Source organism: Corynebacterium sp. LK10 (assembly GCF_008042455.1).
Classification (GTDB): domain Bacteria; phylum Actinomycetota; class Actinomycetes; order Mycobacteriales; family Mycobacteriaceae; genus Corynebacterium; species Corynebacterium jeikeium_D.
In genome coordinates this window covers 1-57,671 of sequence record NZ_NOVT01000018.1, presented here as the reverse complement: position 1 = coordinate 57,671, position 57,671 = coordinate 1, and the positions used below count along the sequence as shown (strand labels likewise).

The 57,671-nt window shown below is 60.1% G+C and carries 51 protein-coding genes and 4 tRNA genes (1 of these 55 running past the window's edge); 14 read left to right on the top strand and 41 right to left on the bottom strand.

The window, feature by feature from the left end; translation table 11 throughout:
* On the bottom strand, positions 1-458 hold the 5' portion of the coding sequence (locus tag CHU70_RS07565; protein WP_147719132.1) for an ankyrin repeat domain-containing protein. The gene continues 559 nt to the left of window position 1, outside the view; the window shows 458 of its 1,017 coding nt (coding positions 1-458); its start codon is at positions 456-458; the stop codon falls past the left edge of the window.
* A gap of 12 nt (positions 459-470) precedes the next feature.
* Positions 471-2,318: a translation elongation factor 4 gene (gene lepA, locus CHU70_RS07560; protein ID WP_147719133.1), complete on the bottom strand. Its 1,848-nt coding sequence runs from the start codon at positions 2,316-2,318 to the stop codon at positions 471-473.
* Positions 2,319-2,480: 162 nt separating this feature from the next.
* Between lepA and CHU70_RS07555 the strand changes: the two genes are divergently transcribed.
* The 3 genes from CHU70_RS07555 (at position 2,481) to CHU70_RS07545 (ending at position 4,647) form a co-directional block, all read left to right on the top strand.
* Entirely contained in the window at positions 2,481-3,095 is a 615-nt protein-coding gene (locus tag CHU70_RS07555) for a type II toxin-antitoxin system PemK/MazF family toxin (RefSeq protein ID WP_069359618.1), read from the top strand.
* A 272-nt stretch (positions 3,096-3,367) separates the two neighbouring features.
* Positions 3,368-3,634 carry a 30S ribosomal protein S20 gene (gene rpsT, locus CHU70_RS07550; RefSeq protein ID WP_016422323.1) on the top strand — a complete coding sequence of 89 codons (267 nt, stop codon included), beginning with the start codon at positions 3,368-3,370 and terminating at the stop codon, positions 3,632-3,634.
* Between the two features lie 578 nt (positions 3,635-4,212).
* Positions 4,213-4,647: an OsmC family protein gene (locus CHU70_RS07545; RefSeq protein ID WP_049190829.1), complete on the top strand. Its 435-nt coding sequence runs from the start codon at positions 4,213-4,215 to the stop codon at positions 4,645-4,647.
* A gap of 37 nt (positions 4,648-4,684) precedes the next feature.
* On the opposite strand, the gene holA is transcribed toward CHU70_RS07545, so the two are convergent.
* The 20 genes from holA to CHU70_RS07450 form a co-directional block, all read right to left on the bottom strand.
* Positions 4,685-5,743, bottom strand: coding sequence for a DNA polymerase III subunit delta (holA, locus tag CHU70_RS07540; RefSeq protein ID WP_147719134.1), 1,059 nt, complete (start codon positions 5,741-5,743; stop codon positions 4,685-4,687).
* Complete coding sequence (locus CHU70_RS07535; RefSeq protein ID WP_147719135.1) at positions 5,740-7,716, bottom strand: ComEC/Rec2 family competence protein; 1,977 nt, start codon at positions 7,714-7,716, stop codon at positions 5,740-5,742. The genes holA and CHU70_RS07535 overlap by 4 nt, the downstream gene beginning before the upstream one ends.
* Positions 7,700-8,470 (bottom strand): ComEA family DNA-binding protein, encoded by a 771-nt coding sequence (locus CHU70_RS07530; RefSeq protein ID WP_242451371.1) that lies wholly within the window; start codon positions 8,468-8,470, stop codon positions 7,700-7,702. The genes CHU70_RS07535 and CHU70_RS07530 overlap by 17 nt, the downstream gene beginning before the upstream one ends.
* Before the next feature lie 126 nt (positions 8,471-8,596).
* Entirely contained in the window at positions 8,597-9,937 is a 1,341-nt protein-coding gene (locus CHU70_RS07525) for a DegV family protein (protein ID WP_070546419.1), read from the bottom strand.
* Positions 9,927-10,634 carry a histidine phosphatase family protein gene (locus tag CHU70_RS07520; RefSeq protein ID WP_069359622.1) on the bottom strand — a complete coding sequence of 236 codons (708 nt, stop codon included), beginning with the start codon at positions 10,632-10,634 and terminating at the stop codon, positions 9,927-9,929. The genes CHU70_RS07525 and CHU70_RS07520 overlap by 11 nt, the downstream gene beginning before the upstream one ends.
* A gap of 2 nt (positions 10,635-10,636) precedes the next feature.
* Positions 10,637-11,095, bottom strand: coding sequence for a ribosome silencing factor (gene rsfS, locus CHU70_RS07515; RefSeq protein ID WP_005511538.1), 459 nt, complete (start codon positions 11,093-11,095; stop codon positions 10,637-10,639).
* A gap of 87 nt (positions 11,096-11,182) precedes the next feature.
* Positions 11,183-11,938, bottom strand: coding sequence for a nicotinate-nucleotide adenylyltransferase (gene nadD, locus CHU70_RS07510; RefSeq protein WP_049171017.1), 756 nt, complete (start codon positions 11,936-11,938; stop codon positions 11,183-11,185).
* Positions 11,939-11,959: 21 nt separating this feature from the next.
* Positions 11,960-13,303, bottom strand: coding sequence for a glutamate-5-semialdehyde dehydrogenase (locus CHU70_RS07505; RefSeq protein ID WP_224783791.1), 1,344 nt, complete (start codon positions 13,301-13,303; stop codon positions 11,960-11,962).
* A gap of 14 nt (positions 13,304-13,317) precedes the next feature.
* Positions 13,318-13,470 (bottom strand): hypothetical protein, encoded by a 153-nt coding sequence (locus CHU70_RS11235; protein WP_049190848.1) that lies wholly within the window; start codon positions 13,468-13,470, stop codon positions 13,318-13,320.
* The gene (locus CHU70_RS07500; RefSeq protein WP_016422315.1) at positions 13,471-14,184 is read right to left on the bottom strand and encodes a class E sortase; all 714 of its coding nucleotides are present in this window, start codon (positions 14,182-14,184) and stop codon (positions 13,471-13,473) included.
* A 174-nt stretch (positions 14,185-14,358) separates the two neighbouring features.
* Complete coding sequence (gene proB, locus CHU70_RS07495) at positions 14,359-15,708, bottom strand: glutamate 5-kinase (RefSeq protein WP_088611434.1); 1,350 nt, start codon at positions 15,706-15,708, stop codon at positions 14,359-14,361.
* 98 nt (positions 15,709-15,806) lie between these two features.
* Positions 15,807-17,321, bottom strand: coding sequence for a GTPase ObgE (gene obgE, locus CHU70_RS07490; RefSeq protein ID WP_101738942.1), 1,515 nt, complete (start codon positions 17,319-17,321; stop codon positions 15,807-15,809).
* A gap of 257 nt (positions 17,322-17,578) precedes the next feature.
* Positions 17,579-17,836 carry a 50S ribosomal protein L27 gene (gene rpmA / locus CHU70_RS07485; RefSeq protein WP_016422312.1) on the bottom strand — a complete coding sequence of 86 codons (258 nt, stop codon included), beginning with the start codon at positions 17,834-17,836 and terminating at the stop codon, positions 17,579-17,581.
* Between the two features lie 40 nt (positions 17,837-17,876).
* Positions 17,877-18,185 carry a 50S ribosomal protein L21 gene (rplU, locus tag CHU70_RS07480; RefSeq protein WP_005511541.1) on the bottom strand — a complete coding sequence of 103 codons (309 nt, stop codon included), beginning with the start codon at positions 18,183-18,185 and terminating at the stop codon, positions 17,877-17,879.
* A 383-nt stretch (positions 18,186-18,568) separates the two neighbouring features.
* Positions 18,569-22,642 (bottom strand): translation initiation factor IF-2 N-terminal domain-containing protein, encoded by a 4,074-nt coding sequence (locus tag CHU70_RS07475; protein ID WP_147719137.1) that lies wholly within the window; start codon positions 22,640-22,642, stop codon positions 18,569-18,571.
* 571 nt (positions 22,643-23,213) lie between these two features.
* Positions 23,214-23,624: a nucleoside-diphosphate kinase gene (ndk, locus tag CHU70_RS07470; protein ID WP_038629458.1), complete on the bottom strand. Its 411-nt coding sequence runs from the start codon at positions 23,622-23,624 to the stop codon at positions 23,214-23,216.
* Between the two features lie 84 nt (positions 23,625-23,708).
* A complete protein-coding gene (locus CHU70_RS07465; protein WP_049190860.1) occupies positions 23,709-24,224 on the bottom strand; it encodes a DUF4233 domain-containing protein in 516 nt (171 codons plus the stop codon).
* Complete coding sequence (locus CHU70_RS07460) at positions 24,221-25,726, bottom strand: folylpolyglutamate synthase/dihydrofolate synthase family protein (protein WP_224784299.1); 1,506 nt, start codon at positions 25,724-25,726, stop codon at positions 24,221-24,223. Before CHU70_RS07460 ends, CHU70_RS07465 begins: the two co-directional genes overlap by 4 nt.
* A 209-nt stretch (positions 25,727-25,935) precedes the next feature.
* On the bottom strand, positions 25,936-28,671 hold the full coding sequence (locus CHU70_RS07455) for a valine--tRNA ligase (protein WP_038628102.1): 2,736 nt from the start codon (positions 28,669-28,671) through the stop codon (positions 25,936-25,938).
* Positions 28,672-28,887: 216 nt separating this feature from the next.
* On the bottom strand, positions 28,888-29,871 hold the full coding sequence (locus tag CHU70_RS07450; RefSeq protein WP_038628100.1) for a malate dehydrogenase: 984 nt from the start codon (positions 29,869-29,871) through the stop codon (positions 28,888-28,890).
* Positions 29,872-30,101: 230 nt separating this feature from the next.
* Here CHU70_RS07450 and CHU70_RS07445 point away from each other — a divergent pair, with 230 nt between their 5' ends.
* A complete protein-coding gene (locus CHU70_RS07445; protein WP_049190863.1) occupies positions 30,102-30,887 on the top strand; it encodes a TetR/AcrR family transcriptional regulator in 786 nt (261 codons plus the stop codon).
* Between the two features lie 62 nt (positions 30,888-30,949).
* Here CHU70_RS07445 and clpX read toward each other — a convergent pair whose 3' ends face one another.
* The 5 genes from clpX to CHU70_RS07420 all read right to left on the bottom strand — a co-directional run bounded on the left by clpX (position 30,950) and on the right by CHU70_RS07420 (position 35,281).
* Positions 30,950-32,212, bottom strand: coding sequence for an ATP-dependent Clp protease ATP-binding subunit ClpX (clpX, locus tag CHU70_RS07440; protein ID WP_048735141.1), 1,263 nt, complete (start codon positions 32,210-32,212; stop codon positions 30,950-30,952).
* 173 nt (positions 32,213-32,385) lie between these two features.
* The gene (locus tag CHU70_RS07435; protein ID WP_369707172.1) at positions 32,386-33,009 is read right to left on the bottom strand and encodes an ATP-dependent Clp protease proteolytic subunit; all 624 of its coding nucleotides are present in this window, start codon (positions 33,007-33,009) and stop codon (positions 32,386-32,388) included.
* Between the two features lie 46 nt (positions 33,010-33,055).
* The gene (locus CHU70_RS07430) at positions 33,056-33,628 is read right to left on the bottom strand and encodes an ATP-dependent Clp protease proteolytic subunit (protein ID WP_016422302.1); all 573 of its coding nucleotides are present in this window, start codon (positions 33,626-33,628) and stop codon (positions 33,056-33,058) included.
* A 140-nt stretch (positions 33,629-33,768) separates the two neighbouring features.
* Complete coding sequence (gene tig, locus CHU70_RS07425) at positions 33,769-35,232, bottom strand: trigger factor (protein ID WP_083295680.1); 1,464 nt, start codon at positions 35,230-35,232, stop codon at positions 33,769-33,771.
* A tRNA-Pro gene (locus CHU70_RS07420) sits at positions 35,205-35,281 on the bottom strand. Before CHU70_RS07420 ends, tig begins: the two co-directional genes overlap by 28 nt.
* 563 nt (positions 35,282-35,844) lie before the next feature.
* Between CHU70_RS07420 and CHU70_RS07415 the strand changes: the two genes are divergently transcribed.
* Both CHU70_RS07415 and CHU70_RS07410 read left to right on the top strand, forming a co-directional pair.
* A tRNA-Gly gene (locus CHU70_RS07415) sits at positions 35,845-35,919 on the top strand.
* A 186-nt stretch (positions 35,920-36,105) separates the two neighbouring features.
* Complete coding sequence (locus CHU70_RS07410) at positions 36,106-36,318, top strand: hypothetical protein (protein ID WP_048735147.1); 213 nt, start codon at positions 36,106-36,108, stop codon at positions 36,316-36,318.
* 38 nt (positions 36,319-36,356) lie between these two features.
* On the opposite strand, the gene CHU70_RS07405 is transcribed toward CHU70_RS07410, so the two are convergent.
* From CHU70_RS07405 to CHU70_RS11375, 4 genes are all read right to left on the bottom strand, one after another.
* Positions 36,357-37,877 carry an alpha/beta fold hydrolase gene (locus tag CHU70_RS07405; RefSeq protein ID WP_126107929.1) on the bottom strand — a complete coding sequence of 507 codons (1,521 nt, stop codon included), beginning with the start codon at positions 37,875-37,877 and terminating at the stop codon, positions 36,357-36,359.
* Positions 37,878-38,137: 260 nt separating this feature from the next.
* Positions 38,138-39,445 carry an MFS transporter gene (locus CHU70_RS07400; protein ID WP_016422298.1) on the bottom strand — a complete coding sequence of 436 codons (1,308 nt, stop codon included), beginning with the start codon at positions 39,443-39,445 and terminating at the stop codon, positions 38,138-38,140.
* A gap of 26 nt (positions 39,446-39,471) precedes the next feature.
* Complete coding sequence (locus CHU70_RS07395; RefSeq protein ID WP_242451378.1) at positions 39,472-40,776, bottom strand: glycoside hydrolase family 1 protein; 1,305 nt, start codon at positions 40,774-40,776, stop codon at positions 39,472-39,474.
* A 43-nt stretch (positions 40,777-40,819) separates the two neighbouring features.
* Complete coding sequence (locus CHU70_RS11375; RefSeq protein WP_242451370.1) at positions 40,820-40,966, bottom strand: hypothetical protein; 147 nt, start codon at positions 40,964-40,966, stop codon at positions 40,820-40,822.
* 372 nt (positions 40,967-41,338) lie between these two features.
* On the opposite strand from CHU70_RS11375, the gene CHU70_RS07390 reads away from it, so the two are divergent.
* Together CHU70_RS07390 and CHU70_RS07385 are read left to right on the top strand one after the other, a co-directional pair.
* Entirely contained in the window at positions 41,339-41,572 is a 234-nt protein-coding gene (locus CHU70_RS07390; RefSeq protein ID WP_048734899.1) for a hypothetical protein, read from the top strand.
* Positions 41,573-41,718: 146 nt separating this feature from the next.
* Positions 41,719-42,600 (top strand): hypothetical protein, encoded by an 882-nt coding sequence (locus CHU70_RS07385; protein ID WP_016422295.1) that lies wholly within the window; start codon positions 41,719-41,721, stop codon positions 42,598-42,600.
* Positions 42,601-42,616: 16 nt separating this feature from the next.
* Here CHU70_RS07385 and CHU70_RS07380 read toward each other — a convergent pair whose 3' ends face one another.
* Together CHU70_RS07380 and CHU70_RS07375 are read right to left on the bottom strand one after the other, a co-directional pair.
* The gene (locus CHU70_RS07380; RefSeq protein WP_147719139.1) at positions 42,617-43,234 is read right to left on the bottom strand and encodes a DJ-1/PfpI family protein; all 618 of its coding nucleotides are present in this window, start codon (positions 43,232-43,234) and stop codon (positions 42,617-42,619) included.
* Between the two features lie 111 nt (positions 43,235-43,345).
* Positions 43,346-43,819 carry a ribose-5-phosphate isomerase gene (locus CHU70_RS07375; protein WP_070857118.1) on the bottom strand — a complete coding sequence of 158 codons (474 nt, stop codon included), beginning with the start codon at positions 43,817-43,819 and terminating at the stop codon, positions 43,346-43,348.
* Between the two features lie 232 nt (positions 43,820-44,051).
* On the opposite strand from CHU70_RS07375, the gene CHU70_RS07370 reads away from it, so the two are divergent.
* A complete protein-coding gene (locus tag CHU70_RS07370) occupies positions 44,052-45,254 on the top strand; it encodes a TIGR04053 family radical SAM/SPASM domain-containing protein (protein WP_070827903.1) in 1,203 nt (400 codons plus the stop codon).
* A 27-nt stretch (positions 45,255-45,281) separates the two neighbouring features.
* On the opposite strand, the gene CHU70_RS07365 is transcribed toward CHU70_RS07370, so the two are convergent.
* Positions 45,282-45,926 (bottom strand): DsbA family protein, encoded by a 645-nt coding sequence (locus CHU70_RS07365; protein ID WP_016422291.1) that lies wholly within the window; start codon positions 45,924-45,926, stop codon positions 45,282-45,284.
* 129 nt (positions 45,927-46,055) lie between these two features.
* Between CHU70_RS07365 and pepN the strand changes: the two genes are divergently transcribed.
* Both pepN and CHU70_RS07355 read left to right on the top strand, forming a co-directional pair.
* Entirely contained in the window at positions 46,056-48,758 is a 2,703-nt protein-coding gene (gene pepN, locus CHU70_RS07360; RefSeq protein ID WP_049170984.1) for an aminopeptidase N, read from the top strand.
* A gap of 67 nt (positions 48,759-48,825) precedes the next feature.
* Positions 48,826-49,224 carry a globin gene (locus tag CHU70_RS07355; protein WP_038628076.1) on the top strand — a complete coding sequence of 133 codons (399 nt, stop codon included), beginning with the start codon at positions 48,826-48,828 and terminating at the stop codon, positions 49,222-49,224.
* Between the two features lie 36 nt (positions 49,225-49,260).
* On the opposite strand, the gene CHU70_RS07350 is transcribed toward CHU70_RS07355, so the two are convergent.
* From CHU70_RS07350 to CHU70_RS07330, 5 genes are all read right to left on the bottom strand, one after another.
* Positions 49,261-50,064, bottom strand: a complete 804-nt coding sequence (locus CHU70_RS07350) for a hypothetical protein (RefSeq protein WP_048734886.1) — start codon at positions 50,062-50,064, stop codon at positions 49,261-49,263.
* A gap of 6 nt (positions 50,065-50,070) precedes the next feature.
* Positions 50,071-50,514 (bottom strand): thioesterase family protein, encoded by a 444-nt coding sequence (locus tag CHU70_RS07345; protein WP_048734885.1) that lies wholly within the window; start codon positions 50,512-50,514, stop codon positions 50,071-50,073.
* Between the two features lie 136 nt (positions 50,515-50,650).
* Positions 50,651-52,321, bottom strand: coding sequence for an energy-dependent translational throttle protein EttA (gene ettA, locus CHU70_RS07340; RefSeq protein WP_016422285.1), 1,671 nt, complete (start codon positions 52,319-52,321; stop codon positions 50,651-50,653).
* Positions 52,322-52,606: 285 nt separating this feature from the next.
* On the bottom strand, positions 52,607-53,167 hold the full coding sequence (locus CHU70_RS07335) for a single-stranded DNA-binding protein (RefSeq protein ID WP_049170979.1): 561 nt from the start codon (positions 53,165-53,167) through the stop codon (positions 52,607-52,609).
* Positions 53,168-53,399: 232 nt separating this feature from the next.
* Positions 53,400-55,547: a cytochrome c oxidase assembly protein gene (locus CHU70_RS07330; RefSeq protein ID WP_049170976.1), complete on the bottom strand. Its 2,148-nt coding sequence runs from the start codon at positions 55,545-55,547 to the stop codon at positions 53,400-53,402.
* Between the two features lie 86 nt (positions 55,548-55,633).
* On the opposite strand from CHU70_RS07330, the gene CHU70_RS07325 reads away from it, so the two are divergent.
* Positions 55,634-55,706: transfer RNA gene (locus tag CHU70_RS07325), tRNA-Arg, on the top strand.
* A gap of 55 nt (positions 55,707-55,761) precedes the next feature.
* Here CHU70_RS07325 and CHU70_RS07320 read toward each other — a convergent pair.
* On the bottom strand, positions 55,762-56,406 hold the full coding sequence (locus CHU70_RS07320; RefSeq protein WP_016422282.1) for a TetR/AcrR family transcriptional regulator: 645 nt from the start codon (positions 56,404-56,406) through the stop codon (positions 55,762-55,764).
* A gap of 95 nt (positions 56,407-56,501) precedes the next feature.
* A complete protein-coding gene (locus CHU70_RS07315) occupies positions 56,502-56,690 on the bottom strand; it encodes a hypothetical protein (protein ID WP_042388509.1) in 189 nt (62 codons plus the stop codon).
* Here CHU70_RS07315 and orn point away from each other — a divergent pair.
* Both orn and CHU70_RS07305 read left to right on the top strand, forming a co-directional pair.
* Entirely contained in the window at positions 56,689-57,342 is a 654-nt protein-coding gene (gene orn / locus CHU70_RS07310; RefSeq protein WP_016422281.1) for an oligoribonuclease, read from the top strand. The genes CHU70_RS07315 and orn overlap by 2 nt on opposite strands.
* A 142-nt stretch (positions 57,343-57,484) precedes the next feature.
* Positions 57,485-57,560, top strand: a tRNA-His gene (locus CHU70_RS07305).
* Positions 57,561-57,671: the final 111 nt, after the last annotated feature.

Sequence of the window (57,671 nt, the reverse complement as noted above, 5' to 3'; positions counted from 1 at the left end):
ACTGCATCGGTATCGGCTCCGGCAATGGCCTGCTTAAATGCCGTTCGACCATGACCGAGGCGGTTCTCGCGGTGAAGGTCAGCGCCATGATCGACCAGAAATCTAATGGCGTCGGGCTGATGGCTCTTCGCTGCCATGAAAAGCGGCGGATACGTGCCGGCTTCGATGTCTGCACCGCAGTCGAGCAGGAGCTTCATCTTGTCGATATCGCCAAAGTACGCATGCTCAGCCAGAGCAGTCCTGCCGAAGCGGTTCTCGGTGTTGACGTCGAGGCCCTGATCGATTAGCCAGCGCATGAGCTCCGGCGGGGTGCCACGGAGCGCTAGTGCAGTGTCTTTGCTGTATCCGAAAACCGCATTGAGTGCGCAGGTGTCATAGACGGCTTTCAGCGCATCCATGTCACCGGCTTCGAGCAGCTCTTCGAAGTCTTCGACCAATTTCTTCCGCTTCCGTGGCATGTAGTTTCCCCTTTACTTACCGCCCTCGTCCGTGGACAGCGCAGCCACGAATGCCTCCTGCGGCACCGAGACCGAACCGATGTTCTTCATGCGCTTCTTACCGGCCTTCTGCTTCTCCAACAGCTTGCGCTTACGAGAGATGTCGCCGCCGTAACACTTGGCAAGGACGTCCTTGCGCAGTGCACGAATGTTCTCGCGGGCGATAATCTTCGAACCGATTGCAGCCTGGACTGGGACCTCGAACTGCTGGCGAGGGATTAGCTCGCGCAGCTTCTTGGTCATCTTGTTGCCGTACCACTGCGCATTGTCGCGGTGGACGATAGCGGAGAACGCATCGACGGCCTCTCCCTGCAGGAGGATGTCCACCTTGACCAAATCCGCAATCTGCTCACCGGCATCTTCGTAGTTCAGCGAAGCATAACCCCTGGTGCGGGACTTCAGCATGTCGAAGAAGTCGAAGATAATCTCGCCCAGTGGCATCTTGTAGCGCAGCTCCACGCGGTCTTCCGACAGGTAGTCCATACCGCCCATCTCACCGCGCTTCTGCTGACACAGCTCCATGGTGGGGCCAACGAATTCACTCGGCACAACGATGGTGCACTTGACCATCGGCTCGTAAATTTCGCGGAGCTTGCCCTCCGGCCAGTCACTCGGATTGTGAACAGTGACCTCGGTGCCGTCCTCAATGACAACGCGGTAGACAACGTTCGGAGCCGTCGAAATCAAATCCAGGTCGAACTCGCGCTCGAGGCGGGCACGGGTAATCTCCATGTGCAGCAAGCCCAAGAAGCCACCGCGGAAACCAAACCCGAGGGCAACCGAAGTCTCCGGTTCGAATGTCAACGAAGCGTCGTTAAGCTGGAGCTTTTCCAACGCATCACGCAGGTCAGGATAGTCCTGCTGAGAGATTGGGAACAGACCTGAGTAGACCATCGGCTTTGGCTCTGCGTAGCCCTCCAGCGGCTCCTCCGCCGGCGTTGCGTTCAGCGTGACGGTATCACCGACCTTGGACTGACGGACGTCCTTCACACCAGTGATGAGATAACCGACCTCGCCGACGCCAAGTCCCTTACACTTCTTCGGTTGCGGCGAAACAATGCCGATTTCCAACAGCTCGTGCTTGGTGCCGGTGGACATCATTTGAATGACTTCACGCGGCTTGAGCTGCCCATCAACAACACGGATGTACGTGACCACACCACGGTAGGTGTCGTAGACCGAGTCAAAAATCAGCGCACGAGCAGGCGCCTCCGGATCGCCGACCGGTGCCGGGACGAGCTCACAGACTCGGTCGAGCATCTCCGCAACGCCCTCACCGGTCTTGCCCGAAACACGCATGACATCTTCCGGCTCGCAACCGATAATGTGCGCGATTTCCTCCGCGTACTTATCCGGATCCGCGGCCGGCAGGTCAATTTTGTTCAGAACTGGGATGATCTCCAGGTCATTTTCCATGGCCAAGTACAGATTGGCCAGCGTCTGCGCTTCGATGCCCTGAGCGGCGTCGACAAGCAGAATCGCGCCTTCACACGCCTCTAGCGCACGCGAGACCTCGTAGGTGAAGTCAACGTGACCAGGCGTATCAATCAGGTGCAGGACAATCTCTTCCCCCGCGTGCTGACCTGTGCTCGGAACCCACGGCAGGCGCACGTTCTGGGCCTTAATAGTGATGCCGCGTTCGCGCTCAATATCCATATTGTCGAGGTACTGATCGCGCATGTCGCGCGCCTCCACAACACCCGAGAGCTGCAGAATTCGGTCCGCCAGGGTGGACTTACCGTGGTCAATGTGCGCAATAATGCAGAAATTTCGAATCCGTGAGGGGTCCGTAAAAGTCTGCTCCGCAAAATTCTTGGTCACGTTGGGTCTACTCCGAAAAATAAAGACGTTATGGGCATTGGGGCGCGGCGTTGGCCGACCCATATGCGCCGGCCTCGAAAACCGACCAGCCGGGCTTAAATACAATCACGCACAATCTTACCTATCGATTCCCTCCGCACTAAACCTCTAGACTTAGATTCCATGAGCTCCACTTCGTCCACCGATAAAAATGAACGCGAAAGCTGGCCACGCCGCCTGCGCAATCGCATCAGCGCGCGTCTTTTCGCCGGTACCGAGTGGTTCCGCGGCCCCGACACCCTCGATGAGGCACTGTTTAAGCTCAACACGCAACTTGGGCTCGCTCAGGACACCTCGCTTTCCGACGAGTCCAAGGAGGCTCTACTTCGACTGCGAGATTCGGTGACCATCGCGCGCCCAACCGCGGAGTTGGCCCGCACAATCGTCTACAGCCCCGACATGGATGGTCAGGCCGACCCCGGCGAAGTGGTATGGATTCCGCTGCAGCTCGAAGGTGAAAATGCTGCCCTGCGCGAGCGCGCTGTGGTCGTGGTTGGGCGCCATGACCAGTACCTATTGGGCATGCTGATTTCCACCCGCAGCGAGCACAGTGAGCACCCGGAGTGGCTGTTTATCGGCAGCGGGTTCTGGAATGAAGACCCCAAGCCATCGTGGGTTCGCATGGACCGTATCTTGCTCATCCCAGAATCGGGTATTCGCCGCGCAGGTGCGATGATGCCCCGTAGGCGCTTTGAGCTCATCGCCGCCCGACTTCGCGGAGATTACGGCTGGAATTAGGCAGTAGCTGGAGTTAGGCAGCGGCTGGTATTAGGCAGCGCTGTTTGCTAGAATTCTGCAAGTTGTTTACCGTTGCGTTCCTTTGCGGCGAGCGCGGGCAGGACCTTGGGTTCGCGTTTTCATCGTCGTATAAGCGCAGTGGGCGGTTTTAACTCGCTGGTTAATTAGTTTGACCAGCAGAGGTTCGACCCGAAATTTGCACTGTGATCAGGACTTTTCTTGGTGGCGGGCGGTAACAATTCCAACTACTACGGATACAAGAGGTATTCACGATGGCAAACATCAAGTCCCAGATCAAGCGCAACAAGACCAACGAGAAGGCTCGCCTGCGTAACCAGGCTATCCGCTCCGCAGTCCGCACTGAGATCCGCAAGTTCCAGGCTGCTGTTGAGGCTGGCGACAAGGCTGCTGCTGAGGCTCAGCTGCGCGTTGCTTCCCGCAAGCTGGACAAGGCTGTCACCAAGGGCGTCTTCCACCGCAACACTGCGGCTAACAAGAAGTCCGGTATGGCTAAGGCTTTCAACAAGCTGGAGGGCTAATTCCCTTTTGGCGCTGTGCCGTTCTTGTGGCGCTTGTGCCGTGAAATTAACCGCTTCCTGCTATTTTCCGATTTCATTTCGGATGTGGCGGGAGGCGGTTTTTATTATTTAACCCCAACGCGAGTTAGTGACTGCGTTTATGGCTGGCGGCGGTGGGGCGATGCGAGTTACTGACTACGTTTATGACAAAAATGGCCTGAAAAATGGCTTGAAAGTGTCATAAACTCACACAGTTTCACATTTGCAGCCCTTTGAGCAGGGCCTGGGCCCCGCCTCCCACACTGTTGGTTGTTGATTTCCATCGCTTCGGTTCCAGCACACCGACATGCAGCCACCAACACACGGCCAGCGAATGCGGTTGCGACTCCGGTGGATTGACCGGAAAACGGGTTTGAATCAGGCCCAGACACGTATTCGCAGAACCGAGCCCCTATTCAAGCGCGATTTACATAACGTGACCTGCTGGAATGTCTTGAATCTGACAGACTTCTTGTCTATTAACCCTAAAATTGCTGCGCATTATCTGAGTATCCACGAGAATCGACTACGCCAGCACAATTTCTACAGGAAGGAACGTCATGCCGAAGACAACCTTCACAACGGTCGCGCATGCCCCAACCAACCTCGAAACCACGGTGACCTCTCGAGACATGAGCTTCACTTTGGACGAGCCTACTGACCTCGGGGGAACCAACGCGGGCATGAACCCGGTCGAGGCGCTGCTCGGAGCCCTCGGCGCCTGCAAGTGCATCGTTGTCCGCTCATTCGCCGCTGCCCACGGCATCAAGCTCAACGATGTCAAGGTTGAGTGCTCCGGTGTGCTCGATCCAGACGGTTTCATGGGGAAAAACCCGGAAGCAAAGATCGGTTTCTCCGAGATTCACACCCGCTTCCACATTGATGCAGACAACACGAGGGAGGAACTGGTCGCATTCCTCGGCTTTGTTGAATCCCACTGCCCGGTTCAGGACACGCTGTCTAACCCTGCGGCCTCGTCCTTCGAACTCGCATAGCGGAAAATCGCTGGTTTTCGCCACGGCCTCTCAAGGCTTAACGCCTATGGGACGAATGGGCCAGCTCCGCGATACGAAGCACCGACTGTTCCAGCGATAGTTCCGGCGTCGATGAGGCTCCCTTGGTGTCCGCATCCAGCTGTGCCGCAACAACCACAGCGCGAGCGACCGCCGGAGTTGACCAGGCCGAAGCCAACCGCTGAGTTTTCTCCAACTTCCACGGCGGCATGCCATAGCGGTGGGCATCCCTGCGAGCATTAACGCCACGTGCGCCGTGGAGCCGAGCTACATCACCGACCATTCCCGTGATTGCAGCCGACAGCAGTGCCGGTGCCATTCCCAGCTGCAAAGCACGGCGCATCTTCGCCAACGCTTCCCCACCCCGACCGCGCAGTGCGAGCTCGGCAATCTCAAAGCCCGAGACCTCCGCCGAAGCACCGTAGTAGGTGCGCACTGCTTCCGAGGTGACCTTGCCCGCGGTGTCTGCACAGAGCTGGGAAATAGCGGTGGCTAGTTCGCGGAGGTCTGAACCGACCGCATCCAGGACGGTATCGATGACGTCGCGACGCACCTTAACCCCGTGTGAGGCGAATTCTTCGCCAACAAAACCGGGCAAGTCGTTTCGCTTAAGCGGTTGAGCTTCGAAAAAGCGGACCCCCAACTTACGCAGGCCAGCGACCATCTTTTTCTGACGCCCCTCACCGCTGTGAAGGAGAATCAACGTGATGCCCGGCGCGGGATCCTTAACCGAATCCATCAACAGCTTGGCAGGCTCTTTGCCGGCGTCTTGGCAGTCGGTAACAACCACGATCCGGTCATCCCCAAACAATGAGGGGCTGAAGAGCTCCACCGCGTCAACAGTGGTCATGTCCCCTGCACGGATGGTGGTCACAGGCACCGAGCGTCCGCCCGGATCGGACTCCGTTGCTGCCTGCGCGCGGACGGCAGCGACAATGGCGAGGCGGGCGCGGTCTTTCAGCAGTTCCTCTTTGCCCACAATCAAATTCACGGGTGCGACGGCGCTCAATCCCGACCTCTTTTCCGCGTTGATTCCTGCGACTGTTGTTTCTAGCCTACGGGACAGCCCGGATTTCACCTTCCTCGCCAGACTTCGCCATTCGAATAGAGAGCTTGCGGCCCATCTCGCTGTGGGCACACCACAGGAATGTGCTCGGGTGTCATTACGGTTTCTCGCACGCGCGGACCACACTCGCGGGCGATAAACCACTGGGGTGAGCGGTGCGATTGGAGCGGTTGGCCGCTCACGGCTTCAGCGATATACGACGGGGATTCCACCACCACGGTTTCTGTCGTGGTGTTATCTGCGGCAGTATCCAGTACCTGGGTATGCCACGTCATTTGCTCGGTGAGTCCGAGCGCAATTCGGCACTGCCGGCTGAGCGGGGTCGGTGCAGGGTAACCAACCGATGCAACATGGTTGGCGGGTTCTCCGGCAGTACCCGCGTGAATGAGAACAATCTGGTTTTTCTCAGCACAGGCGGCAAGCTTCCACCCCTGTGGGGCACGCGCAATGTCGAGGCCGAACACCCAAATAACGGCGTAGCTACAGGCGGCCAGGACAACTGCAAAGCCACCAGCGCGGAGCGCTGCACGGGGCCACGCCCAGAGCGTCGTCAAGCATGTAAGTGTAAGCGTGCAGGAGATGACCAACGTGACCGTCCCAGTGGCGGGCGCGACGATTCCCGCAGCGAGGCGTGCGACCTGATGAATCCACCATGCGCACGGCGCGGCGCACCAGAGCAGCGCACTGACCAGCCAATTGAGATGCAGTGCGGCGGCAACGGCAGCGAGCGAACCAGCGATAGTAACCGGTGCGACGGCGGGCGCGGCGAGGAGATTGGCGAGCAGTGAGACGTGACTAATTTCGCCGATGAGAAGCGCCAATACGGGCATGGTGACCACGTGTGCGGCAATCGATACGGCGACGGCGCGGACTACTGGGGCGGGCCAGGTACCCATAACGGTGGTGGCGGACAGGCGTCTGGCAAGGGGCTCGGCAAGAAGGACTAACCCGGCGGTGGCTGCGACCGAGAGGGCGAAGCCCACTGATACCGATAGGTCTGGAGCCAGGAGAATCAACCCAATAATGCCAGCCGACAGCGCCGCGATGGCCTGGCCAGCTCGTCCTACAAGAATCGCCAACAGCCCAATGCAGCCGGTGACCACCGCGCGTAGCACTGACGGTTCTGTACCCACAATTGCCACAAAGCCATACAGGGCAAGCGCGGCGACTGCGACGCGCACCCGCGGTCCAGCCCACGAAAACACGGCTACAACAGCCCCGACAACAAGCGCAACGTTCGCTCCAGAGACCGCTGATAGATGTGAAAGCCCAGAAGCAGTCATCACATCGCCATCGGTGAGGCTAAAGCCGCGCTCATCGCCGATGGCCATGGCGGGAATCAGGCGGTCGGGACCAACGGGGAGATTCTGCGCCGAGTCAAAGAGCTGCTGCCTCACGTCAGCTGCCAGCCCCTGTGGTGGCGCGATGACCTCAACATCACCGCGCAGATTCAGCTGGATACCACTAATGCAGGGCTTGCTGGCCACACGTATACCGGCTGTGGATTCAATTACGGTGTCTCTCGTGATAGCCAACAGTGACTCGTCGCCGAAAGCCGTCACCTGCCCCGGAAGACCTTCGATGCGGGCCTTCGCACTGGCCCCAAACTCGGTTGCTTTCGGCTCGGTGACGAGGCGCAATTGCACTTTCGCCATCCCACCAATGTCCTCATAGAGCTCATGGGCTCGGGCTTGCGCTATGCGGATTCGCGTGGCCACCGCAACGCTGGCCACCGCCACAGCTGGCACCACGATAGTGGCGATTGCTCGCCAGCCGGAGGTCACCGCACCTCTGCCCCATCGCCACGACCAACGCTGCCACGCCCACGGCAACGCCACCGCAGTCGCGATTGAGCTCGGTACCACAACTATCGCCCATTCTGGGCGCATGATCACCGCCACCGCAGTCGCCCACGCCAACACCGCTGCTGGCACTAGCCGCACATCGAGCCCAGCACGAGCGCGCAGGTCAGACGGTGGTGGCATCGCGCAGAGCCTCTACCTTCGCCGGGCCGATTCCCGGTACCTCCTCAAGTGCGTCGATACTCGCAAAAGGCCCGTTCTTTTCACGAAAGTCAATGATTTTGGTCGCTGTTGCGGGTCCAATTCCGGGCAATTCCTCCAGCTGCGTAGCAGTGGCGGTGTTGATGTTGATCTTTCCGTCAGAGCCACCCGGGTCAGCCCCGCCTGCAGCACCGGCGCCAGAACCGCCAGAAACATCGGAACCGCCCTCCGCCGTCCCTGCTGGCAGCGCCTCTGTCCCGACCACAATCTGTTGACCATCTACCAACGGTGCCGCCAGGTTCACGCTGGCAGGATTAGCCTCCGGCAAAAGCCCACCCGCACGCTCAATTGCCTCCACCACCCGCGCACCCACTGGCACCTCCACCACGCCAGGATTCACAACCAACCCCACCACCGACACAATCAACGGCCCCACCTGTGCCTGAGCGTTAGTCTCCTGCCCCGGACCGCCAGGCGCCTCCGCTGGGGTTTCGGTCGTCTCCGGTGTCGTCCCCGCGACAGCCGCGTCCTGCACCGCAGGCATCTCCACCTGCGGCGTCGACGGCCACACCACCGCAGCGATTGCTCCAACAGCCAACACCGCAATCACAAGGCACGCAGCCATCGCCACCCGCGGCGTCACCACCGCCCGGCGCGTGGAAAAGTCCACCGCCATGCGCTTGTCTTGATCAATCGGTTCCAGATAGTCCGCCAGCCGATTCCGCAAATTCGTCACGATGCGCACCCTAGCGCCCCGCACCACACCCCACCTTGACGAAAGCACTCATCAAGGCGTCATCTGTGGATAAAAAATGACCTGTGGAGGTTATCCACAGGCCAGATCATCTTCGCAGTTCAGCCGCTACTTCTTCTCGTCGCCGTCATCATCACGCTTGTCGCTTGACGACGACTCCCGCGATTTCTCCCCATCGGTGCCAAATACAGCTCCCTCGGGATCGGACTTATCGCGCAGCGCCAAATCAGAGATAGCCTTCGCCAGACGCTCAGCTTTATCCAGAGCTGCTTGGCGATTCTCACTCCACGTTGGCAATTTAGAAACCGCCGTGGTGAAAAGCGGAATTCCCTGTTCATTAGTCACTACTGTGCGATGGATTCGTTTATTGCGGTTGCGACTGGCAGCCGGATTCTCAACTACCTTCACCGCAGCCTGATCGGTGATCGGCTCACCTGGGTCTGTGGTGCCAGCGTTTTCAGCCGAACCGTCCGTGTCAGCAGAGTCACCGGAATTGTCTATGTTCCCGGAATCGTCGTCTACCGCGTCTGCAGCCACAGCATCAACAGCAGGCGCGTCACTCTCCTCCACACTGTGGAGCAGCGCTGTCACGCCCATCTCTGTTTCAAAATCCATGGCATTCGAATCAATCGAGCCACCGGAGACCATGCCAACTGCATAGGCTCCCTGCCCGACATGAGCGGTAAGAGACTCCGGCAAATCCAGGATTCTAAACCGGGTATCGTCGGGTAGCTCTTCGGCAAGCATGGCCTGGAGCTCGTGAACGTCGTCAAGCGCATCGGAATGATGCAGCAATACCGCAGGCGGACGGTTCGCCGATGACGCGGACCGCACCATCTTCGTGGCAAAATCCACCATGCGCTGCTTGACCTTCGCCTCTGTCCGACACTTGGCGACCAGCGCTAGTGAGCCATCTTTGATGCCGACGATGGGCTTGATAGCGAGAGCCGTAGAAAGCATCGCTTGGCCCGCGGAGATGCGACCGCCACGACGTAGCGAATCAAGCTTTGGTACAAACAACCAGAGTCGATAGCGCTGCAGCACATCACGCGCTACATCGGCAACCTCATCACGACTGGCCCCGGCCCTCGCAGCCTTGGCCGCCGCGATGGCAGCGGCACCGACTCCAGCTCCGACGGTGTCGGTATCGATGACGGTCACACGGTCCAGCGCACCAGCAGCGGTGACAGCGTTAGACCAGGTAGCGGACATTCCCTTGCCAAGATGCAGGGCGACAACGCCAGCGTCAGAACCATCCTTGTTGGAGCGTTCCAGCGCACGCGCATATGCGGCGCACAGCTTCAGTGGACTGACTGCCGACGTGGTGACGGCGTCTTCATTGATGTCATGGCCGATGGGAACCACGGTGATGTCGAGCTTGCGGGCAACCTCGGGCATCAAGCACGCGGTGTCATCAACAACAATGCGAACGCGACCGTCACCGGGCATGGCGGCCTCCTGAAGAATCAGAAACCTGCGACTCCCGCTCGCGGACCTTCGCGTTAAAAGCATTCAGGTACCAGGAGGTCTCACCATTGACGCGCGTGCGCTGCTCCATTTCGACCCACGCAGTGTTGCCCAGGCCGTTGAACGTGCTGAAGTAGTCGCGCGGCATCTGCAGCAGGGCTGCGGTAGCGGCAGCAATGGCACCACCGTGGGACACGAGCACAAAGGTATCCGACTCCCAATCGGGGTTGGCCGCTAGCTCAGCAATGACCGCCAGCATTCGGTTGGAGACCTCAAAGCGGGTCTCGCCGCCCTTGGGTGCCCAGTTGAGATTATGGCGCCAGTGGTCACGCATACCGGGAAACGCGGAGTCAATCTCGTCGTAGGTGCGCTCTTGCCATTCACCGAGGTTGGTCTCACGCAGGCGCTTATCAAAACTCAACTCTGCACCGGTGGCCTCGGCTAGCGCGCGGGCGGTGTCGGCTGCCCGGGTCAGGTCAGAGGACACGATTTTTGTGATTCGCGGTTCAGCCTCCGCCAGGTACTGCGCCGCAGTACGGGCTTGCTCGCGACCAACGTCGGAAAGCTGCGTGTCCAGCTGTCCCTGAATGCGGCCGGTAGCGTTATACGAGGTCTGCCCGTGCCGCAGCATAATCAGGCGACGTCGAGCGGCAACATGTGCCTCGCGTGAGCCCGCCACAATTAAAACTCGTCCGTGTCCGGGTTTTCGGCAGCCAGCGGAATCTCGTCGATAGAACGAGCATTGCGGGCGGAATCTTCGCCGTCCTCGTTGCTCGGCTGCTCGATGCCCTCGACCTCGATGCGCGGGCAATCGCGCCACAGTCGATCCAGGCCGTAGAAGTCGCGTTCTTCACTGCGGAAGACATGCACGACAATGTCGCCGTAATCCAGCAGCGCCCAACGTCCCTCACGGACACCTTCGCGGCGAACCGGCTTTGCGCCGAGGTCACGCAGATCGTCCTCAATTTCGTCGACGATTGCGGCAACCAGACGCTCATTGTCAGCACTGACCAGGACGAATGCGTCCGTAATCACCACCGGGCCAGAGACATCGAGAACAACGACGTCCTCACCCTTTTTGCTATCGGCGGCCTTCGCCGCGGCGGTCGCCAGCTCAATGGCGCGTGGTTGTGCAGTCACGAAAGACTTCAGCTCCTTGTGATTAAAAGTCGTGAAAAACAGCGTTTGTACTTGTAACTTACCGTCTCAGCGGGATTTTGCTAACTTTCAGTCCGCGGTATCGGACTTCGCATCCACCGATGCCGCATCCTCGGAGGTCGAGTTCACCGATGCGGGGCCCACAGAACCAACCGTGCCCTCAGCAGACTGGTACAGACCCCGCTTAGCGATGTACTGCACCACGCCATCCGGCACCAAGTACCAAACAGGGCGTCCTGCCTCCGCACGCTTTCGACAATCGGTAGAAGAAATAGCCATGGCGGGAATCTCGATGAGGTGCAACCGTGAAGCGTCGATTCCTTCCAGGTCCTCTGCCCGCAGGTGAACCCCTGGACGAGTGACACCGACGAACGTTGCTGCGTCGAACATCTCCTCCCAGTCCCGCCACGTCATAATCTTCTGCAGCGCATCGGCACCGGTAATGAAGAACAGATCCGCGTTGGGATAGATGACCTTCAAATCCCGCAGCGTATCGACGGTATAGGTCGCACCCGGCCGATCAATATCAACCCGCGAGACCGAAAACTGCGGGTTCGACGCAGTGGCAATGACCGTCATCAGGTAGCGGTCTTCGCTGTGAGAGACCTTCCGGCCGCGCTTTTGCCACGGTTCACCCGTGGGCACGAAAAGCACAAAGTCGAGGTCAAAACGGTCTGCCACCTCGCTGGCGGCAACCAGGTGACCATTGTGAATGGGGTCAAAAGTGCCACCCATTACGCCAATGCGCTGCCGGGGCGCTTCCGCCGACTTCGCTGTCAACGCGGCGTGTACTCGCGACCGCACACTTTTCTTGCGCTTAATCATGACTGGCACTTTACCTGGGCACTACGGACGAGTCTGTCCACGACCAGCCAGAACCCACTTGCTGCTGGTCAGCTCCGGCAGCCCCATGGGCCCACGGGCGTGCAGTTTCTGAGTGGAAATACCAATCTCTGCGCCGAAACCGTACTGCTCACCATCGGTGAATGCAGTGGAGGCATTGACGCTGACGGCAGCAGCATCAACACGGTCGACGAACTCCTGGCACACGCCCCAGTCACGTGCAGAGATAGCTTCCGTGTGGCCCGAGGAGTACTCAGTGATGTGATCCGTCGCGGCCACCACACCGTCGACGATGCGCGCTGCAATGTCTAGCGAGAGGTACTCATCCGACCAGTCTTCCGCCGTCGCAGGAATGACCTCACCGGTCCACCCAGAGGCCGCCAGATTATCGACATCGCCGTGGACCGCAACGCCAGCGTCGGCAAGCGCGTCCAAAATGCGGACCTGATCCTGCGCGGACAGCGCCGAGTCAATGAGAACCGTTTCAGTGGCGTTACAGACGCTCGGACGGCGGGTCTTGCCGTTAATCATCAGCGCAATCGCTTCGTCGATATCGGCGGAAGCATCGATGTAGATGTGGCAGTTACCGGTACCGGTCTCAATGGTCGGCACCGTTGCCTTCGTCACGACGGCCTCAATCAGACCGGCACCGCCGCGCGGAATCACTACGTCAACCAGGCCGCGGGCAGTTATGAGATCTTGCACGGAATCGTGGGTCTCACACGGCAGCAGCTGAACAAGGTCCTCCGGTGCATCGTGGTTGGCCAGCACCTCACGCAAAACCGCGACCAGCTGCGTGTTGGAGTGGACGGCGGACTTGGAGCCACGCAGCAAGGCCACGTTGCCCGACTTCAGCGCCAGACCAAAGGCATCGACAGTAACGTTCGGGCGAGCCTCGTAGACCATGCCCATCACGCCCAGCGGAACGCTGACCTGGGAAAGCTTAATGCCGTTGGGAAGAGTGCTGCCCCGCAGCACCTCGCCTACCGGATCCGGCAGGGCCGCAACCTGGCGCAGCCCACCGGCAATACCCTCAACACGATCGGCGTCAAGACGCAGGCGATCCAGCAGGGAGTCACTAAAACCACGGGCCTTACCGGCCTCGATGTCCTTGGCGTTGGCTACCAGAATCTCTTCAGTACGGGCGACCAGCGCATCTGCTGCGGCCAGCAGGAGCTCGTTCTTGCGTGCCGACGTAAAGCGAGCCAGCTCTCCCGCGACAGCCTTGGCACGCTGTGCCTTATCTAAAACCTCGGCGCGCTCAGCAGCACGCTCCGGACTAAGAGCCGAATCCTCGGCAATGCCCTGTTGATTGGTGTTAGCAGTTTCGTTCGTTTGAGCAGTCATGCCTACCAGCATAACTAGAGTGAGACATCATTTGAGGGAATTAGCTCAGCAACCCAAGGAAAGATGTAATTCATCAACAGCAGGAACACGATGACGGCAATCACGATGGTGATGGTCGCTTTCACCCACCACGGACCCGGCAGGGATCGCCAAAAAGCTGCGTACATCTAGTTGACCTCCTTGGTCTCAACACCGGCGAGAACCGCGTGAATAATGAGCCGATGAGTGTTGTCCCACTGCGGATGGCAGGTAGTCAGCGTAAGTAGAGTCGCGTTACCGACCGGATTGAGGACATCGGCGCGGTCTGGAGTGACAATGTGCTGGCCGGGAATCTCGGGGACGTTAGTTCCTTCTGGCACGCAGTCGAAGCTTTCCCCTGCGCCAGCCATACCGTCGACCGGTAATACCTTGTAGCGGTAAATAGCATCACGCGTCTCTACAGTGATGTCATCGCACGTCTGCAGGCGGTCAATGTTGTCAAAGGGAGCTCCGTGGCCGTCACGATGGGCGGCATAAGAACTGTTGCCCACCTGCCCCGGAAGGGCTGTGCTCGGATAATGGCCGGGGCCACCGCGCAAAACTTCCTGAGAGACACCTTCGAATACGACCAAATCGCTAAAACCGGCCTTTGGAGCGGAAATCATCGCCACCGCAGAGCCAGGCACCCAAGAGCCCTCAACAGCTGGCTCCGTGCCTTCTGGCGCCTGAGCTGAGGCCGATGCCGGTGCGGACCATGCCTGCTGCAGCTCATCACGAGCCTGCTGCTGAGCTTTCCCGGTTTCAAGACCAGACCAGTACAGCAGATAAAAGGCGAAGAGCGCCACCATCACTCCAGCGGTCAAGAGCAACTCGCCGATGACGCCAATAATTTTCGATAACACACTTAGGATTATGCCCGAAAGTTCCTCATCCAGGCAGTCCGCGCTCAGGCACTCCTCCCCCAGCCAGTCCGCACTCAGCTAGTCCCCACTCAGCCGGTCTTTGCCGAGGCACCTCTGTCCGGGCGCGCCCAGGTGCGCGTCTTTAAGCGCTGCAGCTCTCAGCGCAACGCTCTCCTAAGCGCGGGAGGCGAAATCCGACAGGTAGTCGGCATGGACGACAGGCTTCTGCATGTCATTCGGCAATTCCTCGGTGTGGTAGCCGATCATGCCCAGCAGTTCTTCAGAGTCATAGTTGACCTCGCCGCGTCCGATGACCTCACCGCTCGGGCCAATCAGGTCGACGATGTCACCAGCGGAGAACTCACCGTCAACCGAGGTGATACCGACCGGGAGCAGCGACTTGCGCATGCGGGTCACAGCGTCGACCGCGCCGGCATCCAGGCGAAGCAGGCCCGAGCTATCCGCTGCGTAGAGCATCCAGAACTTCCAGGCGCTCAGGCGGTTGTCCTTCGCGGCGAAAGCGGTTCCCACGTCTGCCTGGTCAAGTGCTCGCTCAATGTTGGACGCAGAAGTCAGCAGCACCGGCACCCCAGCACGCGAAGCCAGGCGTGCGGCAGACACCTTCGAGGCCATTCCACCGGTGCCCAGTGCCCCACCGTCACCGGCGATAACACCACGTAGGTCGTTACCGCTGCGCACCTCTGGCACAAAGGTCGCACCTGGATCGGCCGGGTTGCGGTCGTAGAGGCCGTCGACGTCGGAAAGCAGAATCAGTGCATCGCAGTACGCCAGGTGACTGACCAGGGCGGCCAGGCGGTCGTTGTCGCCGAAGCGGAACTCCGAGGTCGCGACCGTGTCATTTTCGTTGACAATTGGCACTGCACCCAGCTGGCGCAGGCGGTCGATAGTGCGCTGAGCGTTGCGGGCACGCGAACGCACACCTGCATCGTCCGAGGTCAAAAGCACCTGCGCAGAAGTGCGGCCATAGCGCAGGAAGGAGCGTCCCCACTCCTGTGCCAGGCGCACCTGCCCCACCGCTGCAGCCGCCTGCTTGGTCGCCAAATCAGTGGGACGCGAAGTCAGCCCCAGCGGCCCCATTCCGGATGCCACCGCGCCGGAGGACACGACAATGACATCGCTAAAGCCCATACGCTTTTCCAGGGCATCGGCAATGAAGTCGATGCGTTCGGGATCGGTACGACCGTCAGATCCGGTCAACGAGGAAGAACCAATCTTCACCACGACACGCTTCGCGGTCCGAATTGCCTCACGAGTCTCGGAATCGAAACCGCCTTTGGTTCCCGGAGATAAATTCTCAGTCGCCTTTTCAATCTCAGCGACGGTGGATTCGGGATTGTCGTGAAGCAGCTCGTCGACCTCCTCACGGGAAATCGGCGCGTCCGATTCAGACTTCGGCGCGGTAGCTACCGGGGCATCTAATGCATCTGCTCCAGTGACGTCAACATCGTTGGCAACGGTGTCGGAAGGGATAACTGACTCACTCATTTCACTAATGGAAAACATGACGGTCTAATGTAATTCTGACTATATAATTGTTTAAACAATCAGTGACAAAATGCAAGTTTGAAGTCTTCGCTTGCCGACGACGCTGGCGCCCGCGACTATGAGTACCGGTCGCGAATAGCCTCTTCGCCATCCCCGAAATCGTACTCGTCAATCAGACCACGGCGGGCCTGCGATGCACGCTTACGCTGCTCAGCGCTAGTGCGCTCGTTGACGTAGAGACGATCGTCGGTACCACGGCCACTCGGCACGAAGTCATCGGTGCCCGCGACCTGCTGCGGGTACCACTCGAAGGTGAGATAGGAAATCGTCACCGGGCAGCCAACCGTTGCCCCAGCCTTTGCCAGGGCATCTTCTACACCAAGCTTGGCCAGGCGGTCAGCCAAGTAGCCGACTGCCTCGTCGTTTTCGAAGTCCGTCTGGTTAATCCAGCGTTCCGGCTTACGGCCACGCACAATGAACCCATCTGGGGTATTCGGATCGCGCTCGATGGTGAAGTCCGCGCCTTCGCGCTTCTTGCCGCGCACACCTTCCGGACGGATGACCGCACGGGGCTCCTGCTCTGTTGGCAACGGATGCGCCTTGCGGTAGGCGGCAATCTGATCCTTCAGGCCGTAGGTCAGCTCCTTGAGTCCCTCGTGCGTCACCGTAGAGATCTCATAAATCGGCCAGCCGAACTTCTCCAGCTCCTCGCGCTGCATGTCAATCATCTCGCGAGCATCGGGCAGGTCAATCTTGTTCAGCACGATGACGCGCGGACGCTCTGCGAGATCCCCAAGCCCCACGTCGGCCTTCAGCACCGACTGGTAGTTGGCGAGTTCCGTCTCCAACGCCTTGATGTCAGAGACCGGATCGCGGTCGCCCTCCAGCGCAGCAGCGTCAACCACATGAACCAGCACAGCGCAGCGCTCAATGTGACGCAGGAAGTCCAACCCAAGACCTCGGCCTTCAGATGCCCCCGGGATAAGACCCGGCACATCTGCGATGGTGAAGGACTCGTAGCCAACGTTGACTACACCCAGGTTCGGCTGCAGCGTGGTAAATGGGTAGTCACCAATCTTCGGCTTAGCAGCGCTCATGGTGCTGACCAGCGAGGACTTTCCGGCTGACGGGAAGCCCACCAGTCCAACGTCTGCCATGGATTTGAGCTCCAAGACAAGATCCTTGGCCTCACCCGGCTCACCGAGGAGAGCGAAGCCCGGCGCACGGCGGTTCTTGTTCGCCAGCGCTGCGTTGCCCAGGCCACCGTAACCGCCCTCAGCGGCAATGAAGCGGGCACCCTTACCTGTCATGTCCGCGAGCACTTCCCCATCCTCGGTCATGACAACCGTGCCCTCCGGCACTCCGAGAACCAGGTCCTCACCACGAGCACCGTTGCGGTGATCGCCCGCGCCCGGCTTACCGTTGGCAGCCTTGATATGGGGGTGGAAGTGGAAGTCCATCAGAGTGTGAATCTGCGGGTCGACGACCAGCACAATGTCGCCACCGTGGCCGCCGTTACCGCCATCGGGACCGCCGAGTGGCTTGAACTTTTCACGCAGCACCGAGTTACAGCCGTGACCACCGTCGCCGGCCTGCAAATGCAGTACGACACGATCTACAAAACGAGACATAAAATCACACACACTTCCGAGCGGAGAGCCATCATCTAGTGCCTGGAGTAATGCCCTAATTTAAGCGAGCCGACGGGCAGAAGTCTAGGCGGTAACAAAACGCTGCCTCGCAACCTAAAAGCGCGAAACAGTACATAAACAACAAAAGAGCCGATTACCTTTCGCAGTGGGAAAGGAATCGGCTCTTCTGCAAGGCAGTTAAACCTGCCTCAAATTCAACGTTGCAGTAATCCTATGTGGACAACCGAGGGTTGTTCTTAGGAGTTATTCTCAACGATGCTGACAATGCGGCGGTTACGGCGGGTACCGAACTCGACTGCGCCTGCCTTCAGAGCGAAGAGAGTGTCGTCGCCGCCACGGCCAACGTTCTCACCCGGGTGGAACGAGGTACCGCGCTGACGAACGAGAATCTCGCCTGCCTTAACCTGCTGGCCGCCGAAGCGCTTCACGCCGAGGCGCTTAGCTTCGGAGTCGCGGCCGTTGCTGGTGCTGGATGCACCCTTCTTAGTAGCCATGATTTTCTCCTAGGGAAAAGCTAATTGGAATTTCGGCGGTTTACTTGGAGACGCCGGTAATCTTCAGAACAGTGAGCGGCTGACGGTGGCCGTAGCGGCGCTTGTAGCCAGTCTTGTTCTTGTAGTGCATGCCGCGGATCTTCGGGCCCTTAGCGGCCTCGACGATCTCTGCGTTAACGGTAACGTTGGCAAGCTTGTCGGCATCCGCAATGACATCTGCGCCATCGACGAGCAGAACCGGGGTGAGAGCCACGGACGAACCCGGCTCACCCTCGATCTTCTCGACCTTGACGAGGTCACCTTCGGCAACCTTGTACTGCTTGCCGCCGGTCTTGACGATCGCGTACATAGGAGGGCTACCCCTTTATCTGAGAAACTCGACTCAAGGAATCTTTGTAATTCCTTGACTGGACAATGGAATTGCGATTAGTTGCGTGTGCAGAACACTTCAGGGACATACCCGAAAGCCAAATCCGAGTAGATTTCCCCGCTCTGGCCGTTTCCTTACCACCAGCGCCTCAAGCACCAGTGGGCATGACCAGATACGCCTACTAATCAGCGACTGGTCAAGAGTAGCGAAAAATCCCCCTAAATTACAAACTGCCCGAGTAAGACCCTGTCCCCCATCGGTTTTCACGGTCTTCCCGGGCAGTTTCCGAAGCCACTTTCCACCCCCTGCTTTAGGGAACGGAAAACAACCTTCTATCTGGCCTTATTTCAGATTTCCAATCTCTAGTTCTGGCCACTTCGGCGCACCGCACGACGCACGCGGCGACGACGATTGGCCGGTTTCGTCTCCGGCGCCGCAGCACCGCGATTAGCCTGCTTCTGCTCTGGCTTAGTAGCGCGGTTTGAAGCGCCCTGTCGCTGCTTCGGCGCAGTCGCTTCGGCATCGCTTTGCGACGAGACCCTGCGCACCGCCCGACGGCGATTACGGCGAGCTCCCGTGCCCTGGACCGCTACGACCTCAACCCGTGACTTGCCCGAGCGGCGTCCACCGCCACTGCGGTTGGCGCTGCGGTTGGTGCTGCGGTTGCTGTCATCGCGGTTGTCTTTCGCACGATCTCCACCCTTGCTGCCTTCAGCGTCGGCCTTTGGCTTAGTGGACTCGAAGTCCTCGCGACGCGGTGCGCGATCCGAGCGGGAGTTACCGCGCGTCGGACGACGACGGCGTGGAGAACGCTCGAACGCCTCCTTCGCCTCCTCATAGGTCTGGGACTCCTCGGCCACAGCCTTACCGGTCTTGTTAGCGTTGCCGCTCTTGCCATCCTTGGCTGGCTCCCTCACGTCTGTGGTGGAAGCTGCCTGAGACTCAGCCTGAGGCGCAGTGGTTTCATCCACAGCAGTACGACGCACAGCGCGACGACGGCGACGTCGAGCGCTAGCGCTGCTGGAGCGTTCAGCCTCACCACGGCCTCCACCGGAGCCACCGTTATCGGTGCGCTCGGCACGCTCAGCACGGGTCGGGCGCTCCGAACGCTTGCGACGATCACCATATTCTTCGTCGCGGTCATCGGCGTCGCGTGCAGCCGAATCAACGGCAACATGCTCCGCTACCCTGCGACGCGTAGCCCGACGGCGGCGGCGCTGCCCCTCCTGCGGCATGTAACGGTCATCCGACGGCTCCTCTGGGTCCTTCTCACGGGCTTCCGCAACAGCTGCGGCAGCCAGAGCAGCCAGGTCATCGGAGTTCTCCGATTGCTCAGTACGCTCGCGGCGCTCCTGACGGCCACGGTCGTTCTGTCGCTGCTCATCGTTTCGGCCCTGGCTCTTACGAACCCGGCGACGACGCGGCGGCTTCGGCTCATCGTTCTCAGAAGAGACAATGACAGCTTCGACAGCAGCTGCGACACGCTTGTCGGCTGCGTCCTTATCGCGCTGGTTGGTCTCCGTGTCGTCGTCACGCGTTGCCTTGGAAGAGCCTGCCTGGTCGCCCTGATCGCGGTGCATGGCCAGCGCGGCCGGGTGGTTGGCCGGATTGTGCTCCGAGCGCGACTTGTTGCGGCGCTTGGACTTACCCTGCTCGTCGTTGCGACGGCCATTCTTGTGGCCACGGCCCTGATTGTCCTGCTCAACCGGATCGATGTGGATAATCAGACCGCGGCCATTGCAGCAGCTACACGGCGTGGAGAAGGTCTCCAGCAGGCCTGTGCCCAGACGCTTGCGCGTCATCTGGACGAGGCCGAGCGAGGTGACCTCGGAGACCTCGTGACGCGAGCGGTCGCGGCCCAGGGCCTCCTTCAGACGGCGCAGCACCAAATCCTGGTTTTCCGGCAGCACCATGTCGATAAAATCGACGACAATCATGCCGCCCAGATCCCGCAGACGCATCTGGCGGACGATTTCCTCAGCGGCCTCCAGGTTGTTGCGAGTGACCGTCTCTTCCAGGTTTCCGCCAGCGCCGGTGAACTTACCGGTGTTGACGTCGATGACCGTCATGGCCTCGGTGCGGTCGATGACCAGCGTGCCGCCCGAAGGCAGCCAGACCTTGCGGTCGAGTGCCTTGGCCAGCTGCTCATCGATGCGGAAGTGCTCGAAGACATCGGCGCCGCCGTGCTCCTTGGCGAAGTAGCGCTGCAGTCGCGGCTCCAGCTCCGGCGCCAGGTCGCCGATGTAGTCCGTCACTGTGTTCCACGGGCGATCGCCCTCCACCACGAGACGCGAGAAGTCCTCGTTGAAGACGTCGCGGACGACCTTGACCAGCATGTCTGGCTCTTCGTACAGCGCAATCGGCTTTGCTCCACGCTTCGCCTTCGCCGCCTCGGAGGCTTCCCAGATCTCCTGCCACTGCGTCTCCAAGCGCTTAATGTCGGCCTCGATGGCCTCCTTGGATACACCCTCGGCGGCGGTACGGATAATCGTGCCCGAGCCCTCCGGCGTAACCTCGCTCAGAATCGACTTCAGGCGCTTGCGCTCCGGCTCCGGCAGCTTGCGGGAAATACCCGCGCTACGGCCGCCCGGCCCGTACACCAGGAATCGACCAGCCATCGAAATGTGGGTGGTCAGACGCGCACCCTTGTGACCAATCGGGTCCTTGGACACCTGGACGAGAATCTGGTCGCCGGCCTTCAGCGCATGTTCAATCTTGCGCGAACGCGACTTCGTGCCCAGCAGCTTCCAGTTCAGGTCACCTACGTAAATGACACCGTTGCGGTCGGTTCCGATATCGATGAACGCCGCTTCCATGCTGGGCAGGACGTTCTGCACGCGACCGAGGTAGATATTGCCGATCTGCGTGGTCTGCGTGTCAGAGGTAACGAAGTGCTCGACCAGCAGGTCATCTTCCAGCACACCCACCTCAGTGACAATGCCCGCGTGGTCATGGCGCTTGCGCTCACGCACCACCATCGTGCGCTCCACCGACTCACGACGAGCCAGGAATTCCGCCTCCGAGATTACGTGGCGCTTGCGCGATTCCTCACGACGCTCGATACGGCGACGTCGCTGCGCCTCCAGGCGAGTCGATCCCTTAATCGCCTGCGGCTCCTCGACCTCTTCGCGGGTTTCCTCTTCCTCGCGCTCTGTGTTTTCGGTGGTCTTCTCCGCTTGTTGCGCGTCATCATTACGACGCCCACGTCCACGACGGCGACGACGCGGGCGCGGCTGACGCTCCGTTTCGCTTGACGACGAGCCGTCCTGCCCCTCCCCCGCGTTGTCATCGGTGCCCTGGTTGGAGGCACCGCTGTCAGCCGAAGCTGCATCCTCGGTGGCCGAATCCTTGGCCGAGGCCGGAACAGCCTGCGGAGCCAGGAAGATAGGCGCAAACGCGGTCTGCTCTTCCGCAACCGGCGGCTCCGGAACTGCCGGCGGCTCGATATCTTGCAGGGCTTCGTCCTGAGTTGCCTGCGTATCCTGCGGCTCTTGCGTTTTCTGCGGCTCTTGCGCTTCCTGAATTTCCTCTGCTGCTGGAGCGCTGGTCGTGCGGACCGCACGGCGAACTCGGCGACCACGACGTGTGGTCACTGCAGCGCTCTTTGCAGCAGGTGCTTCGGCGGAAGCTTCCTCAGCGGAGGTTTTCTCAGCGGTCTCGGCTACGGTGTCGGAAGCCTTTTTGTCGGCAGCCTTCTTATCGGACGCCTTCTTCGACGACGACTGAACGACAGCCTCAACAGCTTCCTCGACGACCGAGTTCGAGTCCTTCGGCTCGTCCTTCGCTGCGGTTTCTTCCGGAGCGCCAGCGGTCTTCTTCACAGCCCGCTTACGTGTTGCCCGCTTCTTAGTCGTGCTCTTCTTCTCTGCGCTCTGCTTCTCTTCAGCCTGCTTCTCTGCGCTCTGCTTTGCCGAGGATTTTCTAGCCGAGGCCTTCTTGGTGTCCTTCTTCTCGGTCACTTCCTCGGCAGGCGCTGCGTCCGACTCCGCTTCGCTCTTGGCTGCCTTCGGCGCAGCCTTCTTTGTGGCCTTCTTCGCAGCCGACTTCTTGCCGCTCTTCTTCGCAGCTGGCTTCTTCTCGGACTTAGCTGCAGTTTGCTCGTCCGACTTCTCATCTGCCGCGTTCGGCTTACCTGCCGACTGTTTTTCCTTCGCGGCTGGCTTTTCGCCGGTTGGCTTGGTCGCAGCGGATCCGTCGTCAAGCGAGGCATCCTCTGGATGATCACCGATGAAATTCAGCACTGCGTCGAGCTGATTTTGATTAATGGTGGACGCAGCGGACTTTACGACGATCCCCGCGTGCCCCAGTGCTTCGATGGTTTCCTTCGAGGTCAACCCCAAGCTCTTGGCCAGGTGGTGGACTCGGGTTTTCAGAGCCGCTGACTCACGATCAAATTCGCGTGCCTTAGCGACAACATCCTGGCTGAAATTTGCCACTGTATTTGTTTCTCCTTGACACCCCACCACGCAAAACCCGACAACAGGAAGCACACTCTTTGTCATTCCATGTGCGCCTACATCCGTTGTGGCCTTGGAAACCAGGCGGAGCAACGATGTTGCGACAGCCACTTCATTTGCGCCAAATGCGCAGATAGAGGGCCGAAAACGATGAACAATTATGAAAGTCTTATTGGCAGGCCTACCGGCTGACTCGGGGATTCAGCGATCACATGCGGCATATTTCATCCGCCGGAGCGAACTCCCGGGCACTACTGCTGCTGTCCATTGTCGCACATATCGAGCAGGTGGCGCGCACCGACATTGGTGGCGGCGGGCCAATCCGAGTTACTGACTGCGTTTATGACAGAAATGGCCTGAAAAATTGCCGGAAAGTGTCATAAACTCCTACAGTTTCACATTTGCAGCCCGTGCCCGCATTCACACGTGCAGCCCGCTGAAGGGCCGCCCCACGGTCGTCGACAAGCAAAAAGCGCCGAACCGGCAAACAATTGCTTGCTCAGTTCGGCGCCAGTTCAACGCTCACGGGTCAATGCTGAACCGTCAACGTTTAGAGGTTCGGGAACCAAATACCAATCTCGCGCTCAGCGGACTCCGGAGAATCGGAACCGTGAACAACGTTGTTAGCAACCTCAAGTGCGAAGTCACCGCGGATGGAGCCCGGAGTTGCGGCCTCAACCGGGTTGGTGCCGCCAGCGAGCTGACGCCACGCAGCGATTGCGTTCGGGCCCTCGATAACACCAGCGACCAGCGGTGCAGAGGTGATGAAATCAACCAGCTCACCAAAGAACGGCTTATCGACGTGCTCTGCGTAGTGCTCCTTCGCAGTTGCCTCGTCAGCAACACGGAGGTCAAGCGCGACCAGCTTCAGGCCCTTGCGCTCGATGCGGGAGATAACTTCGCCGACCAGACCGCGGGAAACGCCGTCCGGCTTGATCAGAATAAGAGTACGTTCAGTCATGGTGAGCATCATACTATGACAAACCCCGCTGCACCGGAGTGGTGGTGCAGCGGGGTGAAAGTCGCGACTACGAGCGCGGGAGACTTACGAGTGCTGGGTGGTCAACAGACCGCGCTCCATACGCTGGAGGAGGTTCTTCCGCAGATGCAGAATGTAGGCCCACACCAGGGCGAAGAAAATACCCACCACGCCCATAGACACGTGCGTGAAGATAGCCAGCACACCAAAGACCTGCAGCACAATGTTCGCCTTCAGTGCCCAAGGCTGCTTCTGCAGGAAGGCCATCGCAATCAGAGCCAAGCCCAGGATGGTGATGTACGTAACCGAGAAGGTCTGGTTAATCTGGCCGTCGGGAATGCGCGTGACCACAGTCAGACCAAGCAGCACCGAAATAGCCTGCATAATCAGCGTGCCGGACATAACACCGCGCAGACCCTTCAGCGGGTCCTTAGCCGGATCGTGTCCCGCACCGAGCGGGCCATACTTGCCGCCCTCACTCAGGTCACGCCCCTCGCGGTAGGCGCGCAGGGCCTCGCGGTCGGCAGCGGTGTAATCCTCCGCGCCATTGCCCTGTGGCTGGCTCGCCTGAGATTCGCTCATTGCGGGTCCTTTCCAAATAGTGTCCGGGCTTCGCCCGCAGTGACAACAGATCCAGTGACGATCACACCGGAACCAGAGACAATACCGTCTCCGGTGTCGGTTTCCTCAGCCAGCGCTACAGCTAGCTCAACGGCGGACGGCAGAGTCGGTACGCGATGCACGCGCTCCTCGCCGAAAATCTCCTCCGCGAGGTCAGCCAGGTCGTCGTAGTGCAGCGCACGCGGCGATGTGTTCTGGGTAATAACCACTTCTTCGAAGTAAGGCTCCAGCTCCACCAGCAGCCCACGAGCATCCTTCTCCCCCAGCACCGACAGCACACCAATCACACGGCGGAAGTCGAACTCAGCGGAGAGGGCCGTGCGTAGCGCACGGGCACCGTGCGGATTGTGGGCGGCATCGATAAACACCGTCGGGGTCGAGCGCACGCGCTCCAGACGGCCGGGCGATGCGACCGTCGCAAAGCCTTCGCGAACCGCATCAATGTTGAGCGGACGCCCCGGACCTGCGCCGAAGAACGCCTCCACCGCAGCCAGTGCTGTGGCTGCGTTACGCGCCTGATGCGGACCGTGCAGCGGCAGATGGATATCGTCATACTCGCCGGCCAGGCCCTTGAGCGTCAGGTTCTGCCCGCCGACCGCCAGCTGATGACTGACTACGCCGTACTCAACTCCGGCGCGGGCGACGGAGGCGTCCATTTCCACGGCACGTCGCAAAACGACGTCCATTGCTTCCGGCTCTTGCTCGCCGACAATGGCGACATTGTCCGGTGGCGTGAGCAAGTCGTCCTTATTCCACCGCGACTTGATGATGCCGGCCTTCTCAGCAGCGATTTCAACCAGGGTATCGCCGAGGTACTCCGTGTGATCGAGACCAATTGGGCAGATGACTGCCACGTCGGCCTCCACCACGTTGGTCGCATCCCATGTGCCACCCATGCCGACTTCCACCACGGCGACATCGACAGGAGCGTCGGCGAAGGCAGCGTAGGCCATGGCCGTGAGGACCTCGAACTTACTCATCTGCGGGCCGCCCTTTTCGGCGGACTTGGCGTCAACCATTTCCACGTAGGGCTGAATCTCGCGCCAGATGCGCACGTAATCGCGTGGATGAATGGGCTGGCCATCGATGGCGATGCGCTCGGTAACCAGCTGCAGATGCGGACTGGTGGTGCGGCCGGTGCGACGACCGAGAGCGCGCACCAGCGACTCAATCATGCGCACAGTGGAAGTCTTGCCATTCGTGCCGGCAACGTGAATGACCGGAGTGGCACGCTCAGGATGGCCAAGGATGTCCATCAGCATCTCGATCCGCTCGAGCGACGGGTCAATCTTGGTCTCCGGCCAGCGCTGATCCAGCTCGGCTTCCACCTCTGCGAGCTCGCGCAGTTCCTCTGCGGTGGCCTCCAGCGGAGCCGGCTCGTTGACTGGGCGATCCACATCGACGGGCAGGCTCAGGCCCTCCTCGGACACGGAGACCTCACCGAGGCGCATGTCATCGGGCATGCGGCCATCGGCCATCACACCGGCGATTTCGCGAGGTTCAAGGTCCTCGACGATCTGAGAGTCAGCCGGATCGAATTCAAACTCAGGCGCTGCAGTGGACTCCTCTCGCACCGCAGACTCTTCCTGCGTCACCGAATCGTCCTCGCCGCCAAGATTCAAACGAATCTCGCCTGCGGCCTCATCACGTGGTTCAGCATCCCGTGGATCGGTCATGCCTGCGGAAGTCCCTCCAAACGAGCCTTAATACGGTCAATCTCCTCCAGTGCGAACTGGTGGCGAGTCTTAATCTTCTCCACGACCTGCTCCGGAGCCTTGGACAGGAAGGCCTCGTTGCCGAGCTTCTTCTCGGTGCCGGCCAGTTCCTTCTCTGCCTTGGCCAGGTCCTTTTCCAGACGCTTGCGTTCAGCGGCCACGTCGACGGTGCCGGAGGTATCCAGCTCGATCAGGACCGTGGCCTGAGACAGGCGCACCTCAATGGAAGCGGTAGCGGTGAAGCCGTCCTCCGGTGCCTCAGCACGAGCCAGCGAACGAATCATCTCTTCCTGAGCAGTCAGATCAGCATCCGCCAGGTTCATGCGTGCCGGCACGCGCTGCGACGGCTTCACACCCTGGTCATTGCGGAAACGACGCAGCTCGGTGACCAACTTCTGGGCATCGGCAATACGACGTGCGGCAACCTCATCGACAGCAGCGCCGTCGGTGGTCATGGTGGCATCCGGCCAGGCGGAAATAACCAGAGAATCCTCGAAGCCCTCCGCGCCGTCGGTAAGCGCCTTCCACAGCGTCTCCGTGACGAACGGCATGGACGGGTGCAGCAGACGCAGCAGCGTATCCAGCACGCGGCCGAGAACCAGACGAGTGGAGGCGGCGCGGGCGGCCTGCTCCTCGGTCATGGTCTCGCCGTCGTTCAGGCGCGGGAAGTCAACCTTGGTCATCTCCAGGTACCAGTCACAGACCTCGTCCCATGCGAAGTGGTAGAGGGCCTCGTTGGCCTTGGAGAACTCGTACTTATCCAGCGCAGCGTCAACCTCGGCGCGGACCTGTTCCAGGCGGTCCAGGATCCAGCGGTCGGTGTCGGTGAGCTGGTCGCGGTCCGGCAGCTCGCCCACGTGGGCCCCGTTCATCAGCGCAAAGCGGGTGGCGTTGAACAGCTTGGTGGCGAAGTTACGGGAGCTCTGAGCGGCGTCATTACCGACCGGCAGGTCAGAGCCTGGGTTAGCGCCACGCGCCAGCGTGAAGCGAAGTGCGTCCGCACCGTAGTCACGGACCCAGTCCAGCGGGTCAATGCCATTGCCGAGGGACTTCGACATCTTGCGACCCTGCTCATCGCGGACCAGACCGTGCAGGAAGACATCCTTAAACGGCACCTGCGGACGACCGTCGCGCCCCTTACCCAGCGGTGAATCAGCCAGGGTGGCAGCAAAGGTCGAGAACATCATCATGCGCGCGACCCAGAAGAACAGAATGTCATAGCCGGTAACCAGTACGGATGTCGGGTAGAACTTCTCCAGCTCTGGGGTGGCTTCCGGCCAACCCATCGTGGAAAACGGCCACAGCGCAGACGAGAACCAGGTATCCAGCACGTCCGGATCCTGCGTCCAGCCCTCGCCCGTCGGAACCTCATCATCCGGGCCGACACAGACGACCTCGCCATTCGGGCCGTACCAAATCGGGATGCGGTGGCCCCACCACAGCTGGCGGGAAATACACCAGTCGTGCATGTCATCGACCCAATCGAACCAGCGCGGCTCCTGCGAAGCTGGGTGAATAACCGTGTCGCCCTCGCGAACAGCATCGCCGGACATCTTGGCCAGCTCATCGACCTTAACGAACCACTGCAGGCTCAGCAGCGGCTCAATCGGCTCACCCGAGCGCTCCGAGTGGCCGACCGAGTGAACGTACGGGCGGACCTCCTTGACAATGCGCCCCTGCTCACGCAGCGCCTCCGTCAGCGCAGTACGGGCCTCTGCACGATCCATGCCGTCGAAACGCGTGCCAGTGTTGAAGATACGGCCAGTGGTGTCAATGACCTCCGGCATATCCAGGTCGTGGCGCTGGCCCATGGCGAAGTCATTCGGATCGTGTGCCGGCGTGATCTTCACCGCACCGGTACCGAACTCGCGGTCCACATAGTCATCGGCGATGACCTGAATCTTCAGGTCCTCGCGGAACGGGTGGTCCAAAACCTTGCCCACCAGGTGCGTGTAGCGCTCATCCTCCGGGTGCACGGCAATTGCCACGTCGCCCAGCATCGTCTCCACACGAGTCGTCGCCACAACAATGGAGTCTTCCCCATCGCCGTAGCGGAAGGAGACGAGCTCGCCTTCAGCGTCCTCGTACTTGACCTCAATATCCGAGATTGCAGTCTGCAGCACCGGAGACCAGTTAACCATGCGCTTGGCGCGGTAAATCAGGCCGCGGTCAAACAGTTCCTTAAAAATCGTCTGAACCGCACGGGACAGGCCCTCGTCCAGAGTGAAGCGCTCACGGGACCAATCCAGGGAGTCACCAATCTGGCGCATCTGGTTGCCGATACGTCCGCCGTAATCGTGCTTCCACTCCCAGACCTTCTCCACGAACTCCTCGCGGCCATAATCGAAGCGGTCCTTGCCTTCGGACTCCTTCAGCATCGCCTCGACCTTGGTCTGCGTTGCGATACCCGCGTGGTCCATACCCGGCAGCCACAGCACCTCGTAGCCCTGCATGCGCTTACGGCGCACCAGCGCATCCATCAAAGTGTGGTCCAATGCGTGGCCCATGTGCAGCTGACCCGTCACATTCGGCGGGGGCAGCACAATAGAGTAAGCCGGCTTGGAGCTAGACGGATCAGCTTCGAAATAGCCAGCGTCTACCCAGCCCTGGTACAGGTCCGACTCCACGTCAGCCGGGTTCCACGACTTGGGCAACTTATCTGCTCTGTTTAGGTCCACGTTGTTCTCAGTCACGCGTCACATCTTAGCGCCTTGCCCGGATTTGTTTTTCCAGGGGCTTTACGACGACCCTTGCGCCCCAACCCATATCTGCTATCGGCGACTTACGCACCGCCGAATTCAAGCTTTACTCACGCCCCGAGCCAATCTGCGATTACCGCAGTAAATGAAAAGGTGCCCTCTTGTGAAACCATCACAAGAGGGCACCTTTAAACAGGCGTTAAGCGACCCTTAGACCAGCAGGTCCTTAACTGCGTCGCGCTCTTCGCGCAGTGCCTTGACGTTGCGCTCGATGCCAGCGCGCTGCACCTCGGAGAGATCCAGGCCCTCAACGCGAACCCACTCGCCGTCCTTGGCGTAGCACGGAACACCAGCAACCAGGCCCTCGTCGATGCCGTAGGAGCCATCGGACGGAAGTGCGACAGAGACCCACTCGCCCTCTGGGGTACCCGTCACCCAGTCACGCATGTGGTCAACTGCGGCAGCTGCAGCGGAAGCTGCGGAGGAAGAACCGCGGACCTCGATGATTTCTGCGCCACGCTTCGCGACACGCGGGATGAAGTCCTGCTCGACCCATGCAGCGTCAACCTTGTCGGAGACCTTCTCGCCTGCAATGGTGGCGTAGGTGATGTCCGGGAACTGGTCTGCGGAGTGGTTACCCCAGACGATCATGTTCTTGATCTCAGTGGTCGGAACACCAATCTTTTGCGACAGCTGGGACAGGGAACGGTTGTGGTCCAGGCGCATCATGGCAGTGAAGCGCTCTGCCGGGATGTCCTTAGCGTGGGAAGCGGCAATCATGGTGTTGGTGTTGGCCGGGTTGCCGACAACCAGAACCTTGATGTCGTCTGCTGCATGATCGTTCAGTGCGGCACCCTGCGGACCGAAGATCTTGCCGTTGGCACCCAGCAGTGCGGAGCGCTCCTCGCCCTTGCCGCGCGGCTTTGCACCGACCAGGAATGCGGCGTTGGCACCGTCGAATGCCTTTGCCGGATCATCGGTGATGTTGATGCCAGTCAGAAGCGGGAAGGCGGAGTCAAACAGCTCCATGGCGACGCCTTCGGTGGCGTGCAGCGCCGGAGTGATCTCCAGCAGGTTCAACTCAACCGGGGTCTCAGGGCCGAAAACCGAACCGCTGGCAATGCGGAAGAGCAGGGAGTAAGCGATCTGTCCGGCGGCGCCGGTAACTGCAACCTTTACGGGAGTCTTGTTCACTTCAGGCCTTTCTCGAGAGAGAATCAATTCGCTGCCCACTCTAATGCGACTACAGAATTGGCGCAGACGGGGGCGATGCGCTCAGGCCATTTCTGAAAAACGGATAGCATTAGGCATGACTTACGGTCGTGTACTCATTTCACTAGAAAGAAGTCCGCGACTGACCAATTTCACCCCCGTTAGATAGCCAAAACCCCTTAGTCTCTCTCTAGTCCAAGCAAAGGATTTTCATGAAGTCTCCAGGCTCCTCTGATGCAATCCCCCATGCAGTCTTGGTGGCAGCACTTCAAGAATTCACCGCAAAGGGGTATGCAGATGCCCGTTTGGATGCCATTGCTGCCGCCTCTGGTGTCTCCAAGCGCATGCTTCACTACCACTGTGGTGACAAGTTGGGACTCTACAGGGCGACGTGGGCACATGTGCTGGAGACCGTAAGGCCTGACGACGACGACCTGCGCCCGCACTCCAATGTGCCGGTGGAAGCCCTGCAGCATGTGGTCGGTGTTATCTATGACTACTTCTCGGCGAACCCGCTCGCCGTGCGGTTCATCATCCAGGAAAACCTACATCCGGTCCTGCCGCTAGAAGGCGTGACTGGGCTTGGTGGTCAGAGCCCAATTGTTTTGGAGTTTGACCGCATCTTGTTGCTCGGCCGCGATTACGGTGCATTCCGCACTGACATTTCCGCACTTGATCTTTATATTCTCGTGCTCTCACTGGCCACCTTCCCCACCCTGCACCAACGGACTTTTGAAAACCTCTACGGCATTGAAATGCAGTCGACGGTGCTGTCGGACAAGCTGCGTGAGTTCGCACAGGACACCGTGACCAGCCTGTTGACATCCTCGCCTCGCAACGAACCGGGAAGCTCGTACACTTCCTTGCTGGCCTCCCATGGCGCGAACTCGTCCGCGCTTGGCGCAGAGGTCTATGGCGATCAGCCCAACCCAGAGACTCAGGACTTGGCTGCTGATGATGCCCCGGATTACCGCGACATCTACGGCATGGACGACTAGGGCTCCACACAGACATCAAAACCCGGTTAGAGCAGGCGCTCTAACCGGGTTTTCAGCTACCTTTACGCAGTCTTCTTGTCCGCGCTGCGTTCAACGAGTTCTGGCGCTGCACCGTCCGTGATGCATTCCTTGTGGACAATGACCTCCGCAACGTCGTCACGCTCTGGTACGTCGAACATCACGGGAACCAAGATTTCTTCCATGATGCCGCGCAGACCACGGGCGCCGGTATTGCGGCTAATCGCCTTGGCAGCAATGGCGCGCAGTGCCTCGTCGTCGATGGTGAGGCGCACACCATCCATGTCGAACAGGTGCTGGTATTGGCGGACCAGGGAGTTCTTGGGCTCGGTGAGTACGCGAACCAGCGCGTCCTCATCGAGGTTGGTGACCGATGCGATGACGGGCAGGCGACCAATGAACTCAGGGATCAGGCCGAATCGAACGAGGTCCTCCGGCAGCACGTCGCGGAATGGATCCTTCATATCCGCGTCGTTAGCCGAGGTGACATCTGCGCCGAAGCCCAGCCCCTTCTTACCGACACGCTCCTGCACGACCTTCTCCAGACCGGCAAACGCACCGGCGACGATGAACAGGACATTGGAGGTGTCGAACTGAATGAACTCCTGGTTTGGCAGCTTGCGCCCACCCTGCGGGGGCACGGCGGCTACGGTTCCCTCGAGAATCTTCAGCAGCGCCTGCTGCACACCTTCACCGGAGACATCGCGAGTGATAGAGGTGTTTTCAGACTTACGCGAGATCTTGTCAATCTCATCGACGTAAATGATGCCGCGCTGCGCCTTCTCGACGTCGAAATCAGTAGCCTGCAGCAACTTCAGCAGGATGTTCTCCACATCCTCACCGACATAGCCGGCCTCGGTCAGGCTGGTGGCGTCAGCGATTGCGAACGGCACATCCAGCTTGCGAGCCAGCGTCTGTGCCAGGTAGGTCTTGCCACAGCCTGTCGGCCCCAGCAAGAGAATGTTCGACTTCTGTAGCTCGACGTCGTTGTCCGACTTGGTCTCTGCAGCACGAAGGCGCTTGTAGTGGTTGTAGACCGCGACGGCTAGGGTGCGCTTTGCCATGTCCTGGCCGATGACGTACTCATCGAGGAAGTCGCGAATTTCCATCGGACGCGGCAGGCGGTCGTCGTTGCCAGTTGCCTCGCCGCCGGTGTTGAGCTCCTCTTCAATAATCTCGTTGCAGAGCTCGATGCACTCATTACAGATGTACACACCAGGTCCGGCAATCAGCTTTTTGACCTGCTTCTGACTCTTTCCACAGAAAGAGCACTTCAGCAAATCCGCACTTTCTTGCATACGCGCCATGAGGCTCCCGCCGCCGCCTTTCCGCTTCGTTGCCAATAACTGCTTCAGACCAGCCTACCGTGAGTGTGCGCAAATACCGGCTTCCACGCCAGGGGCGAGGCGAATTTCACGCGATCTCGCCCGGTGCTTTACGACGGCCAGTGCGCAGCACTCCAAAGAGACCATGTCCCCATTTAGGCGTTGTGCTTGCGGTACTCGAAGACCTGGTCGATGATGCCGTACTCGACGGCCTCTTCAGCGGTCAGGATCTTGTCACGGTCGGTGTCCTTGCGGATCTGCTCTGCAGTGCGACCGGAGTGGCGAGCCAACGTCTCCTCCATCAGCTTGCGCATGCGCTCGATTTCGTTCGCCTGAATCTCCAGGTCGGAAACCTGGCCCTGGATTCCCTGGGTAGCCGGCTGATGAATGAGAACGCGCGCATTCGGCAGAGCTGCACGCTTACCCGGTGCACCCGCAGCGAGCAGCACGGCTGCCGCGGAGGCAGCCTGGCCCAGGCACACGGTCTGCACGTCGGGACGCACGTACTGCATCGTGTCGTAGATGGCCATCAGCGAGGTGAAGGAGCCGCCTGGGGAATTGATGTACATCGTGATGTCACGATCCGGGTCCAGGCCCTCAAGCACCAGCAACTGCGCCATGATGTCGTTAGCGGCGGTGTCATCGACCTGGGAGCCGAGGAAGATAATGCGCTCTTCGAAGAGCTTGTTGTATGGGTTGGATTCCTTAGCACCAAAGCTGGAGTGCTCCACGAAAGAAGGAAGCACGTAGCGCGACTGCGGCATCTGCATATTGTTCATCTCCATGTTGATTAAATCGCCTCTAATTATTCGCTACTGTCCGCTTTTAGCGTGCGGTGTCCTTGAGAGCGGTCACGACGTGGTCAACCAGGCCGTATTCCTTAGCCTCAGCTGCGGTAAACCAGCGGTCGCGGTCCGAGTCTTCCTCAATGCGCTCGACCGGCTGACCGGTGTGCTGCGCAATCAGACGAGCCATCTCCTTCTTGGTGGCAGCGAACTGCTCAGCCTGAATGGTGATGTCGGATGCGGTACCGCCAATACCTGCAGATGGCTGGTGCATCATAATGCGGGCGTGCGGCAGTGCGTAACGCTTGCCCTTAGCACCTGCGGCGAGCAGGAACTGACCCATGGAAGCTGCCAAGCCCATGCCGTAGGTAGCCACGTCGCACGGAACAAACTGCATGGTGTCGTAAATGGCCATGCCGGCCGTGACGGAGCCACCCGGGGAGTTAATGTACAGCGAGATATCCGCCTCTGGGTCCTCAGCTGCCAGGAGCAGCATCTGACCGCAGAGCTTGTTGGCAATCTCGTCGTCGACCTGCTCACCCAGCCAAATAATGCGCTCCTTGAGCAGCTTGTCGAAAACTGTGTTCGTCGACATCTGGGCGTTATCGCTCATCTGTGTACTCCTTCTTCGTACGTGTGCGAGTTTGTCGTTCACTAGAGGGTAACGAAAAGGGCCGTCCCTTTGTTTCAGGAACGGCCCTTGTTCGCTATAAGCGTTGCAGCATAAGGAATGCGTCGCGCTAACGGCGGGGCTTACTCAGCCGAGTTGTCCTCAGCCTTGTCGGACTCAGCCTTCTCAGCCTCAGCTTCGACCTCACCGAAGTACTCGTTCAGATCGATTTCGTTGCCCTCAGTGTCCTTGGCGGAAGCCTTCAGGATCGAGGTGGCAAGAGCCTTGCCGCGGCGAACGTCTGCGAACAGGTTGCCGAGCTGGCCGGACTGCTGAATCTGCTGGATGAACTGGTTCGGGTCCATGCCGTAGGACTGAGCAGTGAACAGGATGTGGTCGGTGAGCTCCTGCTGGGAAACGTCCGGCTGGATCTCCTCAGCCAGTGCATCCAGGAACAGCTGGGTGCGAACAGCTTCCTCAGCGGACTTCTTGGAGTCCTCGTCGAACTGCTCACGAGTGGTGCCCTGGGCCTCCAGCATGGAGTTCAGAACCTTCTCGTCGCCGCCGAACTGACCCAGCAGCTGCTGCAGCTGGCCCTCGACCTGCTCCTTGACAACACCCTCCGGAAGAGCGATTGTGGTCTGCTCCATTGCGGCAGCCAGGACCTTGTCGCGGACCTGCTGAGCCTGTTCGCCCTTCTTGGTGTTCTCGACCTGGCGTGCCAGGTCTTCCTTCAGCTCCTCGATGGTGTCGAACTCGGAAGCCATCTGAGCGAAGTCGTCGTCAGCTTCCGGCAGCTCGCGGACCTTGACGGACTGAACGGTAACGGTGACCTGAGCGTCCTCGCCCTCGTGCTCGCCAGCAACCAGCTTGGTGGTGAATTCCTTGGACTCGCCCTGGGACAGGCCAACAACAGCCTCATCCAGGCCGTCAATCAGATCGTCGGAGCCAACCTGGTAGGACAGTCCCTCGGTGGAAGCCTCTTCCAGCTCTTCACCGTCGATAGTGGCGGACAGGTCGATGGAGACGAAGTCATCCTTCTCAACTGCGCGCTCAACGCCGGTCAGGGTGCCGAAGCGAGCGAGCAGGTTCTGCAGCTCAGCCTCAACAGCTTCCTCGTCGGCGACCAGCGGGTCAACCTCAACTGCGATGTCCTCGAACTTCGGCAGCCCAATCTCCGGACGGACGTCGACCTCAGCGGTGAACTCGACGAGCTCGCCGTCTTCCAGCTTGGTGATGTCAACCTCAGGCTGACCGATAACCTTCAGCTCCTCCTCGCGAACGACCTCGTCGTAGCGGGACGGAACCATGTCGTTGAGCACCTGCTCCAGGATTGGGCCGCGGCCGAAGCGGGCCTCAATCAGCTTTGCCGGTGCCTTGCCCTTACGGAAGCCCGGAATCTGGACCTGCTGAGCCAGTGCCTTGTAGGCATTGTCGAACTCTGGCTTCAGCTCATCAAACGGGACCTCGACGGTAATCTTCACTCGGGTCTCATTGAGCTTCTCAACGGAAGACTTCACTGGTGCACTCTCCTGCAACTCGATGATTAATTCATAGACCACGGGAGTGCCCGTGATACTGGTCGGGGTAGCGGGATTTGAACCCACGGCCTTCCGCTCCCAAAGCGGACGCGCTACCAAGCTGCGCCATACCCCGTATGCGTCATTCGAAACCTAGCAGAAACCCCTTTGGAGCATCTGCACCGGGGCCCTCATAGTCGCGAAATCGCGTTTCCACAACGGACCCGTATAGATTTACCTGACGATTAACGAAATCACAAAACCACGCGTTCAACCAGGCCATTACTCTGTCTGAAAACGCTTTACGACGCCATCGAGAGCCAACCTGCCAACTACTACTGGTTTCATGAAATCCATGCATATCACAGGGCGTTTGCATCACCTCGGCACTGCTTTTGGCGGCCTCGTTTACTGCAAACACTCCATTCGTCGGCCGACCCTCCAAAGAAGCCGCCTAAAACGACTGCCCCTTTGTTGAGTCGTGTGACAGTGTAATCAACGGCTATACGCCTGTTTCATATACCCCATATTGCTTTAGTTTCATTTTCTGTTTTTCCCGGCCACAGCCACTTTTCTTTAAATCCTTCGAGAAAAACCTGGCATCGATTTTTGTATGTGCGCTTTAACGAGTTAATATGCCTTGTACCAAGACACGGTCTGGTTGAGGCGAGTGCGCATCTAAACCGGATTTCTGTCTATGGGGATGTCGTATAGTGGCTAATACCTCAGCCTTCCAAGCTGAAGACGCGGGTTCGATTCCCGTCATCCCCTCCATGTGAAAGCACCCTCCGGCCAGCGTCGGAGGGTGTTCTTCTTTTTGACGGGATCCGTCCCGAAATCCGTCACAGGCATGTCACGACCGCGTGCGCGCGTCACGGTTTCATACAGCGTCGGTAACAAGTCGGTGGCACTGTCATGCCGGGTCTTTTGCCGTCGTCACGCACAACTAGTCCCGGCGGCATGAATCCTCGCATCATCGACAAGGACACCGGCGTCGAGCTGTGGACCGTCGCCGAATGCGCGGAGTTCACCGGTACCGCGCGCGGCACGTTCACCAGCTATGCGGGCCGTGGCAAAGCGCCGGTGCCGGCGGCGAAGCTCCACGGGCTGAACCCGCGGAACTCCGACGACGTGCGCGAGTGGCAGAAAGGCCACGAGGCGAAGGGCAAGTAGCCGGCCCAATCTCGGACCGGTCAGCCCGGCATGACCGGTCAGCCCAAGTAGTGGGCGGCGACGACGTTGGCGATCTCGTCGGCGTCGTTGTGGGCGACGAGCACGCCGTGGCCGTGGCCCGGCAGCTCGATGAGCTCGCCGCCCATGACCGCCTGCATCGCGCGGCCGCCCGTGCCGGTCACCGCCGCATCGCGGTCGTAGTGGAGCAGCAGCGGCTTCGACTCGAGGGCGTCGCCGCTGAGTTCCACGGCAGCGCCCTGCCCCGGCCAGCCGAGGCATAGCTGCCCCGACGACAGCGCATCGGCGTTGAGGCGGAAGATGTCGCCGCCGGTGAACTGGTCGAGGTACGTGCGGGGAATGCGGGACGGGTCGGCGGCGGTGACGTTGTCGTTGCAGATGATCGCCCGCTCGATGGTTCCCATCGCCTCGGTCTGCGCCATCATGTCTTCCGGGGTCACGCCCTCGGGTAGTTCGGGGGTCTCCACCTCGCCGGTGACCACGGCGTCGGCGATGTCGGGCCACATGCTCTCCGAGTACGTCGCCGCGAAGGTCTGCTGCAGCAGCACCGACTGATTGCCGGCGCCGGGGCGCATCAGGTTCGCCGCGAAGGAATGGCTGCGCCACGCGACGGGCAGAACGCCGTCGGCCAGCTGCATGAACGCCTCCGGGTCGTCGGCGAAGGCGGCGGGCACGTCGCCCACCTGCGTCGGCGGCGGGTAGACCTGACCCGGCGCGCCAACCTCCTCGTTGATGCGCTGCGACCAGCGCGCGTACACCTGCAGGGCGGTGGTGCCCAGGCCGTACTCGTCGTCACGGTCGGCGATCCACTGGAACATCGCGTTGAGAGCCTCGCGGCGCCACGGCTCGCGCGAGTCTCCGAGCCGAAAGTAACGGTCGGCAGGATCGACCGAGGAATCCAGCACCATCCGGCCCGTCTTGTCCGGGAACAGGGTCGCGTACGTGCTCATCAGATCCGTGCCGTAGGACAGGCCGTAGAGGTGCATGACGTCCTGGCCGAGCACGTCGCGGACATGGTTGAGATCGCGAGCGGTGTTCTCCGTGGTGATGGTCGCCGCGTATCCCGGTTCATTGGCTTCGCAGGAGGCGTACATCGCGCCGACCTGCCCGGAGAGCAGACCCGTCATCGGGATGTCCGCCACGTTGCAGTTCAGCGGGGTGCCCCAGGCCAGGCCGCGCGGCTCGACGGCGATGAGGTCGAAGTGCTCCCGGACGGCGGTCGGCATCCTCACGGCCTCGTCGGAGAACATTCCCAACGCGTCGCCGCCGGGGCCGCCCGGATTGCCTGCGATGACGCCACGGCGCTCCCCCGTCGCCGGAACCCGGCTGACAGTGAGGGAAATCGTCGCGCCCTCCGGGTCGGAATAATCACGTGGCACGTCGATGTCCGCGCACACGGTGCCCGGCGCGGTCATCGCCGCGGTCGGGCACGCGCCCCAGTCCAACCCGCCGAGATCGGCCGGACCGGCGGAGCCGCCGGCCGACGCCTGCGGCACCGACAGCAACGTGCCCGCCAGCGCGAGCGCCGTGACCGGGGCCAACGCCCTGCGGACGAAGGACGTCCGGGACGACGGGGCCGCTGAGACTCGGCTCGCGGACCGGGCCTCGGCACCGGTCTCCACAGAGGAGACGGCGGGGGACGCTGCGCCGAATGCGGCGGGGGACAACTTCTTCGTGGGGCGCACGGGGATAAACACCTTTCATCGACTGCAACGAACGGTATCAAACCGTAACGCCGACCGCACGCCGTTCAAGGCACGAAGATTAAGGCACCGGCCGCACGCTGTTCAACGCACGGAGATCAGGGCACGGACCGCACCCGGTACACCAGCACCGCACCGACGGCGGTGAGCGCGCCCGCGAAAACGTACAGGCCGGGGTACCCGCCGAGGTTCGCCAACGCGAAGGCGGCGAGCACCGGGGCGGCCATGTTCGGGCCGGCGACGGCGAGGTTCATGACGCCCACGTCACGCCCGCGCTCATCGGCCTTGGGCAGCACCTGGTTGATCAGGGCCTGATCGACGGCCATGAACACGCCCCACGACAGACCCAACAGCACCGCCGCGCCGACGACCATGGCGAAGCTCCCGGCGAACGCCATGATCGCGCAGGCCCCGGCGACGCCCATCGACGACAACGCCACGAACACCCGGCGCTTGCCCATCTTGTCGGACACTTTGCCCGACAGGATCGCGGTGACGATGACGCACAGGGCATACGCGCCGGTGAGGACGAGCACGCCGGCATCCGGATCGGGGTGGCCGATGTGATCGCGCAGGTAATAGAACAGGTAGAACAACGCGACCGAGTTGCCCGTGGTCACCAGGAACCGGGCGATGAACACCCACGTGAAGTCGCGGTAGAGCCCTCCGGGCACCTCGGCGACGGCGGGCACCACGGCGTCAGCGTCCCCGCCGGCGTCGTCAAGCACCGGAGATGCGGCCGCCTGCGACCGCACCCGGGACACGTCGCGGAAGCCCGGCAGGAACTGGCCGATGAGCACCAGCAGCAGCGCCGCGGTGACGATGTACGCCAGCCCCAGGTCGAACACCGTGGCCACGACGGTGCCCAGCACCACGCCGAGGGTGTACGTCAGCCCCAGCACACCCGAGACCACGCCGTACTGATTGTCCGGCACCGTATCCGGCGCCACCGCCTGGGCCGCGTTGATTGACGCCGCGATGGCCAGCTGGAACACCGCCCACCCGATGGTCAACGCCATGAAGCCCGGCGCGGCGCCCAGGAACACCAGCGACCCGGCCGCCGCCAGCCCGCCGAAGAGGATCCACGGGGCGCGGCGGCCCCAGCGCGTGTCCGTGCGGTCCGACAACCACCCGGCCAGCGGATGCCCGATGATGGAGAAGAACCCGCCGACCGCCATGAGGAGCGCGAACTTCTCCTCCTTCTCCCCCGGATGCCAGATGAGGATCTGCTGCGCCAACAACAGCTGCGTCGGCGCTGCCCACGAGATGTTCTGCCCCAGGTACAGCAGGCCGTACCGCACAATCCAGCCGGTGGTCACCGGCGTGCGCTGGGCGGGGTCGGCGGTGAAACGCCCGACGTCGGAGATGGCGCGTTCGGAGGAGCCGGCGTGTTCGGAGGAGCTCATCCCTGCACCCCATCCGGCTCCGGCGGCTACGCCCGCACGTTGGGGTCGGTGTGTTCGTCCGCGACGGGGTAACGACGGCCTGCGGTGTAGCGCCGGTGCAGCTCCGGGGTGATCCGCCCGGTGCGGGCCAGCTCGGCCAGCAGGTGGCCCGACGGCTTCATCGTCCGTTCCTGCGTCTCGTAGTCCAGGTGGACGATGCCGAATCGCGGCTCTTCGCCGTCGGCCCATTCCCAGTTGTCCACGAAGCACCAGTGGTACCAGCGCTCGATGGGCACGTCCGACTCGGCGATGGCCCGCAGGTGCTCCAGGATGAACCGCGGCCGGAACGACTCCAGCCTGCGGTCGGCAGCCCCGGCGTCCGGGTTGGCGTAGTCCCCGGCCGGATTCGGCTTTTCGACGCCCGCGTCCACGCCACCGACCGACAGCTCCAGATCGCCGAGATCGCAGGTGCCGTTTTCGGTGATCCAGACCGGTCCGCCGAAACGCTCGTTCAGGTCGCGGGCGCATTCGACCAGGCCCTCGGGGTGGATTTCCCACCCGAGGTCGTTGACCGGAGCCCCGACGAAGGTGCCGTCGTCGAACTTGTCGACGGCCGTGCGCGAGTAGTAGTTCAGGCCCAGGAAGTCGTGGTGGCGGCCCGACGGCAACCCGCGGCCGACCTTCGCCCCGCCCAGCAGCGGATGGAACTTCCCCGCCAGATGCGCGTCGGCGACGATGTCCTGGAACAGATGCCGATTGATCCGCGCCAGGCCGCGGTGGATGGGGTTGCGCGGATTGCGCGGCGCGAACGCCCGTGCGTGGTGGGCGATGCCGACCTTCGCCCGATCCCCCTGGATGCCGTGGATGACCTCGTAACCGCGGATGTGGGACACCGCCATGTTGCGCAGCACGGCCATCGTGTCGCCCCACGAGCGGTTGCCCGGCGGGCCCGAGCGGAACATGTGCGCCTGGGTGGCGTACACGTTCGGCTCGTTGACGGTGATCCACTCGTCGACGAGGTCGTCGAGCGCCCGCACGGTCGTCTCCGCATAGCGCAGGAAAGCCGCCGGCGATTCATCGGAGGTGAAGCCGCCGCGCCGAGCGAACCAGAGCGGATTGACGAAGTGATGGAGCGTCACCAGCGGACGAATCCCCTTGTCCCGCAGGTCGGCAATCTCCTCACGGTAGCGATCCAGCACCGCATGGTCGAACTCCCCCGGCCGCGGTTCGATACGCGCCCACTCCACGCCGATGCGAGCGATGGGCAGACCCAGCGACGCCATGAGCTCGTTGTCCTCCCGCCACCGGTTCCAGTGGTCGGTGGCGCGCAGCGGGGTCGAACCATCGGCGATGTTGCCGGGCTCGCGGGCCCAATCGAACCAGTCGTTGTTCTCGTCACCGCCCCTCGATCTGCCCGGCGGCCGACGCCGTGCCGATCAGCAGACCCCGCAGATCGACGTCGTGATGCAACGGCTTCGCGAGCGGCGACGTGCGCGGCTGAGGATGGAGAGTTCGGTCATTGGCAGGCACATTGGTTGACATGCCGACATCCTATGTCACACATCACGCCTAGTTTTTGGTTTTCCAACAAAATGTTATGGGTTTCGCGCGTCGACGGGGTCGTCGTAAAGCAACCGAGTAGAGCAACCGGATCGTTCGCGAAAAATCCGCTCCCCCTGGAACGAATCGGAGCCCCGGCCCGTTGTTGACGATGTCCCCCCAAAAAAATCAAAAATCACGTTAGGAACCCCACTTGTCAGCCTTCTAAGCTGAAGACGCGGGTTCGATTCCCGTCATCCCCTCCACGCAACCGGGCGCATTGCTCCCGGTTTTTACTTTCTGAGCCGACGTCCGGGGACCAGAAATTCTTCTGACCTCTGTTCAGGATCCAGTGCTACGGGTACTCTGGGCACCATGAAGCCCACCATTATCGATGCCGATACTGGACACGAACTATGGACCGCGGTCGAATGCGCTGCTTTTTCCGGCACCGCACGTGGCACTTTCACCAGCTACGCTGGCCGCAAGAAGGCTCCTGAACCCGTCGCGAAGCTTCATGGGTTGACCCTGTGGGATTCCGAAGAAGTTCGCGCATGGCACGCCAATCGGAAGAGCCGCACCAAGAGCACCGACTCCGCCGAATCATAGATACCTACCCATACCCAATCATTTCCTGGTTCCCGAGCTACATCTGTCGGACAGATATGTAAGCTCGGGAACTTTTTTCGCTCTACATGCGTTATCTCAAGTAATTACAAGCAGTACCCGCAATTTCCTTTTTGGAGGCCTAGCCCATGGGGGCTTTAATTCTGATCGCGATCACCGTCGGCGGCGCAATTATCATCGCGTCGATGGCTCAAAACCGTTCAAACAGGGCCTTTGATGCTCGCCAGAACAATCAATTGGAAGACGCCGTCGCAGACGCCCGCCGATGGATTGAGCGACTGGGCTCACAGGTATTGAACCTGGCTGGCACCGATTCGGCTTCCACGCAGGCTCTTGCTGACGCATCCGAGCGCTACAATGCCGCTTCCTCGCAGATTTCTACTGCGCGCACCCCGGCACAGGCGCGAATGGCCCGCGAATCGGCGCTGGAGGGCCTGCACTACATCAATGCGGCTCGCGAAATTATGGGCCTGCCGGCGGGGCCGACACTGCCACCGCTGGAGGGTCAGAAGGCCGCTGGTTCTGTGACCGAAACTCGCACCATTGAGCACGAAGGCCACTCGGTTACCGCCTCTCCATACGCCACCCCGGAAACTCCGAACTACTACCCCGGTGGTCGTGTCGCTGGCCGTCCGGTTCCGGCCGGTTGGTACTCCGAGCCCTGGTGGAAGTCCGCGCTCCGCACCGGTGTCTGGACCGCAGGCTCGATGCTGCTGTTCTCTACCCTCTTCCACGGTATGGCCGGTGTTGCCTACGGCGCTGATGAGTTCGCCAGCGGCATGGGCACCGGCGCTGACGACTTCGGCGGCACCGAGGACTTTGGAGCCGAAGACTTCGGTGGCGACGATTTCGGTGGAGATGACCTTGGCGGCGACTTCGGTGGCGGCGGTGCAGATGCCGGTGACGCAGGCGACGGCGGAGGCTTCTTCGACGGCCTCTTCGGTGGCGGCGACGGCGGCGGCGACGGCGGCGGATTTTTCGACGGCGGATTCGACGGTTTCGATATTTAGAAAAAGCCCGGCGCCGCTATTTCGCTAAATCCGCAAAAGGATCGACAGTGCCGTCTGTCTGAGGCCGATACTCAATTTTTCTGGCGGCGAATCGACCAGCTTCCTTGCCAAGGATGCTGCTAATTAAAGCAACAGCCATATCCATACCTGCTGCGACTCCTGATGAGCTCCAGCGATCTCCGTCTTCAACCCATCGAGCCGCTTTCACCCACGTCACTTCGTTTCCGAACGAGGTAGCCCAATCAAAAGCCAACTTATTACTAGTTGCCCGCTTTCCTTCAAGTAGCCCAGCCGCAGCTAGCAGTGCCGACCCCGTGCAGACCGATGCCACTAACCGCGCCCGGGACCCGATGTGCTTAAGCCAGTCCAAAAACTCTGCATCCTCAACTAGTGTTCTGCTCCCTGCTCCACCGGGCACCAGGAGAATATCGACTGCCTCGAGTTCAGCGGTGCAGCGCGTGGCGATAACCTCCGCCCCCTGAGCGCTGGTTATCGAACCGGCAATGTCGGCGACATATTCGACCTCAATCTCTGGGACATGACCAAAAAGGCCAACCGGCCCAAAAACGTCTAAGAGTTCGAACCCGGGGAACAGTACAACAGTTACTCGGCGGTGTGCTTCCGGATTTGCCATAGGCCAATTCCTACTCCGCCTAAGCACACGATAGGGGCTGTTTCCAGAATATTCTGGAAACAGCCCCTATCCTTTCCTATACCTATCCCCCAGATGGAGAACAGTGGCCTCTTAAGCCTTCGGCAGCTCCGGGGCGACGCCAGTGTTTTCGTACTCTGCAAGAATGTCGATGCGGCGCTGGTGGCGCTCCTCCTCGCTCCACGGCTGGGAAACGAAAGCATCGACGATGGCCAGAGCCTCTTCTTCAGAGTGCATACGACCGCCGAGGCCAATCAGCTGAGCATTGTTGTGCTCGCGGGCAAGCTTTGCGGTCTCCACCGACCAAGCCAGCGCACAACGAGCGCCCTTGACCTTGTTAGCAGCGATCTGCTCGCCGTTACCGGAACCGCCGAGCACGATGCCCAGGCTGCCCGGATCGGCGACGGTACGGGAAGCCGCCTCAATGCAGAATGCTGGGTAGTCATCTGCAGGGTCGTAAGTGTGAGCGCCGCAGTCAACGACGTCGTGGCCAGCCTTCTCCAGGTGGGCCTTAATCAGGTTCTTCATTTCAAAACCGGCGTGGTCTGCACCAAGGTAAATACGCATGGCAGCAAGTTTAGCGGTTCCCACGGATTCCACGGCGTCTGCACCCGTTTTAGGTAGTGCTTGACGACGTCCCCCTGCGCAGCCGAATAGGGTGAAAAGTGACTGTATTTGCGTCTCAGCACGTCTTCGAAACCGGAAATTGGGTGCTTTTACCGTGTCTCCTGCGCCGCAAGCTCACTTCCAAGTCGATCCGGAAGCCCATGGCTCCCATGGGAATCATCACGCACCGGCGGTGCGAACGGTTCGACATGACATCAATAAGAAGCCATTTATTGTCATTTGGGAGGTCACACGGGCTTGTGGCTTGGTCTGCAAGCACTGCCGTGCAGATGCACAGCACGAGCCGCATCCTCACCAGCTTTCGACCGCCGAGGGCAAGATGCTGCTGGAGACCTTGGCGTCGTATAGCAAGCCGAAGCCGCTTGTGGTGCTCACCGGCGGCGATCCTTTTGAGCGCGATGACCTAGAAGAATTGGTGCGATTCGGCACAGAGCACGGTTTGAATATGTCGCTGTCTCCGTCGGTGACTCCGCGGTTGACGCCGGAACGGATTCAGTCGCTGCGTGAGGCCGGAGGTAAGGCGATGTCGATGTCGCTCGATGGCGCGACCGCCCAGACCCATGATAAGTTCCGCGGGTTTTCGGGGACTTTTGAAAAGACGCTTGAAATGGCTCCGCACATCAACGAGGCCGGTTACCGGCTGCAAATCAACTCGACCCTGACTAAGGGAAATATCCATGAGGCACCAGCGCTGCTGAAGACCGTCATGGAGATGCAAGCCAAGATGTGGTACGTCTTTTTCCTCGTTCCCACTGGTCGCGGCGCAGATTTGGGCGCATTGTCACCAGAGGAACGCGAGGATGTTCTGCACTGGCTATCGGATGTGTCCAACCGAATTGCCATTAAGACGACGGAGGCGCCGCAGTATCGGCGCGTTGTCATGCAGCAGGAGGAAGCAAAGGAAAAGGGTCTGCCATCCTATGAGGGCGGCGCGCTCTACCGCTACTTGACCGAGGAAACGACAAAGCTGCTCGGCGCTGAACCGGAAAAGCCACGCCGACCGCGCTCCCCCATGGCCGTCAATTCCGGGTCAGGTTTTGCCTTCATTGACCACATCGGCGACGTCTACCCCAATGGTTTCCTGCCGTTGCACTGCGGTAATGTAAAGGCAACACCCTTCCAAGAGATTTATTCCAACTCGCCGGCTTTTAAGGCTCTCCGCGATCCTGATAATTGGCACGGCAAGTGCAGCGTCTGTGAATACCACAGCGTATGCGGTGGATCCCGCTCGACTGCTTACGCTTTGACCGGGGATTACACGGCATCCGATCCGACATGCATCTACATCCCGCCACGGTGGGCTGCCATGAGCGAAGAAGAACGGCAGGCCTCCACCGGGCAGAATGCCGAAGCTGGGGCCGCTCAGGTTTCTTAGCCGCATGCCCCAGCTGCTACAGGTTTCTTAGTCGAAGCGCGGATCCTCAGTGCGAGAGCGCTTAATTTCGAAGAAATACGGATAGCTGGCGACGGCAACCGAGCCGTCGAAAATCTTGCCGGCTTCTTCGCCGCGTGGGATACGGGTAAGCACCGGACCGAAGAAGGCAACGTCGTTGAGCTTGACCACCGGAGTGCCGACGTCGTTGCCGACCTCCTTCATGGCCTCTGCGTGGTTTTCACGCATGAGCTCATCGAACTCGGTAGTCAGGGCCTGTGCCAGGCGCTCTTCCGGCAGTCCAACCTCTGCGAGGGCTTCCTTAATCAGTTCGTCGAATGCGTGCTCCGGCTCGTCGACATGCGCGTGGCGATCGATGCGGTTTTCGTTGTGAATCTTCGTGCCCAGCGCGGTGTAGAGCTTGTCGACAGCCTCCTGACCATCCTGGGAGAACACTGCATTAAACAGGCGTGCCGGGGTCCAGTTGCACTGCATCATGAACTTGTACTCTTCCGGCAGCTCGTCGCGGCCTTCATTGAGTACCGACAGGCTCATCGGCTTCCACTCGACCTCGATGTCGCGGACCTTTTCGACTTCCTTAATCCAGCGGGATGTCACCCAGCAAAACGGGCAGGAAACGTCGAAGTAGAAAGTGACCTTGTCTCGATTGCTCATGTGAAAGTCCTCCTAAAGCATTGATTGACTTATCAACGACTATAGGGCGGAATTTTTTGGCTCGCATTCATGCATTCCGCGCATAATCGGAGTCTGACTCCAATCCGGGGTCGTGGTTACACTTGTCGCATGACTTCCACGAACCTAACCAGGACCGAAGCCGCCGACCGTGCGGCCATGCTCGAGGTGTCCCACTACGACATCTCTCTCGACCTCACTACCGCACCTGTTGGCGCGCCGCACAGCGCACCAACATTCGCTTCCAAGACCACAATTTCTCTGACGGCGAAGCGCGCTGGTTCCACCTTTATTGACCTGCGTGATGCGGTTGTTAAGAGTGTGACCATCGACGGTGTCGATGCCACGGAGGCCGCTCGTTATGCCAGCGAGACCGGTATTAACGTGGACCTGACCGAAGGCGACCACACCGTCGTTATCGACGCGGACTGCCGTTACACCAACAACGGCCAGGGCATTCACCGGTTCCAGGATCCTGCCGACGGCGAAACATACCTGTACTCGCAGTTTGAAACTGCCGATGCCAAGCGCGTGTTCGCCTGCTTTGACCAGCCGGATTTGAAGGCGACGTACTCAATCCACGTCGTGGCACCGAAGGGTTGGAAGGTTGTTTCCAACTCGGTGGCCAAGACCGGCGCCACCACCGATGTCCACGGCAATGAGGCCGATACCTTCGACTTCTCGGTGGATGTTCCGCTGTCGACGTATCTCGTCGCAGTCTGTGCGGGCCCGTGGCACGAGGTCACTGACTCGTGGACCGGCACTGTCGCACCGCACCCGGAGACCCCTGCCGAGCACCAGCCGGATGGCGAGCTGACCATTCCGCTGGGGCTCTACTGCCGCCAGTCCATCGCCGAGTACCTCGATGCCGACACCTTGTTCAAGGAAACCAAGGAAGGCTTCGACTTCTACGCCAAGCATTTCGGTGAGCCCTACCCGTTCGGTAAGTACGACCAGATCTTCTGCCCGGAGTACAACATGGGCGCGATGGAAAACGCCGGCTGTGTGACCATCCGCGACGAGTACGTCTTCCGCTCCAAGCCCACTCACTACCTCTACGAACGCCGCAACGACACCATCCTGCACGAGATGGCTCACATGTGGTTCGGTGATTTGGTCACCATGCAGTGGTGGGATGACCTCTGGCTCAATGAGTCCTTCGCCACCTGGTCGGCCGCCGCCGCTCAGGTCGAAGTTTCCGATTACAGCCACGCCTGGACCACCTTCGCCAACGTAGAGAAGGCCTGGGCCTACAAGCAGGATCAGCTACCGTCGACGCACCCGATTGCCGCCGATGCCAGCGACATTGACACCGTCGAGCAGAACTTCGACGGCATCACCTACGCCAAGGGCGCATCCACGCTCAAACAGCTGGCCGCCTACGTTGGTCAGGATGCTTTCCTCGCCGGTGCCCGCCTTCACTTTGCCCGCCACCGCTTTGGCAACGCCACCTTCGCGGACCTTTTGGAGGCGCTCTCCGAGGCCTCGGGACGCGATCTGTCCGGCTGGGCCGATCAGTGGCTGACCACCACCGGCATCACCACTTTGGCACCGGAGTTCCAGCAAGAGGACGGCAAGTACACTTCCTTCGCAGTCACGCAGGAAGGTGCCGAGCCGGGTGCTGGTGAACTCCGTGACCACCGAGTCGCCGTGGGCATCTACAACCTGCGCGGCACCGGATCGGATGCCGTACTCGAGCGCACCAAGCGCGTGGAAATCGACGTCCGTGGTGCACGCACCGAAGTCCCAGAGCTGGTCGACACCCCAGTCGGCGATGTCGTGCTGGTTAACGACGACGACCTCACCTACAGCATGATCCGCTTGGACGAAGGCTCGCTTGCCACCGTCATCGACAACATCGGCGCCTTCACCGATTCAATGGCACGCACACTGTGCTGGTCCGCTACCTGGCAGATGGTTCGCGCAGGCCAGATGCGCGCTCGCGACTTCGTCAACCTGGTGCTCCGCGGCATCCCGGGCGAGGACAAGCTCTCCGTCTTGGAGCGCGTCATCGCTCAGGCGGTCAGCGCCGTCAACGTCTACGCCGATCCACAGTGGGCTGATTCCACCGGCCGCGACCTGCTGGCTCAGGGCCTGTTGGACTACGCGAAGAAGGAAACCGACGCCGACCGCGCCCTGGTTTTCGTTAACGCTTTGACCACCGTGGGCTCGTCGAATAGCGACGTCGTTGACGCACTGCGCGCCATCTACACTGGCGACGCAGACAAGGCTGGTTTCCCAGCTGTCACGGTAGACACCGACATGCAGTGGCGCGCCCTGAAGCCGCTGGTTTCCGCCGGTCTCGAGGGCGAGGAAGCCATCGCAAAGCTTGAAAAGACCGACAACTCGGCACTCGGTGCGCAGGCCGCCATCGCCTGCCGCGCCTCCGTGCCGACGCTCGCCAACAAGTCCCGCGTCTGGGCAGAGGCGACGGTCTCCGGCAACGATGCCCCGTCGAACCTTGTCATTCGCCACTTGCTGGCCGGCTTCAACGCGCCGGGCTCGGGTGAGGTGCTCGCACAGGCGCTTGACGACGACTCCCGCGCCACCATCAACGCGGAGCAGTCGGCGACCTCGCTGTCGGAGCACTTCTTCGCCGTTGCCAACAGCTGGTGGAAGCAGTTCTCCTCCGAGACGGCACAGACGCTGCTCGAGGGCTTCTACCCAACCTGGGAGATCAGCGATGATGCAATTGCAGCCGCTCAACGTCTGCTCGACAGCGACGAGACTGCATCGCCGGTCAAGCGCATCATCTCTGAGCAGCAGTTCCTGGTGAAGCTCGCTCTTCGTGCCCGCGAGTTCGACGCGAAGTAACAAGTGATTTCGGCCGGCACTTTGGCCGTTATCGTTTTCGTGGCATCAAGTCGATAGACTTGGTGCCATGACAACTTCTCAGACGCTCTTTGACTCCGTCGGCGGCGAGGATGTCTTCAATCGCATCGTCCATGGCTTTTACACGCGTATGCGTTCCGATGACCTCATCGGCCCGATGTACCCCAGCGATGACTGGGAGGGCGCCGAGGATCGACTCCGCATGTTCCTCGTCCAGTACTGGGGCGGGCCGCGTTCGTACAGCGAACAGCGTGGTCATCCGCGCCTGCGCATGCGCCACATGCCGTTTTCCATCGGCGAAGCCGAACGCGACCGCTGGCTGGAGATCATGAGCGCCTCACTCGCAGACATTTCCGATGAAGAGCTCCCCCGCCCCCAGCGCGAAGCCATGTGGAACCACATGGTGCAGGTCGCTGACATGCTCATCAACCGCTTCGACGCGCAGTAGGAATTAGGCCCCTGCCCCGCTAGTTCAGCAGCCCCGCTAGTTCAGCAGCGGCAGCACGCCAAAGGACTCGAGCGTAAAGATCGAGCCAAACCGTCCATCCAGCCGGTGCCACCGTCCCTTCGTGGACACGCGCACCGGCTCTTTTTCATCCGGTTGCTCTGGAATGAAGCCCATCGCACACAGCGCAAACACATCCCGCATGGTCACGTCGACAACGCTTTTCGACGTCTCCTGCGACTGCCCCTCCCCTGAGTCAACGGCGGCTTCACCGGCCTCTCCGCTGACAGTGAGAACCTTCTGATCCAGCAGAGATGGCGGCATACCCATGGGGCCGGAAGATTCCACAGCGACCGCGCGCCCCTGCTTCTCGAGAGTCCGGAAAGCAGTGGCCGGAACATAGTCGACAACCTGCCATCCTTCCGGAACTGGCAAGAATCCCGGCCAGGAGGACGCCGACTGCGCATGCACCCGATACGGCAGCGCGGTGAGCGAAGCTTCTTTGTCCTCCGCATTGTCGGATGATTTTGCCTGCGCAAAGGCACGCACTGCGATGTCTTTAATCTCCGCGGCAGTGACGATGATGTCGTCGGGAAGCGCGTGTAGCGCAATTGTGCGCATGGCGAGCGGGCCGATCGGGGTCTTCACCCATACCTGTGACATTGCTGGCGCAGCGGTGGGCTCGGGCGATGAACTGATACCGGCGGCGGCGGTCTTTCGTGCGCGGATGCGAAGCAACGTGTTCTCGTCGAGGGCGTAGGCCTTATGGGCTAGGACGCCCAGGTTCTTCAGGGCATCGGGAGTGCCGAAGGTCAGCTCGGCAGCGGGATGAGAAGTGGTCACGGCGAATTACTTGTCCTGGTCTTCCTTGTTGTCTTCGATTGCGGGAGCTGCAAAACGCTCCAGTTCACGGCGGGCAGACGGGGAGAGCTCGACTGCCTTCGCAGTCTTGAGATCAAACATCACCATCACGGTTTCGAGCACAGCCACGATGTGACCATGCTGGTCGGAGATAGTCTGGCGGAGTGTGAAAGAGGTGCGACCGAAGTTGATGATCTCGGTCTCAACCACAACTTCCTGGGTGTCCGGCAAGATAGCGCGGACGTAGTCAATCTCCAGGCGACGCACCACTGCCGCAGGCATACCTGCCCCGCCGCCGAGGCCGCGCATCACAAAGTCGAGACGAGCCTGCTGGGCGTATTCCAGGAATGCGGTGTTGTTAGCGTGACCATACTGATCAAAATCAGACCAGCGGATAGCGACGTTGGTACGAAATGGTGCTGATTCAGTCATACCCAGAACTATAGGCGTTTTCTGGAGCTACGAACCTGCAAATAACGCGAAAGCCCGGGACCTGTGCACTGGTGCGAGCCAGTCCACACGGTTCCGGGCGTTGCCGTTGGCAAAGATCAGATTCGCGGGAAACTGATTAGCGGGTCAGGCGACGGTGAGTGACACGCGACGGGCGTGCAGCCTCCTCGCCGTAACGCTCAATCTTGTTCTTCTCGTAGCCCTCGAAGTTGCCTTCGAACCAGAACCACTTGCCCTCTTCGAAGTTGCCTTCCCATGCGAGGATGTGGGTACAGGTGCGGTCCAGGAACCAACGGTCGTGGGAAATGACCACGGCACAGCCCGGGAAGTTCTGCAGTGCGTTTTCCAGCGAAGACAGGGTTTCGACGTCAAGGTCGTTAGTCGGCTCATCCAGGAGGATAAGGTTTCCTCCCTGCTTGAGGGTCAGCGCGAGGTTCAGACGGTTGCGCTCACCACCGGAGAGAACCTTCGACGGCTTCTGCTGATCCGCGCCCTTGAAACCGAAAGCAGATAGGTATGCACGAGACGGCATCTCGTTCTGGCCGACCACGATGTAGTCGAGACCATCAGAGACAACCTCCCAAACGGTCTTTTCCGGATCGATGTTTTCACGGCCCTGGTCAACGTAGCTGAGCTGAACAGTCTGACCGACCTTGACCTCACCGGAATCCGGCTGCTCCAGCCCCACGATGGTCTTAAACAGGGTGGACTTACCAACACCGTTCGGGCCAATCACACCGACGATGCCGTTACGCGGCAGGGTGAACGACAGATCCTTGATCAGGACGCGGCCATCAAAGCCCTTCTCCAGGTCCTTGACCTCAACAACCTGGTTACCCAGGCGCGGCGGGGTCGGAATCTGAATTTCTTCGAAGTCGAGCTTCTTGTACTGCTCGGCTTCCTCCACCATCTGCTCGTAGCGCTCCAGACGGGCCTTGTTCTTGGCCTGGCGAGCCTTCTGCCCCGAGCGGACCCACGCCAGCTCATCCTTCAGGCGCTTCTGCAGCTTGGCGTCCTTCTTACCTGCAACCTCAAGGCGCTCAGCCTTCTTCTCCAGGTAAGTCGAGTAATTGCCCTCGTACGGGTAGAGCTTGCCGCGGTCGACCTCACAAATCCAGCCAGCGACGTGATCCAGGAAGTAACGGTCGTGAGTCACGGCCAGGACAGCGCCCGGGTACTTAGCCAGGTGCTGCTCGAGCCACAGCACAGACTCGGCGTCCAGGTGGTTAGTCGGCTCGTCGAGAAGCAGCAGGTCCGGCTCGGAGAGCAGCAGCTTTGCCAGTGCTACACGACGACGCTCACCACCGGAGAGGTGAGTAACCGGCTCGTCCGCCGGCGGGCAGCGAAGCGCATCCATTGCCTGCTCAATCTTGGAATCCAGCTCCCAAGCATCAGCGGCGTCGAGCTCCTCCTGGAGCTTGCCCATTTCTTCCATGAGCTCGTCGGTGTAATTGGTGGCCATCTCCTCGGCGATGGCTTCAAAACGAGCCTTCTTCTCGAAGATGTCGCCGAGGCCCTCCTCGACGTTGCCGCGAACGGTCTTCTCCTCATTCAGCGGAGGCTCCTGCAGCAGGATGCCGACAGTGGCGCCCGGCTCCAGGAAAGCTTCACCGTTACTCGGCTGATCAAGGCCAGCCATAATCTTCAGAATCGACGACTTACCTGCGCCGTTCGGACCGACCACGCCGATCTTTGCGCCCGGGTAAAACGCCATGGTGACGTTGTCGAGAATAACCTTATCGCCGTGCGCCTTGCGCACGTTTTTCATCTGGTAGATGAACTCACCCATGGTGGAATTTCGTCCCCTCGTAGAAAGGAAATAAGCAATCCCTGTAGAGGTTACGCATAGGAACCAAAAGGCACAATCTACATGGGCGTACCCGCAATCCTTTCCCACCAAAATCTCTGCCAGGCTCCTAGCAAAACTAGCTGCGAGATAACGCTGCCGAATCGTATGCGATCCCTCCCCTTTCTCAGCAGCGTCACCTCACGTGCAGTAATTACCCCTCCCCTCTTTCCGCTCTTTCAGCGGCTCCCCCTCATTCCGCTCTACAACGATGTACTGGCTCCTGGGTTAGAACGGCGCACTGACTCCTGCATCAGCCATTTCTCGCTGCTCCGAACTAGCTGCACCTGTGTTCCCCGCCTCACCAGCGCCGCCCGTACTAGCAGTGAAGGTGCGCACGGCCCCGGCCTGAGACGCAACTGTCTCAGTAACCGAAGCTTCCGAATCCCCAGTCGATGACTCACCAAGACCAGTCGGCGACTCATGCGGCTTCTCAGTCATAGTCTTCACCGTTGCCAGGTGACGGCGCAGATTCGGACCTACCGCCTTAGCAATGATCTTCTGGCGCTGATGCTTCGTACCATCATCGCCCTCCCAGCGATCCGTACGAACGTGACCGTGGACAATGACGGCTTGGCCCTTCCACACCGTGTTATTCACGTTCTCGGCGAGCTTGCCCCAACATTCAACATCAAAATATGACGTCTCCGACTGCTCCCAACCATTCTCCCCCTTCCATGACTTGCTGGATGCCACAGAAAACTTGCAGACCTTTGCCCCAGAATTGGTATTTCGATTTTCCACATGATGGACCACATTGCCCACCACGGTAATAACTGCCTCAGACATCGGGCTCCTCCCCCAAAGAAAGCGTTTACCTACTGCGGCCGAATAATTCGAAGGTGTCTCATTCGTGCCGTGCCAATTACTTTTCCGGCTTCGAGAAACAAATGAAAGAGGTACATAAAAAGCCTGTGGATAAGTTTGTCGAAAAGACAACTATCCACAGGCTACGTATGAAGTTGAGGGGCGAAGTCGCGGCAATCCTCGTCGTCAAGCATGCAAAATCAGCTTAACGACGCTACCTTCCGCGCCTCTTCGAGGCATCAATCGGATTATCCATGTGCACCGGATGCTGCGCGTCAACCTCCGAGGTGTAGTAATCGCGCTCATCCTCGCCGCCAACACCGACCTGCTGGCTCATGCGAGCGAGCATTTCGTTGTAAGCGGCCAACTCCTCATCATTGTTGCGGTCCGCGACGCGGTCGTAGCGGGCTGCATCCTTTTCATCGGAACGCCGCCACTGTACAAACAGCGCAACGGTGACGATGTAGAGCGGAACCTCACCGGCAGCCCACGCGACGGCACCACCAACGTTCTGATCTTCCAGGAGATTCACTGCCCAAGGGAGATCCAGGCTGGCGTAGTAGGTCTCGGCAAGCACCTGCTGCGACTGCATCAGCGAAATACCGAACCAAGCGTGGAACGGCAACGACCCCATCAGCGTGACCAGCTTGACCGACGGCTCAATCTGCTGTGGTGCAGCATCGACACCGATAATGACCCAGTAGAAGATGTAACCGGAGATCAAGAAGTGGATGTTCATGAACACGTGGCCCGCGTGCTCATCAGCCAGGAAGTCGTAAATCGGTGTCATGTAGAGCAGGTAAAAGCCCGCGACGAACTGCACCGTTGCCACAACCGGGTGCGTGAGGAAACGCGACACCGGGTTGTTGATGAAGACCACCAGCCACTCACGAATACCAGGCAGACCATCGCGGCCGGCCGGCTTCAGCGCACGCAGCGCGAGCGTAACTGGGCCGCCCAGGACCAGCATGACCGGAATGCCCATGGAGTAAAGCATGTGGGCGATCATGTGAACCGAGAACAGAGCCGGCATGTACACGCCCAGCGCGCTGCACGAAGTAAACAGCAGCGTGGCACAGCCGGCGAGCCACCACAGGGTGTTGGACAGCGGCCAGGTACCGCCGCGCTTCTTCAGCAAGTAGAGCCAGTACAAGTAAATCCACGCGGCAATGATGGCGGCAGAGCCGAAGAAGATGTCAAAGCGCCACTGCGTGAACATGGCCTCCCAACCGAATGGGATCTCCAGGTTGTAACCTAGCTTGACCTGCATCTGCGTAATCGACGGCAGGCCCTCACCGCCGGCCTGCTCAGAGAAATTCGGTGGCGGCGGAGTACGGCCCAGAGCTACGGCAACGCCGATTGTCAGCGCCATGATGATGACCTCGACAATGGCCAGACGCCAGAATGGACGATTCGACTGAGCGCGCTCAATCTCCGGAATGGTGATCTTGCGGTGCACATAGCCGCATAGGCCCAGCAAGATAGTGAGAACGGCCTTGACCAGCACCATGATGCCGTAGTTGTTGCTGACCAGGTCAGACCAGTCAATGTTGATGGCTGCGTTAATGAAGCCGGAGGCAGACATGGCAATGAAAGCCACCAACGCCACGAAAGAATAGCGCTTCACTACCTCTGGCATCCATTCACCGCGACGACGCGCGTGGCCAACCAGCGCCATCAAACCGCCGACCCAAAACACAGTGAAGGTCAAGTGCCAGATGTAGGAGTTAGTGCCGTAGTCATGGGCACCACCGGAGGCATTGTGGCTTACAACCGCCAGCGGCATCATCGACACCAAGCTGATGGCGAAGAACACCGGCTGCCAAATCCACTTACGAGTCAGCGATGAACCAAGCGCCACAATGCCCGCAAAAATAGCTACCCACAGCCACGCCAAGCCCTCCTTGGTCTGCTCCAACGACACAGCCCAGTTACTCAGCTGAATCGTCGTCGACAGCGGCTGGCCCGACACATCGGAGAGCACCAGCGGAATCTCCATCAGCGCCATGAGGCCCCAGCCGAGCATGGCCCACATACCCGTGCGGGATGCCGTGTAGCCGTCGAGGCCCAAAGTGCCGTCGGCACGCTGCTTCGTACCGAAAGCGGCGAGCATAAACGAACCGACACCGAGGCAGGCGAGCAGCTCACCGGCCGCCTTCGCGAACGGGAACCCGAAGGTGGTGATTGTGCCGGGATCGGGAATACCCAACGTGGCGCGCGAATCCATGTTGAACGCCATCGAGAGCAAACCAGCTAGAACGCCGCCGATAAGTACAAAAACAACGTACCAACCAGCAGATTTACGGACTTTCTTATCCTTGCTAACAGGCGGAGAGGTCTCGGCCTTGGTCGTGGCAGTCATAGCCCTAAGCTTAGCGACCAAAGTCCCTAGAACAGAACCGGTTGTGATTGGCTACATTAGAGACGCTACAATGCTTTTCTTAGCTAGCCTCCATAGCTCAGTGGACAGAGCAGTCGGCTTCTACCCGATTGGTCGAGGGTTCGAATCCTTCTGGGGGCGCAAAAATAACCCGCCTGAACTGGTTTTATACCAGATGCAGGCGGGTTTTTACTTCTTAGTTCTTCTTGTTATCCGCAGGATCCGGGCGCAAGTAGCGGTCAACCATGTCGACGACCTCTTCGACAGATTCCTTGTCTAGCGTCGCGTCCTTGCCATCCGGGCGCCACACCAGCACCATCGTCTGAATCAGACGGTAAATGTTGCGCGCCAGCAGATATGGATCGTGCTCGCGAATAGTGCCGTCTTCCTGCCCGTGACGGACACCGGGGAGAATGAATTTCTCCACAATTTCCAGCTGTGTATCGCTCATCTCTCCAGTGAGCGCTTCTAAGACACGGTCGGGATCTGTCTTGACCAGGCCAGGGAAAAAGTCACTTTCGATGATGCGTTGAACGACGATTCGAATACGCAGCAACATGCGAGCGCGCGAATCGCCAGGGACATAGCGGAGCCCCTCAAGCATGTGCAGGATTTCGCGGTTGGTCACTTCCCCCAGAAGCTCACCAATGTCAGCGTATCGACGATATACGGTCGGACGCGAAACTCCTGCCTTGCGAGCAATTTCTGCAATCGAAGTCCTACGCAAGCCCACAGTCATTACGCTTTCGCGCGCAGCGGCAATGATGACATCATCGACGGATGGTTTCTGTGCCGCGGTGGTGCTTTGAGCAGCGTCGCCAACACGCCTCGTCTCATCCATGTAACTATTTCTCCCGTTGGAATCCGAACTCAGAAGTAATTTTATCAGGCAAATAGGTCGATTTAGTTCATGCCCCGTTGTCCAATTCTAAGATCTTACTTTCCAGTTAATTTCGTTTCCCCCACAATTCGCTCCACAAACCACACGGCAATCCACACGCCCGACCACAGCACAATCCACATCGCTAAGCTGGGCGTAGTCAGCGTGTGCCCCACAGCCCAGTCCGGGCACAAAATAAGGCGCACTGCAGAATCATGCCGAATCTCAGCGAAAGGTGAAATCATGGCTCAGCCCGATCCCGACCTCCAGCTCTCCCCTGAGCTCGACCGCATCGTGTGGATTGACTGTGAGATGACGGGCCTCGAACCCGAGCGCCACGTCATTGTCGAAATCGCGGCTCTCGTCACCGATGCCAACCTCAACGTCCTCGGGGAAGGCGTGGACATCGTCGTGCACGCGTCCGAGACCGAATTGGCGCAGATGGATGATTTCGTCACCAAGATGCATGCGAAGTCCGGCCTGGATCAGGAAATTCGCGACAGCAAGACTAATGTCGCCGACGCCGAACAGGCTGTTTTGGACTACATCCGTCAGTGGGTTCCCGAGCCGCGCACCGCCCCACTGGCAGGCAACTCGATTGCCTCCGACCGCAAGTTCATCCACCGCTACATGCCAGAGCTCGACCAGCACCTGCACTACCGCATGATTGATGTCTCTTCCTTCAAGGAACTTGCCCGCCGCTGGTACCCCCAGGTCCTCAAGGGCGCTCCAGAAAAGGGTCTCGCTCACCGAGCTCTTGCAGATATCAAGGAGTCGATCCGCGAGCTGGACTACTACCGCCGCGCCATGCTTCTGCCCCACCCCGGCCCCGAAGGCGACGCTATTTCTGCCGCAAGCAAGGAATCGACGGAAAAGTACGGTGAGATTCGCGGCTAGCTCGCTTTACGACGACCCAAACCCCACCCTTTCCCAAATTTATCCGGGTTGACCTGCTGTTTTTGTTTCCAGCCCACTGTGGGCTACCATATAGTTCGCTGCAGAGATGAGCTGAGAATACAGCTCCTTTAATGCGGTAATGGTGACTGTAGTTCAGTTGGTAGAGCACCAGGTTGTGATCCTGGGTGTCGCGGGTTCGAGTCCCGTCAGTCACCCCAAGTAGAACCCTCGGCCAGGTTTTTCCGGGCCGAGGGTTTTTGTGTTTCCGCCTTAGCAACTGCGGGTTAAGTAAAGAAAAGTGTGTCTTTTCCGGGCGTGTTGCGGTTATT

Coding starts and splice junctions, on each gene's coding strand:
- CHU70_RS07460 (WP_224784299.1), bottom strand. CDS start 25,726: ATGCCCGATGACATGCGCCTCGGTGAGGTCTCCGTGTCCGAGGAGGGC.
- CHU70_RS07445 (WP_049190863.1), top strand. CDS start 30,102: ATGAAGTCTCCAGGCTCCTCTGATGCAATCCCCCATGCAGTCTTGGTG.
- CHU70_RS07335 (WP_049170979.1), bottom strand. CDS start 53,167: ATGTCTGAGGCAGTTATTACCGTGGTGGGCAATGTGGTCCATCATGTG.
- CHU70_RS07345 (WP_048734885.1), bottom strand. CDS start 50,514: ATGACTGAATCAGCACCATTTCGTACCAACGTCGCTATCCGCTGGTCT.
- ettA (WP_016422285.1), bottom strand. CDS start 52,321: ATGGGTGAGTTCATCTACCAGATGAAAAACGTGCGCAAGGCGCACGGC.
- pepN (WP_049170984.1), top strand. CDS start 46,056: ATGACTTCCACGAACCTAACCAGGACCGAAGCCGCCGACCGTGCGGCC.
- CHU70_RS07365 (WP_016422291.1), bottom strand. CDS start 45,926: ATGAGCAATCGAGACAAGGTCACTTTCTACTTCGACGTTTCCTGCCCG.
- CHU70_RS07385 (WP_016422295.1), top strand. CDS start 41,719: ATGGGGGCTTTAATTCTGATCGCGATCACCGTCGGCGGCGCAATTATC.
- CHU70_RS07320 (WP_016422282.1), bottom strand. CDS start 56,406: ATGGATGAGACGAGGCGTGTTGGCGACGCTGCTCAAAGCACCACCGCG.
- CHU70_RS07400 (WP_016422298.1), bottom strand. CDS start 39,445: ATGAGCTCCTCCGAACACGCCGGCTCCTCCGAACGCGCCATCTCCGAC.
- CHU70_RS07390 (WP_048734899.1), top strand. CDS start 41,339: ATGAAGCCCACCATTATCGATGCCGATACTGGACACGAACTATGGACC.
- CHU70_RS07430 (WP_016422302.1), bottom strand. CDS start 33,628: ATGAGCGATAACGCCCAGATGTCGACGAACACAGTTTTCGACAAGCTG.
- CHU70_RS07465 (WP_049190860.1), bottom strand. CDS start 24,224: ATGAGCGAATCTCAGGCGAGCCAGCCACAGGGCAATGGCGCGGAGGAT.
- CHU70_RS07505 (WP_224783791.1), bottom strand. CDS start 13,303: ATGACTGCTCAAACGAACGAAACTGCTAACACCAATCAACAGGGCATT.
- CHU70_RS07375 (WP_070857118.1), bottom strand. CDS start 43,819: ATGCGTATTTACCTTGGTGCAGACCACGCCGGTTTTGAAATGAAGAAC.
- CHU70_RS07315 (WP_042388509.1), bottom strand. CDS start 56,690: ATGATTTCACCTTTCGCTGAGATTCGGCATGATTCTGCAGTGCGCCTT.
- obgE (WP_101738942.1), bottom strand. CDS start 17,321: ATGTCTCGTTTTGTAGATCGTGTCGTACTGCATTTGCAGGCCGGCGAC.
- CHU70_RS07545 (WP_049190829.1), top strand. CDS start 4,213: ATGCCGAAGACAACCTTCACAACGGTCGCGCATGCCCCAACCAACCTC.
- proB (WP_088611434.1), bottom strand. CDS start 15,708: ATGTTTTCCATTAGTGAAATGAGTGAGTCAGTTATCCCTTCCGACACC.
- CHU70_RS07380 (WP_147719139.1), bottom strand. CDS start 43,234: ATGGCAAATCCGGAAGCACACCGCCGAGTAACTGTTGTACTGTTCCCC.
- CHU70_RS07435 (WP_369707172.1), bottom strand. CDS start 33,009: ATGAACAATATGCAGATGCCGCAGTCGCGCTACGTGCTTCCTTCTTTC.
- nadD (WP_049171017.1), bottom strand. CDS start 11,938: ATGATTAAGCGCAAGAAAAGTGTGCGGTCGCGAGTACACGCCGCGTTG.
- rpmA (WP_016422312.1), bottom strand. CDS start 17,836: ATGGCTACTAAGAAGGGTGCATCCAGCACCAGCAACGGCCGCGACTCC.
- CHU70_RS07535 (WP_147719135.1), bottom strand. CDS start 7,716: ATGCCACCACCGTCTGACCTGCGCGCTCGTGCTGGGCTCGATGTGCGG.
- CHU70_RS07525 (WP_070546419.1), bottom strand. CDS start 9,937: ATGCCCGGTGACGGTCGCGTTCGCATTGTTGTTGATGACACCGCGTGC.
- CHU70_RS11235 (WP_049190848.1), bottom strand. CDS start 13,470: ATGTACGCAGCTTTTTGGCGATCCCTGCCGGGTCCGTGGTGGGTGAAA.
- orn (WP_016422281.1), top strand. CDS start 56,689: ATGGCTCAGCCCGATCCCGACCTCCAGCTCTCCCCTGAGCTCGACCGC.
- CHU70_RS11375 (WP_242451370.1), bottom strand. CDS start 40,966: ATGTCAACCAATGTGCCTGCCAATGACCGAACTCTCCATCCTCAGCCG.
- rplU (WP_005511541.1), bottom strand. CDS start 18,185: ATGTACGCGATCGTCAAGACCGGCGGCAAGCAGTACAAGGTTGCCGAA.
- ndk (WP_038629458.1), bottom strand. CDS start 23,624: ATGACTGAACGTACTCTTATTCTGATCAAGCCGGACGGCGTTTCCCGC.
- CHU70_RS07330 (WP_049170976.1), bottom strand. CDS start 55,547: ATGACTGCCACGACCAAGGCCGAGACCTCTCCGCCTGTTAGCAAGGAT.
- CHU70_RS07355 (WP_038628076.1), top strand. CDS start 48,826: ATGACAACTTCTCAGACGCTCTTTGACTCCGTCGGCGGCGAGGATGTC.
- CHU70_RS07555 (WP_069359618.1), top strand. CDS start 2,481: ATGAGCTCCACTTCGTCCACCGATAAAAATGAACGCGAAAGCTGGCCA.
- rpsT (WP_016422323.1), top strand. CDS start 3,368: ATGGCAAACATCAAGTCCCAGATCAAGCGCAACAAGACCAACGAGAAG.
- clpX (WP_048735141.1), bottom strand. CDS start 32,212: ATGGCGCGTATGCAAGAAAGTGCGGATTTGCTGAAGTGCTCTTTCTGT.
- CHU70_RS07410 (WP_048735147.1), top strand. CDS start 36,106: ATGAATCCTCGCATCATCGACAAGGACACCGGCGTCGAGCTGTGGACC.